The organism is Thorsellia kenyensis, assembly GCF_042432445.1.
Lineage (GTDB): Bacteria > Pseudomonadota > Gammaproteobacteria > Enterobacterales > Thorselliaceae > Thorsellia > Thorsellia kenyensis.
In genome coordinates this window covers 1-57,671 of record NZ_JBHLXE010000046.1, presented here as the reverse complement: position 1 = coordinate 57,671, position 57,671 = coordinate 1, and the positions used below count along the sequence as shown (strand labels likewise).

Sequence of the window (57,671 nt, the reverse complement as noted above, 5' to 3'; positions counted from 1 at the left end):
TTTTTCTATGCAGGCATTGAGTGAAGATTTACTACAGGTTTATAAAAAAGCAGAAGCCACTAATCCTGATTTAAGACGTGCTCAAGCTGATAGAAATTCAGCATTTGAAAAGATTAATGAAGCAAGAAGTGGTTTATTACCGCAGTTAAATGCTCAAGCAAGTTACACTGAAAACCGCGGGTTAAGGGATAATAAAAATAGTAACAGTGAAATTAAAAGTGGTTCTATTAATTTAACGCAATCTCTTTTTGATTATAGTATTTGGAAGGGATTGAGTATTCAACAAAAAGCAGCGAATATTGAAGAAACAAATTATCAGAGTGCACAACAAAAATTGATTTTAGACACAGCAACTGCCTATTTTAATGTTTTAGGTGCCATCGACTCACTAGAGTTTGTTGAAGCAAATAGAAAAGCGGTGTTTCGTCAATTAGAACAAACAGAGCAACAATTTGAAGTCGGATTAGTTGCTATTACAGATGTTCAAAATGCCAAGGCACAATATGACAGTGTTGTGGCTAATTTGGTTAATTCAAGCAATCAATTGGAAAATGCGCTAGAAGTGTTAAGACAAATTACTGGTCATCATTTTGATAAGCTCGCCTCTTTAGATGTAAATACCTTTAAAACAGCAAGACCTGATTCTGTTGATAAATTAATTGAAAATGCCAATAATCGTAATTTAAGTTTATTAGCTGCTCGCTTACAACAGGAACTTTCTCGCGAAAATATTAGATTAGAACAAAGTGGTCATTTGCCCACCTTGACAGCACAAGCTTCATCCTCCGTGAGAGATACCAGTTATTCAGGTTCAAATAGACTAAGAGCAACAGATGATAATACTGGTGAAAATAGTATTGGTGTTACATTAAATGTGCCTATTTTTCAAGGGGGAAGAACTTGGTCTAGAACTGAGCAAGCCCAATATGGTTATGTGAGTGCTAGTGAAGCTCTAGAGGCAACAGCAAGGTCAGTTGAACAAAATGTACGCTCCTCTCGTAATAATTTGAATGCATCTATTAGTAGTATTAACGCGTTTGAACAAGCTGTGGTGTCAGCACAAACTTCATTAGATGCTACTGAGGCAGGTTATCAAGTCGGTACAAGAACTATTGTTGATGTTCTTAATGCAACAACCACGCTTTTTAACGCAAAGCAACAATTATCCAATGCTCGTTATGCTTACTTGATTAATCAGTTAAATTTAAAATCCGCTCAAGGGCTTTTACAAGAAAGTGATTTGGCTGAGCTGAATGCAACTTTAGGTAGCCATGTGAGTACAGCCACTGATGCTATCGTCAGTGATGAGGCTTTTAACTAAAAAAGTGTCTGAGGAATTAGAATGAAAAAAATGAACAATAACCTGTTATGTTCTTTTTTAGCCTGTGTTTTATTTGGTATGTCTATTACACCTTCTTTTGCTCTATTAAATTCGGATTTAGAAAGAGCTCATTGTTCTGGTTATGCAGATGCTATGCTAAATACGTATCATACTAATCATTACAAGCTCATGTCTTTTCTCTACGGGACTATGTTTGAGCAAGATGGCGAAAAAAGTGAAGATCCTTCACTTCTTCAAAAAACCTATGACGAAGCATTTGAGAAAATTGATGAGAAGGGTCGGCTTTCTGATAATTTTGACAATAAATGTGAAGATGAATATCTTGCGTATATGAAAGAGATAAAAACGGAAGAACTAAAAAAACGTGGCGCTAAGCTTCCTTCTACTCCTAATAATTAAATTAGCTTAGCCTAAATTATTAAGCTGTTGAATATATTCTTTGAACTCAACAGCTTTTTTTGTTATTTTTTGATTTTCTCTGGGCGTTTCCATGACGTGACCAGAGTCTGCTCTTTTTTATTTAGTACTAATCCCTCGTTTTGAACATCTTTCATTACCGTGGTCCCCGCAGCAATAGTCGAACCCTTTGCTACTCTCACAGGAGCAATAAGCTGGGTATCTGAACCGACAAAAACATTATCTTCAATAACAGTTTGGAATTTATTGATCCCATCATAATTACATGTGATAGTACCCGCACCAATATTGACATCATTTCCTATTGTAGCATCTCCTAAATAGCTCAAGTGTCCTGCTTTGGAATTGATCCCAAGACTTGCTTTTTTCATTTCAACAAAATTACCAACATGTGCTTTTTCTTCTAAAACTGAGTCAGGGCGAAGTCTAGCAAAAGGTCCAACAGTTACCTCATTTTTTAAAAGAGATTTTTCAATAATGCTATATGGACTGATTTGTACTTCATCCCCAATCACACAATCTTTTAATATCACACCAGCACCAATTTTAACTCGGTGACCTAAAGTTACATTACCCTCAATAATTACATTGATGTCAATTTCACAATCTTTACCATGTGTTAATTCACCACGGATATCAAAACGTTTAGGATCGATAATCATTAGCCCTGCTTTTAAGAATTCTTCAGCTTTTTTTTCTTGGTATATTCTTTCTAAAGTAGCTAATTGTTGGCGATTGTTCACACCTTCCACTTCAAATAAATCTTGTGGATGGATTGCAATAATTTCCTTATTGGCTTGATGAGCAAATCCAATAATATCAGTAAGGTAATATTCTCCTTGTGCATTATTATTTGTCAGTTGCGATAAGTAATTTTTAAGATCGCTACCGTTGATAGCTAAAATACCCGTGTTAACCTCAGTAATTTTCTTTTGTTCATCATTAGCATCTTTTTCTTCAATTATACCGATAATTTGGTTGTTTTTATCTCTCATTATTCTGCCATAACCAGTAGGATTGTCTAAAATAACAGTAAGTAGTGCTATCCCTTCATTAGGCTTTGTATTGATAAGTTTTTCTAATGTTTTTTTGGCTATCAATGGGACATCTGCATATAAAATCAGAACGATATCATTATCTTCTATGTCTTGATTTGCTTGAAGTACAGCATGTCCAGTCCCTTTTTGTTCAGCTTGTAAAATCCAATTCACAGATTCATGACTAAGATGATGTTTAAGGGCATCAGCACCATGACCATAGATTAAGTTTATTTTATCTACATCTAACTTTTTTGTTGCATCAATAACGTGCTGTACCATCGATTTTCCAGCCAGTTTATGCATTACTTTGGGTAAATCCGAATACATCCTGGTCCCTTTACCTGCCGCTAAGATAACAACATTTAATTGATTTTTATGTGAGTTCATTTGATTTCCTAGTTTTTGTTTAAAATTTAAGTACATTTACTCAATTCTGTCACAATTCTCTTTAACAAATTTATTGTGATTTCCTTGTATTTTAGCAATTCTTCGGTCTCTTTCACACTCCCACTTAGTCACAGGATAAAAAGAGTTCCAGTAATCCATTTGAATCAATTCAGCAAGAGAATAACTCAATCCGTAAGTTTCATACATATATAAATATATTCGAGCGATTTGTCCTTTAACAGAATCAGGGGGATCGACTTCATCTCTTTTAAAGTCGATTTTAATAGAGCAGCGGCCATAACTATGTCCCGTATGTCCTTCCCAATGAGAGAAAGATAAATTACCGCGATCACCATTAATTTCACCTATTGCTGGTTGGAGGTTATGTAAATCTCCTTCCATTTTTTGAAACAAAGGGTCTTTTTGGGAACAATTTTTTCTGCCACCATCCTGCCAACAGGCTCTTTGTTCCGCATTTTCGCTTAATAGAGTGAATTTAGAGGCCGGAACCACATGTTCCCATTCGACTCGTTCAGCACGAGTTTGGTTTTTTCTTATTTTGTAATCGCATTTATCAATTTCAACAATACCTTTCTTATTTTGCCATGTAATGGGGCAGTCGCAGTAAAAAGTGTAGGGGTGATCTTTATAAATACTTGGAGCAATTTTTTTTGCTTGGGAAAAGTTCTTTGGTTGTGCCGAGAACGCAGTATGATTTACTGAAATTAGGATTAAAAGTATTAACCAATTGTGATATTTTTTCATTTAAGTCATATGTTCGATGAGTGAATTTAACTACACGTATGTTTTTTTATTCGACCCCCATTTTAGCAAAAACCGACTCATAATTAACGGATTTTTTTAAGATTAGCATAACTCCTGTTTTATTAATTTAGTATTTCACTTGTGAATAATTAAAATTAAAATAAAAAGACTATAATTTAAGCATTCAAATAATTTCTTATCATCAATAACTATTAATTAGATCTATTTTCCAATTGAAAGATGTGGCAAAAGATAAATTGAAATAGGATTAAATTAATCAAAAGCGCTTAATATAAGTGCTATTTGATTATTTTTAATTCAAGTAAGCGTTTTTTTTTAGTTTTTTCAAAATAATTGTTGACGAGAATTCGATAATGCGGTTTAATGTGCGCCGTTGCCTCGATAGCTCAGTCGGTAGAGCAGGGGATTGAAAATCCCCGTGTCGGTGGTTCGATTCCGCCTCGAGGCACCACCTTTTTCTTCTAGTGTTAACCGAACACTAACCCCTGCGGGAATAGCTCAGTTGGTAGAGCGCAACCTTGCCAAGGTTGAGGTCGCGAGTTCGAGCCTCGTTTCCCGCTCCAGTTTTTTACTCCTAAAATTAATTCAAAAATCTATTAACTTTTCAGTCTTAATATTTGTCTGCAAAACTAGAGTAGACTAAGAATTGACTAAACTTAAAAAATCGGTTTAAAACTTCACTAGCTAAAATTTATTTTGATTTGCTTTAAAGCAAAAAGACCGCAGATGCAGTCTTTTTGTTAAATCAATATTTATGCTAAAAAAATAATCCTGTGTTGTGCGGATTTTAAAATCACTCTCGCGGCTTTTAAATGTTTATGGTTTTCTTTTAATATTATAGAATCCTAATAAATGAAACGCGCGTGTAGGTCATTTTCATAAAAGTTGATCACGTGCAAGCTATCTCTTTAATTTATTCTTTGCTATTAGTTTTAATTTTGATTCTTTTTTTAAAAAAACTAACAAATGATTTACTTATTCTTTATTTCCATACGAATAGCTCATTAAAAAATTAAACCGAATACCCTATTTTTATTAAATAGGTCCATTTCATTAATAGTCCAAAGTTTTCCGAGCAGTAATATGTATTTTGATCAATAATAGTCTTATTTATTAGCAAAGAAAGCATATCCCAATGAATAACTCAACAATAAGTCATGTCCGAATGATTATCTCAAAGGAATTTTAAAAGAATGCCAAACTCACATTTTATTGATACATTTAGAACTCAGCTAATTAACGATAATGTTTTTATTATTGATTCTGTCTCACAAATGGTGGCTTTTTTCCATGAAGAAGTTGCGACAAATAAGATACCTTTGAGTTCACTTTTGATATTAGGAGGGGGGAGTAACCTACTGTTTGTTGAGCCTTTTGATGGGGTGATTCTATTGAATCAGATCAAAGGAATTATTAAAGAAGAAACCGAAGAAGAGTATTTTTTACATGTGGGGGCTGGAGAATCTTGGCATGAATTTGTGGCTTACACCATAGAGGAAAATATTGATGGATTAGAAAATCTTGCTCTCATTCCAGGTACTGTTGGAGCCGCTCCCATACAGAATATAGGTGCTTATGGCGCTGAATTTAAAATGTTCTGTCAATATGTTGATATTCTTGACATAGAAACACTTTCTATTGAAAGGCTTTTTGCAGAAACATGCCAATTTGGTTATAGAGACAGTATATTCAAAAGAAGTTATAAAAATAAAGCAGTTATTTTAGCAGTGGGTTTTGCTATTCCCAAAAAATGGCAACCCATTTTGACCTATGGAGAATTAAAAGCGTTTAATTCTGAAGAAGTCACAGCAAAAATAATTTTTAATAAAATTTGTGAGGTTAGAGCGGCAAAGTTACCCGATCCTAATGTTATTGGTAATGCAGGCAGTTTTTTTAAAAACCCAATTGTTGATAAATCTTTATTTGATTCACTATTGTTTTCCTATCCCGAGTTACCATTTTATCCTTTAGAAGATTCAAAGGAACGGGTCAAACTTGCAGCAGGTTGGTTAATTGATAAAGCAGGACTAAAAGGCCATGCAATCAATGATGCTAAAGTACATATAAATCAAGCTTTAGTTTTAACGAATCAAGGAAATGCCACAGGGAATGATATTGCTTTATTGGCAAAATTTGTGCAAGAAGCAGTTTATGAAAAATTTCAAGTGATGCTTGAACCAGAAGTACGTTTTATTGGTAAAAATGGTGAAGTTGATCCGTTGGAGTATTTAAGCAAGTTAATATTTTAAAGTTGCTAGTTAATTACAATTGTATTTCATTTGACATAATCAATATGAGTAGATGCAATATATCCCTATGTCAAGCGACTCTAGGTGTAATATTTTTTAGAAAATTGTGGGATCCAGAAATGAGAATGTCTTTAGAAAATACCCTTCTAAAAATAGTCACCATTTTATCAGATGGGCTATTTCATTCAGGTGAGGAAATTGCCAAGAAACTTGGTGTTAGTCGACAGGCCGTAAATCAAGTAATCTCTAAAATTGAGCTTTGGGGGCTTACGCTATTTAGTGTTAAAGGAAAAGGTTATCGCTTATCTCAACCTGTACAGTTATATTGCCAAAAGACATTTCAAACAAATGGATTCTTATTGATGGGCAGTAATGACTCATCAGAAGTAATCTCTAATTTCCTATCAGAACGTCTTCAAAAAAATACGCGAGTGGATGGTGTTCCGTCTCTTGTTAGAACGCCTATAACCGTCCATGAAAAATCATTCCTTTTTAAACACAATAGAGCCATTTTTTTATTGCCAATTACGGATTCGACTAATCAATTTTTTTTGAATCATGCCGCAAAATTAATCCCAGGAGATGTGTGTATTGCTGAATATCAATTTGCTGCAAGAGGACGTAGAGGTAGAAGGTATTATGCACCTTTTGGCAGTAATTTATATTTTACTTTTTATTGGAAATTTTCCCGTGTGGATTTATTTTTTAGTAGTCTGAGTTTACTTATTGGCATACTGACTGTAAGAGTATTGCAAGAGTTTGGTGTTAATAATTTGAAACTTAAATGGCCTAATGATATATACCTCAATCAAAAAAAATTGGGAGGTATACTGATTGAAACTAAAATATTGAAGCAGGAGATGAGCGTCATCATAGGAATAGGACTTAATTTAGATATGAATGAGGCAGATCCACAAATTGTCACACAAGACTGGATAAGTTTAATTCAAGAAGGTTATAAAATTGATAAAAATAAGTTGGTCATGGCGATGCAACAAAAATTGTGGGATTTTTTTAAACAAATAGACTCTTCAATGATTAAAAAACTTCTCAATGAATGGATGTATTATGATTTGTTTGACATCGATACTGAGGTCAACCTTTCTCTTAACGATAAGCTGGTTTCTGGTTTATATAAAGGAATTGATAAAGAAGGACGTTTACTATTACATCCATCATTTACTAACAGCAGAAAAAGTGGGGATAATCTTATCTGCGTATCTGCTGGTGATATTTCTTTGAGAAAAAAGGAATCTTTTTAAACCAAAATAGAGCAAAAAAAATAGATATTTTATTGATAGCAATCTATTTATGCTACTAACTATTTTCTCAGTTTAATTTCTTCAATTAAATGATTTGCTCCCTTTTTCAAAATAAGACTCGCTCTTTCTCTTGTGGGTAAAATATTTTGATTTAAATTAATTGCGTTGACACTGTCCCAAACAGCAGAGGCAATCGATATTGCTTCGTCCTCTGGTAATTTCGCATAACTGTGAAAATAAGAATTAGGATCTGAAAATGCGCCTTTTCTGAATTTCAAAAATCTATCTATGTACCAATTTTTTAAATTACTTGCCTCAGCGTCGACATAAATTGAAAAATCAACAAAATCAGAAACAAATACCCTATGCAGTTCATGGGGATAGTCCATACCACTTTGTAGAACATTTAAGCCCTCAATAATTAGTATATCAGGTGATTCAATTGTTTTATATTGATTAGGTACAATATCGTATATTAGATGCGAATAAAGTGGCGCCTTAACTAATTCTTTACCTGATTTAATATCAGAAACGAATTGAACCAAGCTTTTCATATCATAAGACTCGGGAAATCCTTTTTTATGCATTATGTTTTTTGAATTTAAGGTGGCGTTCGGGTGTAAAAAACCGTCTGTAGTGAGTAATTCAACTTGCCTATGTTCTGGCCATGCTCGTAATAAGGTTTGTAGTAATCGTGCAGTTGTACTTTTACCCACAGCAACGCTACCAGCTATACCAATAATATAGGGTATTTTAGCAGTTTTTTTTCCGGTAAATTCATTAATAACAGTCTGCCGGCGAATGTTAGAGCTAATATATAAATTTAAAAGCCTGGCTAAGGGAAGGTATACTTCAGCGACTTCTTCTAATGATAATTTATCATTAATTCCTTGTAATTGATGAAGATCTGTTTCATCTACTGTCATGGGCACATTAGCTCTGAGTTCTGCCCATTCTTTTCTTGTAAAGTTTAGGTAAGGAGAAAGAGAGTGATTAAAAAATTGTCTTGAGGTATTTATTTGCATTATGCCCATCTTTTTACTTAATTTTATTGGGGGGAGATAGCTTAAAATTATCTATCTATTTAGAAACATTAAGCGATAATATAACAATTAGGTTACCTAGTGAAGTCATCTTGTTAGGATTTATCAATAAAAAAATATTTTCTTGCTTACATTTTATTTTTTAAGCAAGAAAACTTCGAGGAAAAATCATTTTTATAAGTAAATATTTTTTAAAATTGAAGGTATAATTCATTTTAATGTTTATTTTTTGAGTGAAAAAACATCAAAAGTGGGTGAATTTAGCGAAAAAAGCTCAAAAAAAGAGCTAAAGAACAGAAAAGTTAAATTTTTAGTTGCACAAAGTGGAAGGAATACTTAAAATGCACGCCACTTAAGCCGGCTTAGCTCAGTTGGTAGAGCAACTGACTTGTAATCAGTAGGTCGCCAGTTCGATTCCGGCAGCCGGCACCAAAATGCTGGTGGGGTTCCCGAGCGGTCAAAGGGAGCAGACTGTAAATCTGCCGTCATCGACTTCGAAGGTTCGAATCCTTCTCCCACCACCATAGCTTAAGTACAATTAATTTATTAATTGTAGTAGAGAAAAAAGAAAAAATTGCCTTACTGAGCTGTTTAAATGAGTATTTTTTCGATATAATAGCTCGGCCTCTAAAGTTTAGAGAGATAAAAGCAGCCGAGTTCAAAATTGCGGGCATCGTATAATGGCTATTACCTTAGCCTTCCAAGCTAATGATGCGGGTTCGATTCCCGCTGCCCGCTCCAGTTTTGATGTGCTGATATAGCTCAGTTGGTAGAGCACACCCTTGGTAAGGGTGAGGTCGGCAGTTCGAATCTGCCTATCAGCACCACTTCTTGAACCCAGCGAAATTATCTATCTATTCCTTTATTTTAACCTAAGTAGCCAGTAAAACATCTGTTTTGCTTTGGCATCAACTGATCAATGATTTTTTTTTGAGGGACTCATAACATGTCTAAAGAAAAATTTGAACGTACAAAACCGCATTTGAACGTAGGAACTATCGGTCACGTTGACCATGGTAAAACAACGTTAACTGCTGCAATCACTACAGTTTTAGCTAAAACTTATGGTGGTCAAGCACGTGACTATAGCATGATTGACAATGCACCAGAAGAAAAAGCGCGTGGTATTACTATTAATACTTCTCACGTAGAATATGACACACCAACGCGTCACTATGCACACGTTGACTGCCCAGGACATGCTGACTATGTTAAAAACATGATCACGGGTGCTGCGCAAATGGATGGTGCTATCCTTGTTGTTGCTGCAACAGATGGTCCTATGCCACAAACTCGTGAACATATCCTTTTAGGTCGTCAAGTAGGTGTACCTTACATTCTTGTTTTCTTAAACAAATGTGATATGGTTGATGATGAAGAATTATTAGAATTAGTTGAAATGGAAGTACGTGAATTACTTTCACAATACGAATTCCCTGGTGATGATACACCAGTTATTCGTGGTTCAGCACTTAAAGCATTAGAAGGCGTGCCTGAGTGGGAAGAAAAAATCATTGAGTTAGCACAAGCGTTAGACTCATACATCCCAGAACCTGAGCGTGCTATTGACCGTCCATTCTTATTACCAATTGAGGATGTATTCTCAATCTCTGGTCGTGGTACAGTAGTAACAGGCCGTGTAGAGCGTGGAATTGTTAAAGTAGGTGAAGAAGTTGAAATCATCGGAATCATTGACACAGTTAAAACAACTTGTACTGGTGTTGAAATGTTCCGTAAATTACTAGACGAAGGTCGTGCTGGTGAAAACGTGGGTGTTTTATTACGTGGTACAAAACGTGATGACGTTCAACGTGGTCAAGTACTTGCTAAACCAGGTTCAATCTTACCTCACACTAAATTCGAATCAGAAGTTTACGTGTTAAGTAAAGATGAAGGTGGCCGTCATACGCCATTCTTCAAAGGTTACCGTCCTCAATTCTACTTCCGTACTACAGACGTAACAGGTGCAGTAGAATTACCTGAAGGTGTTGAAATGGTAATGCCTGGCGATAACATCAAAATGGTAGTTACTCTAATCGCTCCTATTGCGATGGATGACGGCTTACGTTTTGCTATCCGTGAAGGTGGCCGTACAGTAGGTGCGGGTGTTGTAGCGAAAGTTATTGCTTAATTAATAATTAAATACGAAAGGGGCCTAAGGCCCCTTTTTTTTGCTAAGCGAAATTGATGAAATTTTTGATAGCTTTTTATGTTGTCTGCTTGATTAGATCTTTATAAAAATCAAGATGACAAGAGTTGTTTATTAAAAAAAATTTTTGAATAAACCGATATTTGGATATTTAGTTCAACATTGTAAGACCCTATCAAATTCTTCAATAACTGATATATTAAGTACTTTTCATGATATAGTGTAGACATGAATTATGAGAGGCCTATAAAACTAATTCGAATTAACCTCCGTAGTTGCATATAGATTCTTCAACCGTTTTACTAGAATTTGTCTTTTAGAAGTAACAAAGTTAAATTTAAATAGCGGCCCTGACATTTCCCTAGTTTATACTGTATTCCTCTTGATTTGGACTATGGTTTTTTAGCTTTTTCCCTAACAAAAATACAAATAATCTAGCAAAATTTTAAAGAGTACTGTTGGGATTGTTGAGTTGAAATTTAAATCCTATTGCCTTATTAGGGGGATGCAAAACTATTTACTCTTGGCTAGTTGAATTTTTATTTGTTTAAGCTATTATCATTCATATGATTATTTTGGTTTCAAGTACCTACGTTTAGGCATATTGGCTTGACGTAAAGTTGCATTGGTTTAGTATAAATCTCTAGATTTCAATGTGTGTCATTAATCAGCCTTTAGATATAAGGATAAAGCATGGCTATCGTTAAACCACAACCAGATCCTACTTTAGAATGGTTTTTATCTCATTGTCACATCCATAAATATGCAGCTAAAAGCTCTTTGATCCATCAAGGAGAAAAATCAGAAACACTATATTATATAGTGAAAGGATCTGTAGCTGTTTTGATTAAAGATGAAGATGGAAAAGAAATGATCCTATCCTATTTAAACCAAGGTGATTTTATTGGTGAACTTGGGCTATTTGAAGAAGGACAAGTTCGATCCGCTTGGGTCAAAGCGAAAAGTTCGTGTGAAGTAGCTGAAATTTCTTATAAAAAGTTTAAGCAACTTATTCAAGTCAATCCTGAAATTTTGATGAGATTATCAGCTCAGATGGCGAATAGATTGCAGAGCACTTCGAAAAAAGTGGGTAATTTAGCCTTTTTAGATGTAACTGGTCGTATTGCACAAACACTTTTAAATTTAGCTAAACAACCTGATGCTATGACTCATCCTGATGGTATGCAAATAAAAATAACTCGACAAGAAATAGGTCAAATTGTCGGATGTTCTAGAGAAACTGTTGGAAGAATTCTAAAAATGCTAGAAGAGCAAGGATTAATTTCGGCGCACGGTAAAACAATCGTTGTATTTGGCACGCGTTAATTCAGCACATGGGGGACGGACATAAGGAAGTGTTAGAAGAACTGATTGATAGATCTAATCAGTTTCTTAACCGTTCATTATTGTTAGCTAATCAGTACCTTGGCGTAGATTATCATGCCCCTGCTATTTTTTATAATTTGAAAGGAAAAACTGCAGGCCTAGCATATCCTTTAGAATGGAAAATTAGAATTAATCAATCGATGCTGATTACACATCAAATTCCCTTTATTGAAGAAGTTATTCCTCACGAACTGTCTCATTTATTTGTCTATCGTTACTATAGTGTAAAAAAAAGAGGTGTTATCAAACCTCATGGCAAAGAGTGGGCGGACTTTATGCAAGAATGCTTTGGATTACCCCCTAAAGTCACTCATAATTTTGAAATTCCCTTAAGAGAAGTCACCCTTTTTGTGTATAAGTGTGCTTGTAGGACTCACTATTTATCAGCAATAAGGCACAATAAAGTTCTCGGTTTTAAAAGTTCTTATTGTTGTAAGTACTGCACAGGTAAACTTAATTTTTTAGGACGAACGGAACAAGTAAAAAAATAAGTTGCTTTGCACAAATATTCATATGCTAATATGCAGTTATTTCTGTATTTGTGGTATCATATTGTCTAATATGCACTGCATTCATTAACCTAAATATGTGTCTAGCCCTATGCTTTTTTTTCTAATATACCAGGTCATTTTTTATTGTATCCAACCCCTAATTTGGCTTAGATTACTTTATCGCAGCTTTAAAAATTCAGGATATAGAAAGCGTATTTTTGAACGTTATGGTTTTTGTCGTAAAAAAGTCAGGCCTGGTGGAATTGTATTACACTCTGTGTCTGTTGGCGAAACCCTTGCCGCTGTTCCTTTGGTTAGGGCATTAAAAAATAGATATCCCAATTTACCCATAACTATCACAACGATGACCCCTACTGGTTCTGAAAGGGTTCTATCAGCATTTGGTAAAGAGGTCTCCCATGTTTATCTGCCGTATGATTTATGGGGGAGCATTAGACGTTTTTTAAACTCAACTCGCCCCAGAATTGTTATTATCATGGAGACTGAGTTATGGCCAAATCTTATTTATCAATTGCATAAACGTAAAATTCCTTTAATTATAGCCAATGCTCGCTTGTCTGAACGTTCCTATAGAGGTTATTCAAGAATAAGACCACTGATGAAGCCATTGCTGAGGCAAACCACGCTTTTGTGTGCACAGCACCAATCCGATGCAGAAAGATTTATTGATTTAGGTTTAAGGCGTTCTCAGATCACAATTACGGGTAGTATAAAGTTTGATATTTCTATTACCCCCGATCTAGCGGCAAGAGCGGTGACCCTGAGACGACAATGGGCGCCTAATAGACCTATCTGGATTGCTGCAAGTACTCATCAAGGTGAAGATGAGATCATATTCGAGGCACATAAATCTCTTTTATTACAATTTCCAAATTTATTATTAATTGTTGTTCCAAGGCATCCAGAAAGATTTAGTAAAGTAAAGCAATTAGCTGATAATTACTCATTAAGCTATATCACTCGACAGTCAGGAATGATCCCTGAAGAATCCACGCAAGTGATTGTTGCTGATACCATGGGTGAGTTATTATTGCTTTATGGAGTAGCCGACATCGCATTTGTCGGAGGAAGTTTAGTTGAGGTAGGTGGTCATAATCCATTAGAGGCTGCAGCTCATGCACTTCCTGTCATTATGGGTCCACATGTTTTTAATTTCACAGCGATTTGTAAAAAACTGTCATCTGATCAAGCATTGTTAATTATTCATGATAAACAAGAGTTAGTAAAAAAAATTACTAACTTGCTCAATGATGCAGATTATAGACGCTATTTTGGGCGCAACGCTGTTGAAGTGATTGAAAAAAATCATGGTGCATTAGAGAAACTACTTGAATCTATTGAACCTTATTTGCCTCAGAGGAGACATTAATTGTCAACTAATCAAACGGAAAAAACAGTAAAACTGAGTGTGATACTTATTATGCATAATGAGGCGCATAATATTGAGGATTGTCTTAATTCTGTCAGCTTTGCCGATGAAATCATTATCGTAGATTCAGGTAGTCAAGACGATAGTGTAAAGATTGCCGAAGCAAATGGAGCGAAAGTTATTTATCAACCATGGCTTGGTTTTGGCCCTCAAAAGAATGTTGCTTTATCTCATGCAAGCCATGAATGGGTTCTATCGATTGATGCAGATGAGCGGGTTACTCCTGCACTAGCAGATGAAATACGGGATATTATTCAAATAGATAATCCTTTAGTTGGCTATAATATCTCTCGTTTATCTAAATTTTGTGAAAAAGAAATTAATTATAGTGGATGGAGACCTGATTACGTGTTAAGACTATTTAAAAAGTCTTTAGCTCGTTTTTCTGATGATCCTGTTCATGAAAAAGTCATATGCATTGGTGATGTAGGCAAATTAAAGCATTTTTTATATCATATTAGTTATAGAAAAATTGAGGATGTTTTAAAAAAAACAAATGATTATTCAACTGCTGGTGCAATCAAACTGAATAAAAGACAAAAAAAAATCACTTTTTCTTCAGCGTTTACTCATGGTTTTTGGGCTTTTGTTAGAACTTATGTAATTCAAAGAGGCTTTTTAGATGGTAAACATGGGCTTGTTCTTGCTATTTCTAATGCAGAAGTTACCTATTATAGATATTTAAAAGCTTGGTTTCACCAAAAAAATTTAAAAGATAAACAATCACTTGCCTTGATTGTTTATGCTAAAAATAATCCTAAAGCGTTAAATTTACTTTTTATGTCGTTAATTCACCAAAGTCTATTTCCTGAAGAAATTATTATAGCCGATGATGGATCCAGTGAATCAACCCGTTTGCTTATCGAAAAATTTAATACTTTTTTCGGTAATAGGATGAAGCATGTTTGGCATGAAGACAAGGGCGTTAGGCTGTCTGCCATTAGAAATTTAGCGGTAAAACAATCAAATTCTGATTATCTATTATTTATTGATGGGGATTGCGTTTTACCAAAGAATTTCATTGAAAATCATAAAAAATTAGCTGAAAAAGGCTATGTGGTATCAGGATCTCGAATATTATTGTCAAAAACATTAACTGAAAAACTTGAAGCTCAAAACTCTATTTTAGCGCTTTTTTCTTTCTCTCAACTTTTTTTATGTAGAATGAAAAACCAAGTAAACAGGCTACTTCCTTTATTGACTTTAAATCTAGATGCTAAATGGCGAAAAAAAGATCCAAAAAAATGGCAGGCATTAAGAGGTTTTACGATAGGTGTCTGGCGCGAGGATTTAAATAAGGTAAATGGATTTGATAAAGCTTTCGAAGGTTGGGGTATGGAAGATTCTGATTTTGTCATCAGATTGCAACATGCAGGAGTATTTCATAAAAGTGGGCGTTTTGCTAGCCATGTATTTCATCTTTGGCATAAAGAAAATGACAGATCTCATTTAGCTGAGAACCAAGCAAAATTAGCTGAACTATTAAAAGGTAATAAAATAAAGGCTGATAAAGGCTTAGATGATGTCAATCTTGAGTTATCTCAAACGATTCAATCAGTTAAATCGAGTAGCGGAAAAAATGATGACTAAATTGGAAAAAAAAGCTATTTATCCTGGAACATTCGATCCTTTGACATTAGGTCATCTAGATTTATTAACCCGTTCTTCTGAGTTATTTGATGAAGTAATTCTAGCGGTAGCTTATAGCCCTCATAAAAAAACACTGTTTACTTTAGAGGAACGGGTAAGTCTAGCAAAAAAAGCTTGTGAACATCTCAGAAATGTTTCTGTGGTAGGATTTGATATCCTTCTTGCTTCTTTCGCTAAAGAGAATCAAGCCAGAATTCTGATAAGGGGACTCAGAGCCGTATCAGACTTTGAATATGAATGGCAACTTGCTCGAATGAACCGACATTTGTATCCAGAATTAGAAAGTGTATTTCTAATGCCAAGTGAAAATCTTTCTTTTATTTCCTCTTCGCTAGTAAAAGAAGTCGCGAGACATGGAGGCGATATACAACCTTTTGTCACTAAAGAAATATTTCATGAGATACAACTAAAGTTTCAACAACAACTATTCTAGTTGTATTGAGTATACTATTTATTGCTTTATCGAATCATACAAACTTGCGATAACGTTGATGTGCTGCACCTATTGATTTAATCAATTAATTGTTGCTGTGCTATGTTATTTATAATAACTTACCAGGATTGAGTTTTAACTATACAGTTTTACTTATCCTTGAAATCAAACAAAGATATCTATATGACTAACCAAGAATTTATTAGTGAAATTAACAAACGTAGAACTTTTGCTATCATTTCTCATCCAGATGCCGGTAAAACAACAATTACTGAAAAATTACTCTTGCTAGGACAAGCAATACAAAAAGCAGGTTCTGTTAAAGGAAGGGGCAGTGATGCACATGCAAAATCAGACTGGATGGAAATGGAAAAGCAGCGGGGTATTTCTATAACAACCTCTGTGATGCAGTTTCCTTATGATAAATATTTAGTCAATCTTTTAGATACTCCAGGGCATGAAGACTTCTCCGAGGATACTTACAGAACATTAACTGCCGTAGATAGTTGTTTGATGGTTATTGATACAGCTAAAGGGGTTGAGGATAGAACTCGTAAGTTGATGGAAGTCACACGTCTTAGAGATACACCTATTGTTACTTTCATGAATAAATTAGACAGAGATATTCGTGACCCTATGGAAGTGATGGATGAAGTTGAGCAAGAATTGAAAATTGCTTGCTCACCTATTACTTGGCCAATAAGTTGTGGGAAATCTTTTAAAGGAGTCTACCATTTGCATTTGGATGAAACTTATCTTTATCAAACGGGTAAAGGTCACACTATTCAAGAAAAAAGAGTCATTAAAGGCTTAGATAATCCTTTGCTTGATGAAGTGATAGGGGAAGATTTAGCTAATCAACTGAGAGATGAATTAGAACTTGTCAAAGGTGCTTCTCATGAATTTGATTTAGAGGCTTTTTTAGCTGGAGAGTTAACACCAGTATACTTTGGCACAGCTCTTGGTAATTTTGGGGTTGATTTGATGTTAGATGGTTTAGTTAAATGGGCTCCGTCCCCATCATCTCGAGCTACTGATGAAAGAACTGTCGAGGCATTAGAAGAAAAGTTGAGTGGTTTTGTGTTTAAAATTCAGGCTAATATGGATCCTAAACATAGAGATCGGGTGGCCTTTTTAAGAATTGTTTCAGGTAAATATTCTAGGGGCATGAAAATGCGTCAGGTAAGAACAAATAAAGATGTGGTTATTTCAGATGCATTAACTTTTCTAGCTGGTGATCGTGAGCATATTGAAGAAGCATATGCAGGAGATATCATTGGGCTACATAATCATGGTACTATTCAAATTGGGGATACGTTTACGCAGGGAGAAATGTTTAAATTTACAGGTATTCCTAATTTTGCTCCGGAGTTATTTAGAAGAATTCGCCTAAAAGATCCTTTAAAGCAAAAACAATTATTAAAAGGCTTAGTTCAGCTTTCTGAGGAAGGTGCTGTACAAGTATTTAGACCTCTTATTAGTAATGATCTGATTGTAGGTGCGGTGGGAACGTTACAATTTGACGTAGTGGTGTCGAGATTGAAAAATGAATATAATGTTGAAGCTATTTATGAACCAATAAATGTTGCTACTGCCCGCTGGGTTGATTCTGATGATGTCAAAAAATTTGAGGAATTTAAACGTAAAGCAGAAGCACAGTTAGCATTAGATGGAGGGGATAACTTGACATATATTGCTCCGACTATGGTTAATTTGAATTTAACGCAAGAGCGTTATCCGGAGATCAAATTCTTTAAAACTAGGGAACACTAGTATGAATGCCGATGCGTGTGAATATCCCCTTTTTGATACCCATGCGCATCTTAATTTTCCCCCTTTTTCTGAAAATATTCCTGCAACAATCAAAAAATTCCAGGCTAAAAATATCCAGAAGGTATTTATTCCCGCAACAAAGGCATCAGAGTTTGTTGAACTTTTATTTCTAGCACATCATTATGAAAAAATATTTTATGTGGGGTTGGGCCTTCACCCTTATTTTATCCCTTCACACTTACCCTCTGACATTGACTATTTAAGTTTGTTAATCCAAAAAGATAAGGCCTCTGTTCAACCTGTTATCAAGGCCATAGGAGAAATCGGTTTAGATGCTGCTATTGCTAAAATTGACAGTGATTTATTTAAACAGCAATGTAATTTATTTCGATCTCAATTAATATTGGCTAAAGAATTTAATTTACCTGTCGTTATTCATTCGCGAAAAACACATTCACTTATTCTGACTTATCTTAAAAAAACAGTGCCAGGCCTACGAGGGGTAATTCATGGTTTTTCAGGAAGTTATGAAGAAGCAATGAATTTCATCAAACTAGGTTTTATGATAGGGGTTGGAAGTGTTATTACGTATTCAAGAGCCAATAAAACTAGGCGGGCTATAGCAAAAATTCCTTTAGAATGGGTTGTTTTAGAGACAGATTCACCTGATATGCCTCCTTCAGGTCAGCAGGGAACTGTTAATCGTAGTGAAAATTTAGTGCAAATTTTTAGTGTTTTGTGTGCACTGAGACAAGAAAGTCGCAGTCATATAGCCAAAGTAATATGGGGAAATAGCCAACAATTAACATGTTAATTTTTTGTTACATAGTATCATTTTTAATTTTTGCTATTGCATACCGCTTAATGTTCTGGTAAGGTCTTTCCCTTTTTGAATATTCTTATTTTACGAATAAGTATTTTTCTTTAGCTTGAGATTAAATTTTGTTTGGTATTCAGTAAGGTGTTTGCTTTGTATTAAATAAAGTAAAGCCGAAAGAATATCTTTTGATATTGCTATAACGTATCGATTTCATTAAAACGTACAACAAGTATATTTAAGTAATAACTATGTACTAGGAGAATTGAAGTGCAAGAAAATCAAAACAAGAAAGTATCATCCTTAAGTTTATTGTCAATTGCTGGTGTTGAACCTTATCAACTAAAACCAAATGAAGAATATATGAATGAGAATCAAATTAAGCATTTTCGTTCTATTTTAGAAGCTTGGCGTAACCAATTGAGAGATGAAGTAGATAGGACGGTTAGCCATATGCAAGACGAAGCAGCTAACTTCCCTGATCCTGTTGATAGAGCTGCTCAAGAAGAGGAGTTTAGCCTTGAATTGCGCAATCGTGACAGAGAGCGTAAATTGGTTAAAAAAATAGAAAAAACACTCAAAAAATTAGAAGAGGGTGATTTTGGCTATTGTGAAGCTTGCGGTGTTGAAATTGGTGTTCGCCGTTTAGAAGCAAGACCGACTGCTGATATGTGCATAGATTGTAAAACACTCGCTGAAATCAGAGAAAAGCAGATGGCTAACTAAATTTTAAATTTATAGATATTTTGAAATTAAAATTTAAATAAAATTCGATAACCTCTTTAATGTACCTTAATTTTAAAGAGGTTATAAAAGGAGCTATAAATTAAAATAATTTTTCTGCTGTCTTTAACCAATCAGCCTTGAATGGGCGTTTTAAATTTGTGACCGCATCTTCAATTTCATGGTGCACTAGCTCATCTTGTTGTATACCTACGCAATGACCTGAGACTCCCTTTAAAAGAAGTTCAATAGCATACGCACCCATGCGTGAAGCAAGTACTCTATCGTAAGCAACAGGAGAACCACCTCTTTGGATGTGGCCTAGAACCGTAGCTCTAGTTTCCCGTTCTGTTTGAGTCTGTATATATTTAGCCAGTTCATAAATATCTGTTACTTTTTCTGTTACTGCAACAATCGCATGTTTTTTTCCATGTTCAATCCCTCTTTGTAGCTCTTTAACGAGTGCTTCTTTATCAAGAGGAACTTCAGGTAAGATCATAAATTCACAACCACTTGCGATAGCTGCAGCCATGGTTAAATCACCGCAATAACGCCCCATCACTTCAACTAAAGATATGCGTTGATGAGAAGAAGATGTATCTCTTAATCTATCAATTGCTTCTACAATCGTTTGAAGTGCAGTAAAGTAACCAATTGTATAATCTGTTCCGCCTATATCGTTATCAATTGTGCCAGGCAGGCCTATGCAAGGGAATCCCTTTTCTGACAAGAGTTTAGCTCCCATGTAAGAACCATCACCACCAATTACAACAAGGGCATCGATACCATTATTTTTTAAGTTTTCAATTGCCTTTAAGCGAGTAGCTTCTTCTTTAAATTGAGGGAATCTTGCTGAACCAAGAAATGTTCCGCCACGGGTTATCATATCTGATACATCAGAGCGGTTGAGTTTTTTCATCCTATTTTCATATAAACCTAAATAGCCATCATATATGCCATATACTTCAAGTCCGTCAGTGATAGCCGCTCGCACTACCCCGCGTATTGCTGCATTCATTCCAGGAGAGTCACCACCACTTGTTAATACACCTATTTTTTTTATCATAAAAATTGCCTCTTTTTTGTTTTAACGATTAGGTCCAAATTCACTTTTAAACACTTTGTATCATTGTATTTCAATTATATATTAATTTTATTAAACTATTTTTGACTCACATTAATTATTTTTATTACACCCTAAATATCTGTTTTTTTACAGTGCAATAGTAGTCATATTTAATTTTCTTAATAAACAAATGGTGACCGTTAGATGATTTATCTTATATCATTATTTTGAGTTTTATAGTGTCTTTTTTCCTTGATTCTCTTTTGCGACTGCTGAATGAGGATCTTGATGTAGCAGTATATCTGCCGATGGAAAAGCAATTAACAATGCATTTTCTATATTTTCAATGATGGCATGTGCCTCAATGAGAGGTAAGTTATCTTCAATTTCGATATGCATTTGAATAAAACGCGTGAGTCCAACTCTTCTGGTTTTCAAATCATGGGCACCTAAGACTCCCTGTGTCTTTACTGCAATTTTGATTATTTGCTCTTGTTCTTCTACTGGAAGGGCTTTATCTAGTAACATTTGAATTGCATCATAACCAATTTTTAATGCATGATAGCCAATATAGAGGCTAATAAAAATAGCGAAAATAGGATCGGCTCTTGAAAAACCATAATGAGATAAAATTAAAGCCGCTAAAATAGCGATATTTAATAACACATCAGATTGGTAGTGAAGCATATCGGCTTTAATTGCTTGGCTTTGAGTCGTTTTATACACCCAGCGCTGATAAATCACTAGAAATATAGTGGTAACTAATGAGATTATGATAACAATCATGGCCCAACTTACATTTTTGATAGGTACTGGATTAACCAGGTTTTGTATCCCATTAAGCATGAGAATTACTGCTGAACCTAAGATAAACATTCCTTGAGCCAAAGCGGAGAGAGATTCTGCTTTACCATGACCAAAGCTGTGGTTGTGATCAGCGGGTAATAGTGCAAATCTTAACACTAGTAAGTTTAATGAGGAGGCACTAATATCGATTAAAGAATCCAGGAGGCCTGCTAAGAGTGTTATTGAACCTGTGATCCACCAAATAATGGCTTTAGCGATAAATAAAACTGAAGCGACACTGGTTGCAATAATAGCCGCTCGAGTGACTCTTTTAGCGTAGGCAGAATGGCTTTTAACGAGATTGTTCATAAAATCTAGTCTCTTGGCTTGAGAATAATTAAATGTAATTGATAAATTACTGTTAGAATATCCCTAGTTTACTCTTTTTTTATTAAGATTTCATTTGTGTGATCAATTTCACATTCTATTTTTGTGTTTTTTTAAAGTGAGCTGGAAAAAACGGTTTAAAAAAGGTCAGTTATTGATATTATTAAATACTGTGATAAAAATTAACGTTGTTAAGATAAATTGAGGTTCTTATGAGTCAATTACCAAAAAAACTGGGTATCGTTATGGATCCCATACAAGAAATTAATATTAAAAAAGATTCAAGTTTTGCTATGTTACTTGCTGCACAATCTAAAGGCTATGAACTTTTTTATATGGAGATGAAGGATCTTTATTTAAATACAGGTGAGGCACGTGCTACAGCCAAAAAACTAAAAGTAACATATGAAACTCATTCTTGGTTTGAGTTTATAGGCGATCATGACATCGCTTTAAATGAATTAGATGTTATATTAATGAGAAAAGATCCTCCTTTTGATACGGAGTATATATATGCTACCTATATTTTAGAAAGAGCAGAAGTTGAAGGTACTCTTATAATCAATAAACCGCAAAGTTTAAGAGACTGTAATGAGAAATTATTTACTGCATGGTTTCCTGATTTAACCCCTCCTACACTAGTGACTAGAAAAACTGAATTAATAAGGCAGTTTTATCAAACTCACAAAGATATTATTTTAAAACCCTTAGATGGAATGGGTGGTTCATCTATTTTTAGAGTTAAAGAAGGAGATCCTAATCTTTCAGTGATTATTGAGACATTGACTCAATTAAATCAAATTTATTGCATGGTACAAAGTTATCAACCAGCGATTATCGATGGGGACAAGCGTATTTTGATAGTTGATGGTGAGCCTATGCCATATTGTTTAGCAAGAATTCCGGCGCAAGGTGAGACAAGAGGTAATTTAGCAGCTGGTGGTCGCGGTGAAGCAAGACCTCTGACAGAAAGTGATTGGGCGTTAGCTAATGCAGTTGGTCCTGTTTTGAAAGAAAAAGGATTAGTGTTTGTTGGGTTAGATGTCATTGGCGATAGAGTGACTGAGATTAATGTCACTAGCCCTACATGTATTCGTGAGATAGAAGCAGCTTTTGATATTTCTATTACGGACAAATTGTTTGCTGCAATTGAAAGACGGTTAAGTGAAATGAAAATATAAAATCAACTAATAGGTGTAATTGGAGAAGAAATTTGAGTAGTAAAACGGTATTAGGATTTGATTTTGGCACGACAAGTATCGGCGTTGCTGTGGGACAAACCATCACAGCAAGCGCAAATTCATTGAAGGCGCTGAAAGCCACAGATGGTGCACCAGATTGGTTTTTAGTTGAAAAATTGATTAAAGAATGGCAGCCTGATTATATTGTAGTTGGTTTGCCATTGAATATGGATGGTACTGAGCAACCCATGACACAAAAAGCTAGACGCTTTGGAAATAGGCTGAACGGGAGATTCAATATTAATGTGTTTTTTCAAGATGAACGATTGAGTAGTGTCGAAGCAAAATCCCGACTTTTTCAAGACAAAGGATTTAAAGGCTTATCAAAAAGGGATGTTGACTCAACTTCGGCTGTTGTTATTTTAGAAAGCTGGTTTGAAGAAAATCCTTCTTCTTAGTCTAATTGAATTGACTTGCAATTATATTTACTGCTTTTACAGATTCATTTAAATGTAAGTTGAATGATGGACCTTCAAAAATCATCTAAATTTAGTCATTTAAATAGGTATATACTTGAGTTACTTCAAGTTGCAGGTGTAGATAGTATCCGAATGTCCATTTAGTGGAGGTTAAATAATACCAAAACCTGCATCTTGATTTCCATTGGGTATAGCTCTTTGAATAACGTTATAAATTACCTTCTTCGTTAGTTAAATTGCTACGCTAATTTTAATATTTCTATTCAACTATTATATTGAACTTCTTTATATTTTTTCTAGCTTATTTTTTTGTCTCCATACGATATATCCATAAATTGAATTAATAAGATAAATCGTCCACATGGCTAAAATCGCCATTCCTTCATTTTTATTTTCAAGAACAGCCAGTACCCAAAGTGCAATTGCCGTTATATTTACTGCAATCCAAGCAAGCCATTGTTCTTGGTACCTTAATACCATGAGTAGTGTACCAACAACATTTAATACCGCTGTAGCAGAGTCAAGGCCAGGTTGGTGCCCACCTATTTTTTGCATTAATAAAGCATAGATGAAAATACTAATGAAAGTGAAGGTGATGAGTAAGGGAGTCTGCTGGGTAGTTAATTTTTTAGTGATTACTTCGACTTTTTTCTTATTTTTATCTTTTCTTAAATTTTTGAACCAGTGGAAATAGCCAATGAATTGAAGTGGCAGAAATAAAAACGCATAAGCAATCGCTTCTCCAAAAAAATGATATTGGTAGGCAATAAATGCATAGGTAGAGGTAGCGATGATCGCATAAAAATAGCCAGATAGTTTGGCTTGAGCTATCAGAATTACTCCGATTACACCAGTAATTGAAGAGACAATTTCAATCCAAGAAGATTCAAACGAGATACAAATAATTATCATAGCTGCAATCGCAACAAAGAAAATTGAATAACCTTTTAAAGACCATCCTTTGAGATCATCAATAATATTGTTAGCTAAAAACGGGAACATAAAACCTCCTAATTAATGATAAACCATAAATATCATTTGAAAGCATTATACTAAACAAGTTTGTATATTATTGATCGAATTGTTTTATATATCAAACAAAATTTTAATTAAGTTAACTTAATTAAGTAAATAATGTAAAAATCAGTTTTAGAAATCATGGATAAAAAAGTATAGTTTTGCAAGCCTATTATTGACAAATGAATCGAGCATATAGGAATAGAGATAGATATGTTAGGATAATGTGTCACCAAAGGGTGCCATGCAGCCACGGTATTTGAAATTGAAGAGTAATGAGGAGAATATGCTTTTAGTGAGTGTTTTTTGCACTCTAGGTAATATTTTATTCAATAATTTATACAGCAGAAAACGTATAATTATTTCTAGCTCATAAAATAAATATAAGATATGAATGGATAATAAGCCTTATAGGATTTTGTTAACAACACTTTGCTAATGATAGCAAAGTGTTGTAATGTAATGGTTCTATTGATTTTGTAGCATGCTTAGCATGTCTTGGGGTGGTAAATAACCGGGAACAAGATTACCATTAGGTGTAATGATAGCAGGTGTACCAGTTACACCCATTTGATTACCTAAGTTATAATGCGTTTTAATATCAATATCACAAGTTGCTTTAGCGGGTAGTTCACCTGAAGTCGCAAGATCAAAAGCCTTGTTTCTTTCCGCCATACACCATACAGACTGCATATTATCTGCATTTTCAGACGTAGGGCCTTGCCTTGGAAAAGCAAGATATTTCACTGTAATCCCTAAGTCATTATATTCATTGATTTGCTCGTGAAGTTTTTGGCAGTAGCCACACGTAATATCAGTGAAAACAGTTATCGAAAATTTTTCATTTTTGGCAGGATAGACTATCATTTCATCGCTCAGTTTATCCACTTCACCTTTAAGCTTAGCTATCATGTAATTAACAGGAGTCTCTCCACTCAAATCATACAGTTCGCCTGTGAATAAAAAATTGCCATCTTCAGAAGCTAACATCACGCCTTGTTCAGTCGTTACTGTTTTAATTCCTTTAAGTGGGGACTCTTCTATTGTTTTTATATTGACACCCAATTGATTTAATTTATTTTCAATAGCTTGATTAGCCAGAGCTGAAAGCGGTAGGCTTAAAAATGTGGCAATAGTAAGTAAATTGCGAATAAAGGACATGTTAGCTCCATAAGTAATAGGGAAAAAGTGAGTATTGACACTATTTTTATTGTGATGTCAGGAGTTATGCTATTCCTTAACCTTACAAATGCGATACTACTGACTGGAAAAAATAATTAAAAATCATTCATTACTTGATTATAGGGGGTATTGTGTAAAATTGGAATGTATATTCCAATCTAATCAGGTAGTATTTCGTCAATTTAGGTCAAGATGCGTTCTTTAATGTGATTAAAGGCGATTTTGTTTCAATTCTGACTAGACAGCTCAATAAGAGTTTGTTAACTTACGCACATTATTTTTGAAAAATGGTCATACCATTTTAAAAAGTACATTTTTATCGGGCTTTATTGTGACATTTTGTCCTTGAATCGCGATTTTTTTAAAGTTAAATAGGATAAACTTGCATTAAAAGGCTGGTAAACTTGAAAAGTTTTAATAAAGTCAGACAACCTAAAGTATCTGATGCGGTAGAGCAACAAATAGAAAAACTGATTTTAGAAGGGTCTTTAAGGCCAGGCGAAAAACTTCTTCCCGAAAGAGAGCTTGCTATTGCCTTTGATGTTTCAAGACCTTCATTAAGAGAAGCTATTCTTAGATTAGAGGCAAAAGGCTTACTGTATCGTAAGCAGGGGGGCGGAACATTTGTTCAATCGAATTTGTGGCAAAGTCTCAGCGATCCTTTAACTGAACTACTAGCATCGCATCCTGAATCTCAATTTGACTTGTTAGAGACTAGGCATGCCTTAGAAGGTATATCAGCTTACTATGCCGCATTACGTGGAACAGAAGAAGACTTATCTTTATTAAAATTAAAGCATAATGCTATTCAAGAAGCACAGAGAAGTGGCAATATTGATGCAGAAGCAACGGCTGTACTGCAGTACCATATTTGTGTTACAGAAGCTGCGCATAATATTGTATTGTTGCATTTACTACATGCGCTCATACCTATTTTAGAGACGAATATAAAAAATAATTTTAAACTCTTGTATTCTAAAGAGGAGACTCTACCTAAACTCAGTCAACATCGAGCAAATGTGTTAAATGCAATCTTAGCAAGAGATCCTTCAGAAGCAAGAGAGGCGTCTAATCGCCATTTAGCCTTTATTGAAGAAACAATTTTAGAAGTTACCAAGGAGCAAACTAGACGGGAACGTTCATTACGTCGTTTGCAAAGAGAGGACAGCAAGTCAGCAATATAATATGCAGTCGTATGAAATATTATATTTTTGAGTATTATTTACTAACCCATGAGGACGTATATTATGTCAACAAAACTAACTCAAGATGTCGATCCTATTGAAACACAAGATTGGCTCCAGGCGATTGAATCTGTTATCAGAGAAGAGGGCGTTGAACGCGCTCAATATTTGTTGGAACAATTGATAGATAAAGCCAATAATGGTGGTGTTAACATAGCCACTGGTACCACTGCAAGAGACTACATTAACTCAATCAGTTTAGAAAATGAGCCAACTTATCCTGGTAATAGTGATTTAGAAAGACGTATACGCTCAGTCATTCGTTGGAATGCTATCATGATGGTCTTAAGAGCGTCGAAAAAAGATCTTGAACTTGGCGGACATCTTTCTTCTTATCAATCAGCCTCAACTATGTATGAGGTCGGATTTAATCACTTCTTTAGAGCTCGCACAGCACAAGATGGTGGAGACTTAGTTTATTTTCAAGGTCATATTTCTCCTGGTATTTATTCTCGTGCATTTGTTGAGGGGCGTTTAACTGAAGAACAATTGAGTAATTTCCGTCAAGAATTAAATGGCAATGGTTTATCTTCTTATCCTCATCCACATTTAATGCCTGAATTTTGGCAATTTCCAACTGTATCTATGGGGTTAGGCCCGTTAAATGCGTTATATCAAGCTAAATTTTTGAAATATTTAGACAACCGTGGCCTTAAGGATACTTCAAATCAACGAGTCTATGCTTTCTTAGGTGATGGTGAAATGGATGAACCTGAATCTAAAGGCGTTATTACCGTTGCTACCCGCGATAAATTAGATAATTTATGTTTTATTATTAACTGTAACTTACAGCGTCTTGATGGACCAGTGACTGGTAATGGTAAGATTGTTAATGAGCTTGAAGGTATTTTTGCTGGTGCAGGCTGGAATGTCATTAAAGTGCTTTGGGGTGAGCGTTGGGATGCATTATTTGCAAAAGATACTTCAGGTAAATTAATACAGTTAATGAATGAAACAGTAGATGGTGATTTCCAAAGATTAAAATCTAAAGATGGCGCATATGTTCGTGAACATTTCTTTGGTCGTTACCCAGAAACAGCTGCACTCGTTGCAGATATGTCAGATGCTGAAATTTGGTCACTAAACCGTGGTGGTCACGATGTAAAAAAAGTGTATGCCGCTTTCAAAAAAGCTGCAGAAACGAAAGGTCAACCTACAGTAATACTTGCTCAAACGGTTAAAGGTTACGGTATGGGTAATGCAGCTGAAGGAAAAAATATTGCGCATCAAGTGAAAAAAATGGACATGGATGATGTTAAATTATTCCGTGATCGTTTTAATGTGCCTGCTACTGATGAACAAGTCGAGTCTCTCGCCTTTTTGACTTTTGAAAAAGGCTCAGAAGAGTATGAATATCTGCACGCTCGTCGCCAAGCGCTAGGTGGATACTTACCTACACGCTTAAAGGAAAGCACTCATAAACTTAAATTACCTGAATTAAGTGAATTTAGTGCGCTTTTCGAAGAGCAAAAACGTGAAATTTCTACCACAATTGCTTTTGTTCGTGCGTTAAACGTTATGCTTAAATCAGATATTAAAGAACACCTAGTACCAATATTAGCTGATGAAGCAAGAACATTTGGTATGGAAGGGCTTTTCCGTCAAATTGGTATTTATAGTGCAAGAGGTCAGCAGTACACACCGCAAGATAAAGAACTAGTGGCCTATTATAAAGAAGATGAACAAGGTCAAATTTTACAAGAGGGAATTAATGAAGCTGGTGCGATGGCATCTTGGTTAGCTGCTGCAACCTCTTACAGTACTAATGATTTACCTATGATTCCTTTCTATATTTACTACTCAATGTTTGGTTTCCAACGCATCGGCGATCTTTGCTGGTTAGCAGGTGATCAACATGCTAGAGGTTTCTTAATCGGTGGAACATCTGGTAGAACAACGCTTAATGGTGAAGGACTTCAGCATGAAGATGGCCATAGTCATATTCAAGCGTTAACAGTGCCAAATTGTATTTCATATGATCCAGCTTTTGCTTATGAAGTTGCGGTAATTATGCATGATGGTTTAGTGCGTATGTATGGTGATAATCCAGAAAATATTTACTATTACATTACTACACTTAATGAAAACTACGCAATGCCAGCTATGCCACAAGGTGTGGAAGAAGGAATTCGTAAAGGAATTTATAAATTGGAATCTTATTCAGGCGATAAAGCTAAGGTACAACTGCTCGGTTCAGGTGCAATTTTACGTCATGTACGTATTGCAGCAGAGTTACTTTCTACTGAATTTGGTATAGGTAGTGATGTCTATAGTGTTACTTCATTTACTGAATTAGCCCGTGATGGTCAAGATTGTGAACGTTGGAATTTATTGCATCCAACAGAAGCACCGAAAGTTCCTTATATCACGTCAGTGTTAGAAGATACTGTCACTGTTGCCTCAACAGACTATATGAAATTATTTGCTGAACAGGTACGTCGTTTTGTACCATCAGCACACTATGCTGTATTAGGTACGGATGGTTTTGGCCGTTCAGACAGTCGTGATAATCTTCGCAATCATTTTGAAGTCGATGAACACTATGTTGTTATCGCTGCACTATCTCAATTAGCAGAGAAAGGCGTGGTAACGAAAGAAGTTGTTCAATCGGCCATCAATAAATATGGTATTAATAGTGACAAAGTCAATCCACGTTTGGCTTAATAAATAAGAGGACTTAACATGACAATAGAAATTTTTGTACCAGATATTGGAGATGATGAAGTTGATGTCACTGAAATTTTGGTAAAAGTAGGCGATAAAATTACTGCAGATCAATCATTAATGGTGGTTGAGGGTGATAAAGCCTCAATGGAAGTTCCTGCATCAACAAGTGGCACCGTGGCTAAAATTTTAATTAATGTCGGTGACAAAGTGAAAACAGGCTCTTTAATCATGATGTTTGATGCACAAGATTCAGCCTCTTCTACTCCAAGTGCGCCTACGCCTAAATCTGTTGAAGCTTCTGCACCTGCAGCAGTCGAATTAGAAACAATTTTTGTACCAGATATTGGCGAAGATGAGGTAGATGTCACGGAAATATTAGTAAAAGTCGGTGATAATATCTCAATTGATCAATCATTGATGGTAGTTGAAGGAGATAAAGCTTCTATGGAAGTTCCTTCTCCTAAAGCAGGGATAGTGAGTGAAATTACAATTAAAGTTGGAGATAAAGTAAAAACTGGATCTGCAGTCATGGTATTTTCTATTTCTGGATCAAGTTCTGCAACTCAGACCAGTTCTCCTGCACAATTAGCATCACCTCTAGCAACAAGTCATACTAAAGTCATCACTGTACCAGATATTGGTTCAGATGAAGTTGATGTTACGGAAATTTTGGTTAAGGTTGGTGATACAGTCAAGAAAGATCAATCGTTGATTGTAGTTGAAGGCGATAAAGCTTCAATGGAAGTCCCAGCTCAAGAAGATGGAATAGTGAGCGAAATTACAATTAACGTCGGTGATAAGGTCAAGACAGGATCTAACATCATGGTCTTTACTGTATCAGGCGCATCATCGGATGGTCCTGAACAAAAAGCGCCAGTGAAGGCACAGGCTGTTTCACCGGTAACTACTGCACAACCTGCTCCTGTTTCTCAATCAAATACATCAAAAAATGAATTTGAGGTGAACCAAGCGTATGTACATGCAACTCCTTTAGTCCGTCGCTTGGCCCGTGAATTTGGTGTTAACCTGGCAAAAGTTAAAGGTACAGGGCGTAAGAATAGAATTTTACGTGAAGATGTTCAAGCGTACGTAAAAGAAGCTGTACAGCGATTAGAATCTGGTGCGAGCAGCAATGGTGGTGCTGGATTAGGATTAATTCCTTGGCCAAAAGTTGATTTTGCTAAATTTGGTGCTATAGAAGAAGTGGATTTATCTAGAATCCAAAAACTGAGTGGCGCTAACTTGAGCCGAAATTGGGTGATGATTCCTCATGTAACACAATTTGATGAAGTTGATATTTCAGATCTAGAGGCATTTCGTAAGCAACAAAATCAGGAAGCAGAAAAGAGAAAATTGGATGTTAAGTACACACCATTAGTTTTCTTAATGAAAGCGGTAGCTAAAGCTTTGGAGGAGTTCCCTCGCTTTAATAGTTCTCTTTCTGAAGATGGACAAAAGTTAATATTAAAAAAATATATTAACATTGGCGTTGCCGTAGATACACCTAATGGTCTTGTAGTACCTGTTTTTAAAGATGTGAATAATAAAGGCATTATTGAACTTTCTCGCGAGTTGATGGTTATTTCAAAAAAAGCGCGTGAAGGAAAATTAACTGCATCAGATATGCAAGGAGGATGCTTTACTATCTCTAGTTTAGGTGGATTGGGGGGTACTTCATTTACACCTATCGTCAATGCGCCTGAAGTAGCTATTCTTGGCGTATCTAAATCTGCAATGAAACCTGTGTGGAACGGTAAAGAATTTGCACCGAAGCTTATGCTTCCACTTTCTTTATCCTACGATCACCGCGTGATAGATGGCGCTGATGGCGCACGCTTTATCACTTACCTCGGTGCAGTTATTTCTGATTTACGCCGCTTGGTAATGTAATAAAAATAAAATGTATGAGTTACAGCTAAGTCTTAATTCAGTTCTATTAAGACTTGGTATAAAAAAATAAACCTTGTTATTAAAACCTTAAAAATTCGAGGCTAACATGAGTACAGAAATAAAAACCCAGGTAGTTGTTATCGGTGCTGGTCCTGCAGGTTATTCTGCTGCATTTCGCAGTGCTGATTTAGGCATGAAAACTGTCATTGTTGAACGTTATGCGACCTTAGGTGGCGTATGTTTAAACGTGGGATGTATTCCCTCTAAAGCACTATTGCATGTAGCAAAAGTCATTAATGAAGCTGCATCTTTAGCCGATCATGGTATTGTATTTGGCAAGCCGCAAACAGATATAGATAAAGTACGTTCATGGAAAGAGAAAGTGATTTCCCAGCTCACAGGTGGTTTAGCTGGAATGGCTAAGGGCCGTAAAGTGGATACTGTGCAGGGTGTTGCTAAATTTACAGGTTCTCACTCTTTAGAAGTCACTGGCGATGATGGTAGCAAAACGATAGTAACTTTTGAGCATGCCATTATTGCAGTAGGATCTCATCCTATCAAATTACCATTTATACCTCATGAAGATCCTCGTATCTGGGATTCTACAGATGCTTTGGAACTTAAATCAGTACCGAAAAAACTCCTAGTTATGGGCGGTGGTATCATTGGTTTGGAAATGGGTACTGTATATCACTCTTTAGGTACTGAAATTGAAGTGGTGGAAATGTTTGACCAAGTCATTCCTGCTGCGGATAAAGATGTTGTTAAAGTCTATACCAAAAAAATCAGTAAGCAATTTAATCTATTGTTAGAAACAAAAGTGACTAAAGTGGAAGCAAAACCTGATGCGATTCATGTGACAATGCAAGCAAAAGATGGCAGTGAATTCACACATACTTATGATGCAGTGTTAGTTGCTATTGGCCGCGCTCCGAATGGTAATAAAATTGACGCACAAAAAGCGGGTATTAATGTAGATGAACGTGGATTCATCCATGTTGATAAACAATTACGTACAAATGTACCTCATATTTTTGCGATTGGTGACGTAGTCGGTCAACCTATGCTTGCCCATAAAGGGGTCCATGAGGGTCACGTGGCAGCAGAAGTTATTTCTGGCTTAAAACATTTCTTTGATCCAAAAGTTATTCCATCAATTGCGTATACTGAGCCTGAAGTTGCGTGGGTTGGTTTAACTGAAAAAGAAGCTAAAGAAAAGGGGATAGCTTATGAAACAGCGACTTTCCCTTGGGCTGCTTCTGGTAGAGCGATAGCCTCTGATTGCGCTGATGGTATGACGAAATTAATTTTTGATAAGGCAACAAATCGTATTTTAGGTGGAGCAGTTGTTGGTACCAATGGTGGTGAATTATTAGGTGAAATTACTCTTGCCATTGAAATGGGATGTGATGCTGAAGATATTGCACTTACAATCCATGCTCACCCAACACTACATGAGTCAGTAGGATTAGCTGCTGAAATTTATGAGGGTAGTATTACAGATTTACCTAATCCAAAAGCTAAAAAGCGCTAATAAGAAACGTTAATTAGTTTATTTAATAAAAGGCAAAAGCTAGCTTGCGAAAAGTTTTTTGCCTTTTATTTTCAAATCAGCTCCAAATCACCATCTAAAAAAATCATAATCTATCATTTTTTAATATTAATAGGTTAGTGCTAAAATGTGATGAAATCACCCAAAAATATGTCAAGTTATTGATTTTTGAATAGCGATGTCTCGTCTTTAAAGTACATATACCTATTCTTTTAGTTTAATAGCTTTAACTTCTCAAATACATCTAGAGGTAAAATATCCTTCATTTGTCCAGTTGGACTTGTCAGTGCATTTTGGTTTATGCCATATCCTCCAATTAAATTAGGATCTGTAGGACCATACAGCGTAATGTTATGTTTACTAAGCGCCGCAGTGAGATGGCTAAGCCCTGTATCTACCGAAATAACAGCTTTACAATGCGCAATTTCATTAGCAACTTCATAAAGGTTAAGCTTAGGCAATACTTCAATAAAATCAAAATCTTCCGCTAAACGTTCAGCACGCTGTTTTTCTTTATCTGTACCCCAAGGCAGTTTAATTTTATAGTTTAAAGGCGCTATCAATCGAATTAGTTCTAACCAATGGTTTTCAGGCCAGTGTTTTTCATCTCGAGTGGTACTATGTAAAAAAATTAAATAGGTATTTTTTTCAGCCTCGCCTGATAAATTAGATGCTTCTACAGCAGAGTGTCTATCTTGAAAATATGAGGCAATATCATAATTTCCTACAGAGATAGGCAACTGATAGCCTAATGATTGGGCAAATAGCATTCTGATGCGTTCAACTGCGTGTAGATCTGTAGCGACAGTATGGCGCTTATCATAAAAAAAACTAGCCAATCCTTCTCTCGCAGATTTAAACGAATAGCCGTGTTTAGTGCCTCTAGCATGCCTTACAACAAACAAAGCACTTTTAATAAGTCCTTGAGCATCGATAATCAAGTCGTATTGTTCTGATTTTATAGCGGCTAAAAATTTAAAGCGCTCCTCTCGCGTCTCTTTGGCAAACCAAGATTTTCTCCATCGTCTCAGTGCTATCGGTATCACCCGTCTAATGGTTTTGTGCCAACTAGGAATTTGAGCAAAATTCTCTTCAACAACCCAATCTACTTGTATTTGCGGAAAAAAAGATAACGCATCGGTTAAGGCTGGAAGCGTGTGCAATATATCTCCCATCGAGGAAGTTTTTACTAATAAAATCTTCAAGTAGGGTATCCTTTTATTATGTTCAGTTAGTGAGTTATGAGGCTCAATACTTGTCACAAACAATATATTATCTATTCATTATATAAAGTAAATAAACGGTTTTCTAAAGCCAATAACCTTTCTTGTATTTTTTCCATGACCATTTTGGGGCTAATATCTACTAAACTTTGGTGATACCCCATTGCTTGGTTAGTTTTACGAATTTTGATGAATCCTTCAATTAACCTTATAATTTGAGCATTGCTGGATAAAGGAGGAGTAAAATTCGGGCTTGTTGGACCGTATAAAGCCAATAGTGGTTTATCAAATGCAGCTGCAATATGCATTAAACCTGAATCGTTGGTTACCACATAATCTAGTGCTGTAATAAGACACATCACCTCATCTAGGGAGGTTTTCCCTGCAAGATTGATACAACCTTCCTGCTGTTCGGCATTTAACTGGCGTATAATATCTTCTCCAATTGCTTCATCTTTGGCAGATCCTAAAATCACTATGTAGTGACCAAGCGATATTAATTGTTTAGCAAGTGCTGCATAGTGATAATCAGGCCATCTTTTAGCTGGACCAAATTCGGCTCCAGGACAAAAGCCAATGAAGAGTTGTTTAGGATTTTGTTTTAGAGTGGTTAACCAAGACTTAGGTATAAGCTTTTCTGCCACAGCTATTGACTCCGATGATGAAACCTGTAGTTTGGGGACTAAAATTGGTTCAGGGATATCTTTTGCTGTTTTAATTGCTTGTGAGGGATATGCCAGAGCAACATAACGTTCTACCATTTTTTCAAAATCAGTCTTATTAAGTTTTCTACAATCAGTTAATAAGCCATAGCGAAATTCTCCTCTCCACCCAACTCTAGTAGGAATTTTTGCAAACCAAGGAATGAGTGCAGACTTAAAAGAATTAGGTAAAATATAAGCATGAGTATAACCATTTTCTCTTAATTTTTTTCCTAATTCTCTTCTTGCCTTAATCCCTAATGCGCCGTGGCCTAAGGGCATTTCAATACCTTGATTTATCTCAGGCATTCTACTGAGTAAAGGAAAACTCCATGCAGGGGCCAAAACATCAATAAGTGCATTAGGATGAGTTTGTTTTAACGTACGATATAAGCTTTGAGACATCATCATATCGCCGACCCAAGAGGGTCCAATGACTAATATTCGCATTATTTTTTACTCAACAGCCACAAATTGTGACTCATTAATGATTATTTATTTAACCAGGTTAAGTACTTATTTACACCTTGCGCTACGGTATGAAAATCATGCGTGTAGCCAGCTGCTCTTAATTTCGTTAAATCAGCTTGGGTATAAGCTTGATAATGTCCTTTCAAGTGGTCAGGAAAAGGAATAGACTCAATTTGCCCTCTTTGGTGGAATGCGATTACTGCCTTGGCAACCGCTTCAAATGATTCCGCTTTTCCTGTCCCCGCATTAAAAATCCCAGAGATTTTGTTCTTTAAACACCAAAGATTAATGTTTGCCACATCTTCAACATAAATAAAATCTCTTAAAAATCCCTCACTTCCTGAGAATAGTTTTGGATTTTCTCCTTTATTCATTTGATTGTTTAGATGAAAAGCGACACTGGCCATACTTCCTTTGTGGGACTCTCTAGGTCCATAGACATTAAAATATTTTAATCCACAAATCGGTGAATCTGCTTCAGGCAAAATATTTCTGACATATTCGTCAAATAAAAATTTAGAATAGCCGTAGACATTCAACGGTTCTTCAAATTCTCTTTCTTCGATGAAATTATCTGTTCTACCACCATAAGTTGCTGCTGAAGAAGCATAAATAAAGGGTACTTGATTCTCAAGACTCCAATGTAAAAGATCTTTTGAGTATTGATAGTTGTTTTCCATCATATATTTACCATCCCACTCAGTGGTTGCAGAGCACGCGCCCTGGTGGAAAATTCCTTCAATTTTACCCAAAGATTCTCCCGACATGATGAGTGAGAGAAATTCATCTCTATCTAAATAATCAGCAATATCTAAATCAACTAAATTTTTAAATTTAATGCCATTTTTTAAATGATCGACAACCAAAATATCGCGAATGCCTTTTTTATTAAGTGCATGAATAATATTACTTCCTATGAATCCTGCGCCACCTGTGACAATAATCATTGTTGACTCCTCATTTTTTGTGAAGGTAAATCTATTTTAATGTTTTTATTATAACGCGAAGTGATTCAATTACCTAATCAACCTAAGAGTTTATTAATCAATTAACTTCTCATTATGATAAAAATAATTCGAATATAAAAGATTAATAAACACAATTTTAGCATTGGATTTATGCATATGTAATTAAGATGCTATAATGAGAGAATTATATAAAACTGAGTTGCATCTTAGGTTTTTACCGTTATGAAATAAGGATAATTAGTATGGGGTATTCTATGACACCTTCTATGCCATGGTTAATCTCTATTTATCAGACATTAATAGGAATGTATGCTAATAGAGAAGGTCATCATGCTTTACTGCTCTCTTGTGCTAAAGGACAAGGAGAAGATGAATTATTCCATACACTGGCAAGTTACCTCTTATGTAAAGAGTGTATGATTGACTCAACTTCAGCGTGCGGCGTATGTCCTTCTTGCTTATTGATGAGTGCAGGGAACCATCCAGATTATCATACCATTGCACCAGAAAAAGATAAAAAGCAAATAGGCATTGATATCATCCGTTTGATGACAGAACAGCTTTATCAGCATGCTAATCAAGGTGGAGCGAAAATTGTTCAAATTGTTCAGCTTGAAGCAATGACTCATGCTGCAATGAATGCCCTACTTAAAATACTTGAAGAACCACCAGAGAAAACTTTTTTTTTACTGTCTACCTATGCCCCAGATGCTTTACTTGCAACTATTAAAAGTCGATGTTTAAATTTTCCTATTGCAACTATAGATAAACAAGCTGCATTAAATTGGTTAAAAAATGAATTTCTAGACATACCAGAAGAAACACTCTCTATTGCATTAAAAATTGCTCTGGGGGCTCCATTAATAGCTAAATCACTATTAAATGAGGGCTTTGTAGCACAAAGAATACATTTTATGAATGACCTGCATAGTGCTATTTTGGCTAACCTGCCACTGAGTTTATTAAATTATTTAACCAAAGAAAATTGGTTATTGCATTTGGATTCTTTGATGTCTTTGGTGATTGATGCAATGAAAATTCAGTCAATAAAGAGTTCAACGTCAGTGATAGTTGAGCCTGGCTATATTGAAGATTTAATAATCAATTCAGATATGATGCCAGTGATTGAGCGTTTGGCTGAATGGGATAGGCATTTCTTGCAAGCATTAAGCCAGAATGGCCTTCATTTAAGACATCTTCTATTAACTAATAGTGGTCTTAATTTAGAATTACTTATGGCAAATTTTTTACTTAAGTGGCAGCAAAAAAAATTGGAGTTATTGACCCTCTAATAATAAAGAATATAAAAATCATACAAAAATCAATTAATGGTTAAAAAATTCGAATAAAAGGAAAATAAAAAGAACATGCGTAATTTTTTTGTGGATTCTCATTGTCACCTCAATTTACTTGATTATGAAAAGCATAAGACCGATATCAATAAAATAATAGAGAATGCCGTTAATTCAGATGTTAGATACATGTTGGCAGTGGCAACATCTTTGAGCGGTTATAAAGAGATGAGGCGATTAGTTGGCACTTCTCCCCACGTGGCCTATTCGTGTGGCGTTCATCCTTGTTATGTAAATGAATCACCTTATGAGTTTGATGAGTTTTTAGCATTAGCCAGTGAAGATAATGTCATCGCATTAGGGGAGACAGGTCTAGATTATTATCATGAAACCGAATCTATGGTATTGCAGCAAAGACGATTTGTTGAACATATAGCGATTGGTGCAGAATTACAAAAACCGATTATTGTTCATACAAGGCAAGCGAGAGCAGATACTTTAGCGCTTTTAAAATCAGAAGATGTGACACGTTGTGGCGGTGTCTTACACTGTTTTACTGAAGATATTCCTACGGCAAAAGCTGTACTTGACATGGGGATGTATGTTTCTTTTTCCGGTATTGTGACTTTTAAAAATGCTAAAGATCTTCAAGATGTGGCGAAATATGTTCCTTTAGACCGAATGCTCATAGAAACAGACTCTCCCTATTTAGCGCCAGTTCCTTATAGGGGGAAAGAAAATCAACCAGCATATGTCAAGGAAGTTGCAAGTTTTTTAGCGACACTCAAGCAGTGCGATCTGCATACGTTAGCTCACCAAACAACAAAAAACTTTTGTGATTTCGCTCATTTAGATTATGATAAATTACTTTCGAGTATAGAAAATAAATAATAGAAATTAATTTTTCAATTATCGTTCAATGTTAGATAAATCAGTTTTAATCTTTACTGACGCAGTGAAGATAAATAGATGAGTATATCTCGGCAAGGCATCAATTTCTCTTAGGAATTTTAATAATGACAAGAAAATATAAAAAACTCTCGCTTGCATTCCTTTCGGTGTTGAGTGCTTGTTCCCCATTATATATTTATGCGAATATTAAACAGACCCCCTCGGTAGTAGAAGAAAGAATTAAAGTGACTAATGAAAAGAAGGAAGATAATCTTAATTTTATTCAGATGTTTACAAATCTACATTCTAATACCGATCCTAACGTTTTTTTAAATGCTATTGAACTATCTCCTTATTCAACAAGAGTGCAGTTGACCATTGATCCTATTAATCCTTCTGGTGCTTATTGTCTTTGGGATGTCAATGATCCTAGTGCTTATAGGTTAATTGATGTGGATACAAACAAAATATATTTTTTAGAAAAGCAGGTTAGCCCAATTAAATCTTGTAATCAAAATGAATGGTATCAACTATTTCGCAACGAGGTGGCAGAAATACAACTATTTTTTCCAGCCCTTGGCGAAGAGGTGAAAAATATACAGCTGATAGAGGGAGTGGCTGGTGATGAACAAACTTCTGCTCAATTTTCTGTCGTGCAGTTAGAAAGGACATCAAAATCTAATTGATATTCAGTCATATCATCAATATCGAGATATCATTGAAATAATTATCATGTTTATTTTAAGGAGAGAAAAATGACTCAAGCAGAAGAAACTATTTTTAGTCGAATTATTAGGAAGGAAATTCCTGCAGATATTGTTTATCAAGATGATCTTGTTACAGCATTTAAAGATATTAGCCCACAAGCGCCAGTTCATATTTTAGTCATTCCTAATATATTAATTCCGACTGCAAATGATATGAAAATAGAACATGAATTAACACTTGGAAGAATGATGACCGTAGCTGCTAAAATTGCTAGTGAACAAGGTATTGCTGAGGATGGCTATCGTTTGATCATGAACTGTAATAAACATGGTGGACAAGAAGTTTACCATATCCATATTCATTTAGTCGGTGGCCGTCCTTTAGGACCTATGCTGTCGTCTCATTCATAAATCATCTAAGAGAAAACTTATGATAGAGAGTATTGAACTTGAGGAGATAAAATCCTATTTTTTAGCCTTACAAGATAAAATTTGTGAACAGTTAACGAAAGCCGATGGTTTAGGCATTTTTAAAGAAGAATCTTGGCAAAGAGAAGGTGGCGGCGGAGGCCGTAGCCGAGTCATTCAAAATGGTGGGGTGTTTGAGCAAGGAGGCGTTAATTTTTCTCATGTTTATGGAGAGAATATGCCTGCCTCAGCAACTGCACATAGACCTGAACTTGCAGGTCGCTCTTTTAATGCATTAGGTGTTTCGCTAGTGATGCACCCGCACAACCCCTATGTTCCTACTTCACACGCGAATGTACGTTTTTTTATCGCAAACAAACCCAATGAAAAACCGATTTGGTGGTTCGGCGGCGGATTTGATTTAACCCCTTTTTATCCTTTCGAAGAAGACGTTATTCATTGGCATAATACAGCTAAACAATTATGTCTCCCTTTTGGTGATGACATTTATCCAAAATATAAATCGTGGTGTGATGAATACTTTTACTTAAAACATAGGCAAGAGCCTAGAGGGGTAGGAGGATTATTCTTTGATGATCTGAATTCACCTAATTTTCATACTGCATTCTCTTTTACAAAAGCGGTTGCACAAGGTTATTTAGACGCTTATCTGCCTATTATTGAGAAACGTAAATCAATGGTTTATGGGACACAAGAGCGTGATTTTCAATTACACAGACGGGGACGATATGTTGAGTTTAATCTGGTTTGGGACAGAGGTACCTTGTTTGGTCTGCAGACAGGGGGAAGAACTGAGTCTATATTAATGTCTATGCCTCCTGAGGTGAAATGGACATATGGCTATGAGATTAAGCAGGGCTCTGAAGAAGCTAAACTTTTAGACTATTTTCTAGTTCCAAGAGAATGGGCAACCATCTAAGTAATAAATATACATTGAGTAATGTGTACCTATGTATAACCATTTTTTATGAGTAAAAATGGCATTTGATAACCACAGGGAGATTAAGTTATGGAAGTAGCAAAAGGAAATATATTTGTTCGAGGACTAGAATCTATACAAGGACTAGTATGGAGCTATCCTTTGATTGGATTATGTTTATTTGCAGGTTTGTTTTTTTCAATTGCCACACGTTTTATCCAAGTTCGTGGGGTTAAAGAGATGATACGTTTGATGCTTAATAACAAATCTTCTGCATCAGGCGTATCCTCTTTTCAAGCTTTCGCGATGTCTCTTTCGGGCCGAGTAGGTACGGGAAATATTGCAGGCGTAGCATTAGCGATAGGTGTAGGCGGTCCGGGTGCGATATTTTGGATGTGGGTTGTTGCCTTTTTAGGAGCATCTACCTCTTTTGTCGAATGTACGCTCGCCCAGATCTACAAACAAAAAGATAATAAAGCAGAGTATCGTGGAGGTCCGGCTTATTATATAGAGAAAGCAATGGGAAAAAAATGGTATGCACTCTTGTTTGCTGGGTTTACTGTACTCGCTTGGGGCTTTTTATTACCTACCAATCAATCTAATGCCATTGCTGAAAGTCTAACCGTGGCTTGGGAAATACCACCTTTATATACTGCAATAGGTATTTCTATAGTAATGGCTTTTGTTATCTTTGGTGGTTTAAAAAGAATTGCCAGCTTTGCACAGTGGGTAGTTCCATTTATGGCAATCGCTTACGTGCTTGTTGCGATTATCATCATCGTTATAAATTTTAAAGCCGTCCCTGGTATGATAAAAATGATATTTGAAGGTGCTTTTGGTTTAGGTCCGGTGTTTGGTGCCGTGATTTGGCAAGCTATTCAAATGGGAGTCAAGAGAGGTTTATATTCTAATGAAGCTGGCCAAGGTAGCGCCCCTCATTCAGCTGCAGTAGCAGAGGTTCAGCATCCTGCTGAGCAGGGTTACGTTCAAGCATTTTCAGTATATATCGATACCTTATTTGTCTGTACCGCAACTGCATTTATTATGCTTTCTACTGGACTGTATAATATTGTCGATCCTAATGACCCCGATGCATTTATTTATGCAGGACTTGTAGGTGTCGATGCAGGTCCTGCATTTGTTCAGCACTCTATTGAATCTATCATGCCTGGCTTTGGTAAAGGATTTGTTGCGATTGCTTTACTGTTTTTTGCTTTCACGACCATCATCGCTTACTACTATATGGCGGAGACAAATTTGACTTATTTATTTTCTAATAAGCCTGGTTTACTAGTAATCAATTATTTAAGGTTAGGAAGTATTATCACTGTCTTTTTAGGATGCATATATGCAAGTAAAACCGCATGGCATCTTGGTGATATTGGTGTAGGACTAATGGCATGGATGAATATCATCGCTCTATTGATTTTGTTTCGACCTGCCATCAAAGCACTTAGAGATTATGAAACCCAGAAAAAAGCGGGAAAAACCCCTATATTTCAACCTACTAAGTTAGGTATTAAAAATGCTGATCTTTGGGATGAGATTAATAGAGAAAAATAGTATAAAATGTTTATGTAGTAAGTAATCTTAATTTAAAGCCTGAATTTTCATCTGAATTTACAGCGGCTTTTAACTAAATTATGTTTAAATTGACCCTTCATATTTAGGATAAGCAAAGTGAACCAAGAAAATACCACAAAAAATAATATATTAAATGAAGTAGATCCAAGACCTTCGTTAGACTATCAGTCAGCTGGTGTTAATATAGACGCTGGTAATGCCCTTGTTGAGAGGATTAAAGGTGCTGTTAAAAGAACAACTCGGCCTGAGGTAATGGGAGGATTAGGTGGTTTTGGTGCTCTTTGTGCAATACCTAAAGGCTATGAAGAGCCAATTTTGGTATCAGGCACAGATGGAGTGGGCACTAAATTGAGATTGGCGATGGATTTAGGGCGCCATGAAACAATAGGTATCGATTTAGTCGCTATGTGCGTTAATGATTTAATTGTGCAAGGCGCTGAACCTTTATTTTTTCTGGATTATTACGCAACAGGAAAATTAAATGTAGAGACTGCCGCCAAAGTTGTAGAAGGTATAGCTGAGGGTTGTGTACAGTCGGGTTGCTCACTGGTTGGTGGTGAAACCGCTGAAATGCCAGGTATGTATGAAGGCGAAGATTATGATTTAGCCGGTTTTTGCGTAGGAGTAGTGGAAAAATCTAAACTTATTGATGGATCAAAAGTAAGTGCTAATGACGCCTTAATTGCTTTAGGTTCCAGCGGGCCTCACTCTAATGGATACTCTTTAATCCGTAAAATTTTAGAAATCAGTAAAACAGCACCAAATAAAGTGATGCTAGATGGAAAATCGATTGCAGATCATTTGATGGCTCCGACCAAAATTTATGTTAAATCTGTACTCGAGCTATTAAAAAAACTCCCAGTTCATGGGTTGGTGCATATTACAGGTGGCGGATTTTGGGAAAATATTCCTCGTGTACTCCCAGATAATCTTACTGCATCTATTAATGAATCAAGCTGGCAATGGCCTGCAATTTTTACCTGGTTGCAAAGAGAGGGTAACGTTACTACGCATGAAATGTATAGGACCTTTAATTGTGGGGTGGGTATGATTATTGCACTGCCAAAAGAGCATGTCGAAGATGCTCTCAATTTACTCCACTCTGCTGGCGAAAAAGCGTGGCAAATTGGCGAAATTATCGAACGTGCAGAAGTACAAAGTCCACAAGTAATTATTAAATAATTATTTTATGTCACTCATCGAACGAAGTCAGCCGTACAATTTGTTTTTAGCGGCTGACTTTCTTATGATCTTCAATAAAGAGAATTATTGTTTGCTATGACCACTCACTCCCCAAAAAAAATTGTTGTCCTTATCTCAGGTTCAGGCTCTAACTTAAAAACTTTAATCGACAATTGCCAAGAGACTCACTCTTTTCATGTTAGCGAACCTATCAACGCAAATATTTGTGCTGTACTTACAAACAATCCCTCAGCTGGTGGTCTGGAATTTGCTCGGGAAGCAAATATTAATACGCATATTGTTAAGCAGGCGGATTTTGCTAATAGAGCACTCTTTGATGAGGCATTGCTTGAGATTATCCAGAGTTACTCTCCTGATTTAGTGGTTTTAGCTGGTTATATGCGTATTTTATCCGAACAATTTGTTGAGGCTCTATCAGGGAAACTAATTAATATTCATCCCTCTCTATTACCTAAATATAAAGGTTTAGATACTCATCAACGTGTTTTAGAGGCTAATGAAACGGAGCATGGTACAAGTGTCCATTTTGTTGACACAGGGTTAGATTCTGGCCCGGTTATTTTACAAGCGAAAGTCCCGGTATTTCCTGAAGATGATGCTGATATTTTAACGGAACGTGTTAAATATCAAGAGCATCAAATTTATCCTTTAGTTGTTCGCTGGTTTATCGATGGTAGACTTAAATTAGAAAATAATGTAGCGTATCTCGATGGCTTAGCTTTAGGGCCATCAGGCTATGCACCTTAAAGAATAAATAATAGAAATTATATTTAGCCACTGTGCGAAAAGATTCAGTAGCTAAAATTCTAAGTTGATATTGAGAATATACTTTATAGGCAAAATTTCTCTATAGTTTTGCCGACGCCATCATTGTCATTTGTCTCTGCAACGCCATCTGCAATCTCTTTTAATTCGTCTATGGCATTACCCATCGCAACTGAATATCCTGCAAATTCAAACATCGCTATGTCGTTGCCTTGATCTCCCATTGCTAAAATATGTTCAGCCGGTATACCTAGTTTGTGTGCAAGTTTTTTAAGTGTAAGCCCTTTATTTACTCCTTTGGGAATAATTTCTAAGAAATAAGGGGCGCTTTTGATAATATTATAGCGTTCATAAAGTGATGGGGGCAACTTAGCGATGGCTTGATTTAAAACCTCAGGTTCATCAATCATCATCATTTTTGGAAATTGCATCTCTTTTGGCATCTCTTCAGGTGTCCTGAATTTAAGCGCAATACCTGTCAATTGCGTTTCCAAAATGGTATAAGGACTGATATCTTTATTCGCAGTATATACATTATCCTTATCAAATACATGAAAATGAACGTTGAGTTCACGTGATAATGCTTCTAATTCATAATAATCATTGATGTCTAGTGTTTCTTGAGTCACAACCTCTCCAGTTTTAGGCTTTATGGTTAATGATCCATTACAAACAATTACGTAATCATTGTCTTCACGCATGCTAAGTTTTTCGGTAAATTTAACAGTTCCTATATAAGGACGTCCTGTCACAAGGACGACTTTTATCCCTTTTGCTCTTACTTTTGTGATGACATCAATAGTGTATTCAGAGATATCATGCTGGCTATTTAATAATGTACCATCCATATCTAAGGCTATTAATTCTATTTTCTTTGGGGGATTACTCATATTTTCCTCTTTTCTATAGTTTATTAGGTAATTGTATTAATCGTTTTGTTCAGCATTATGTCCATAATTATTTTTGGTATATTTTAGATGACTATTCACTCATAAATGTAGTAAAGCGATTATTCAATATCTTTCCTCGATATGCAAATATTGCTTAGAAGAAATTAATATATCTCAGTATTTAAATATCACTAAATAAGCAAAAAATCTTTTCTATACAAACGTTGCATTTTTAAAGGCTTCTTATGATCCTTGTCACATTTTTAAAATAGATTGCTTTACCTATTACACTAGCTTTGTTAGATTTATTCAAATTTTAAGGATTGTAACCACTTTCAGTGGGCAAAACCTGAAACACTTTTTACCTCTTTTCAGAAGGGGAAGGATGTTTCAGGTTTTTTTTTGCCTAAAATTCTAACAGAGTGTATCTAACCACAATTTATTTTATTGGGACAATAAATTATGCAACTGATTGTTGAAAAAGATTATGAAGCAATGAGCCAGAGTACTATGACCTTGCTTTTGAGTAAGATGATCCAACCGAAAAAAGTTAATATGGCTATAACAGCAGGAAATACGCCTAAACGGACGTATGAATTATTAGTTGAACAAGTCAAAAATAAGCCACACTTTTCTAATGTTACTTATTTCAATTTTGATGAAATTCCTGTTTTTGACGAGCAAGGGTATGGACTCACTATGCACCATCTCAATAGGCTCTATTTTAAACCAGCTAATATCTCTTCTGATCAAATAATGCAAATGACTCCGTATAATTATCTTCAATTCGATGACATGATTGATAAGGCGGGTGGATTAGACTTAATTTTAATGGGTATTGGTGCAGATGGACATTTTTGTGGCAACTTACCCAATACAACAGAATGGCAAGATAAGACGGTTCGTATTAATGCTACTGAAAAACATAAAGAACTTTTGCTCAATGAGGTGGGTGGAGACATCACTAAGGTCCCTGATTATTGGGTAACTATGGGCCCTAAAAGTGTTATGCATGCACGTCATTTAGTTCTATTTGCAACGGGGAAATCTAAAGCAAATATTATTAAACAAGCTTTAGAGGGGCCCATTACCCTAGATGTTCCTGCATCAATTTTGCAATTACATCCCAATCTTACCGTAGTATTAGATGAAGACGCTGCCAGCGAACTCACTAAAAAATAATGATTATTGAGTTAATATTTAAATGAACTATTAACAGCATAAGGAATTCTTGACTTATTTATAATCAATTAAATTTAAATAGATTTTATTATGAAGTAAGCTTTTTAATGAGGGTAATTATATGAGTAAACAAGGAAAATATGAAGCAACAGCTAGAGATGTTCTTGCTTTAGTTGGGGGCAAAGAAAATGTAGCCAGTGTAGTGCATTGTGCTACTCGCCTTCGATTTAAATTAAATGATAAAGATATTCCTGATAGGGAGGCACTTAAAAATCATCCTGATGTGATTATGGTCGTAGAGAGCGGAGGACAATTTCAAGTTGTGATTGGCAATCATGTTGGAGATGTGTTCAAATTCATTGCGGCTGAATGTGATCTAAATATTGCTGACAGTAAGAACACATCTTCTGGTAATCTATTAGAAAAATTTGTAGATTTAGTTTCAGGAATTTTTACCCCTTTTTTAGGTGTATTAGCTGCAAGTGGTATTTTAAAAGGAATTATAGCCCTTTGTGATCAATTAAAATTATGGGAAGCTACTTCTGGAACTCGACTCATTTTGAATACCGCGAGTGATGCGCTGTTTTATTTCTTTCCCATTATTATTGGTTATACTTCTTCACTCAAATTTAAATGTAACCCTTTTATAGGTATGGCTATAGGGGCATCATTAGTTCATCCAGATATTGTTAATGCATTTAATGAATCTGGAAAACCCGGTGCTCAGGGTATAGATTTTTTAATGATACCTGTTGTATTAATGAGTTACAGTAGTTCTGTAATGCCTGCAATATTTTCTGTGTGGATAGCGAGTCATGCAGAGAGATTTTTCAATAATATTCTGCCTTCTTCAATTAAGAATCTTATAGCACCTCTTTTATGTTTGATGATAGTTGTTCCTTTGACTCTGATTTTGGTAGGGCCATTAACTACTACCTTAGCACAAAGCCTAGGTCAAGGATTTAAATTTATTTATGATACTTTTGCTGTAGGCGCAGGGGCAATCGTTGGCGGACTTTGGCAAGTTTTTGTTATTTTTGGATTGCATTGGGGCTTAGTACCACTTATGTATAATAACTTAGATACGTTAAAAGCTGATCCAATAGTCCCTATGATTTTACCTGCGGTGTTAGCACAAGTATCTGCTTCATTTGCTGTATTTTTGAAAAGTCGCGATCCCAAATTAAAACTCCTTGCTGGCTCAGGTTCTATTACTGGTATTTTTGGTATCACTGAACCCATCATTTATGGGGTGAATTTACCACTGAAAAAGCCCTTTGTCATTGCTTGCATAGCAGGTGCAATAGGGGGAGGGATCATCGGGTATGCCAATACGCAAGTTTATTCACCTAGTCTAACAAGTATTTTTACTTTCTTGCAGATCATACCATCAACAGGTATTGATGGTAGTTGGTATGGTGCACTAATCGGTACTGTTTTTGCAATGATTTTGTCGTTTATAGGGACATATCTTTTTGGATTACCGAAGGTGACAGTTCATGCTAATGATAATAGTACCATTACTTCTAATAGAAAAGAAACAGATACTATGCAATCTGTTGTTGATACACTGCATAGCCCTTTGATTGGAAAAATCGTTCCTTTATCTGAAGTAAAAGATGAAACTTTTGCAAGTGGATTAATAGGGAAAGGATGTGCTGTTTTGCCAAGCGAGAATCATGTTTATGCTCCATCAGATGGTGTGGTCACTTCATTATTTAAAACCTTACATGCAATTGGTATCACAACGGATTCAGGTGTAGAGTTACTAATTCATGTTGGTATAGATACTGTTCAATTGAATGGACAATATTTCTCCGCCCATATCCAGGAGGGACAACGTATTAAAAAAGGTGAGAAACTGATTTCTTTTGATAAAGATATGATCGTTAAAGCAGGATTTGATTTAACTACGCCAGTTTTAGTGACAAATACAGAAAATTATTTTGACGTGCTTACAGTAAATGAAACTGAAGCAACAACGAGTCGTCCATTATTAAAATTAGTCAAGTAGAGGCTATTGACGTATAAAATAGCCTATATTTATTTAAAGTAAATTATGAATGGAGTGCCATAATGGGATTTAAAATGAATAAAATTTCAAAAAAAGGATTACTAGTTTCTTGCTTACTTTCTTCGATATTGCTAAGTGCATGCAGTACACCTATGCAATCAAGAAGCGTTGATAAAGAAGTGGAAATTTATTTAGTACGCCACGGCAAAACTATGCTCAATACAACAGATAGAGTACAAGGCTGGTCTGATGCTGTATTAACACCTGAGGGTGAAGAGGTGGTAAATACAGTAGCTGTAGGGCTTCAAGATGTTCCTTTTGTCGGAGCATTCAGTAGTGACAGTGGCCGAAGCGTTCAAACTGCTGAATTAATTCTTGCAAAAAATCAGACTTCCAATCAATTAGTTGTCCAAAAAGATTGGCGTATGAGGGAATTTAATTTTGGCACATATGAAGGCGATCTGAACCACAATATGTGGAGTGACATAGCTAAACATCAAGGAATGACATTTGATGAATGGTTCAATAGTGATGTTTCCCCAAGAGAATTTGCCGACAGTGTGGCTGCTTTAGAAAAAGTAAAAATGGCTAAGGAAAAAAATCCTCCAAGTAATTGGCCTGCAGAAGATTATGCAACGATTACTAAACGGTTACGTGCAGGTATAGAAGAAATAGCTAAACAAAGTGCTGATCAAGGTGGTGGTCCTATATTAGTTGTTTCTCACGGCCTAAGCATTGGTGCGCTAGTTGATAATCTCAAAGGAGGCTATCAATTACCCGCAGGTGGTATAAAAAATGCAAGCGTAACCAAAATTCATTATAAAAATGGACAGTTTGAAGTTAAAGAAATTGGCGACGTCAGCTATTTAGAAAAAGGAAAAGCCATTTTGGGACAAGAAACAAAATAGTTTAATTCAGAGAAGCTAAAGATCCGAGAGGATAAAGTAATAGACTCTAAGAGTAATTATTTCATCCTCTTTAGTTGTGGTTTAGATAATCAGTGTATGTTTAATCATTTTAATGTATCCAAGGATAAGGAGTATTTGATGAAATTTAAAAAATTAATTTTTCTGCTAGGAATGCTAGGATTATCTTCATTAGTTATGGCTAAGGATTCCAAACCACTAAAGGTATTAATTGTGAATGATGATGGATGTCGTTCTTTTGGTACTGTTGAACTACAAAAGCAATTATTGTCAAAAGGCATGGATGCCTGGATAGTCGCACCTGCAACGAATCAAAGCGGCATTGGCTCTGCAATTACTATGAAGAAAGAACCTTTTACTTATCATGTTGAGGGAGATAGGCATTATTGTTTTCCTGGTACACCAGCAGATGCGTTAGATTTTGGTCTTTTAGGTATTTTGCGTGATGCACCGCCTGATTTAGTGATTTCTGGAGTGAATGATGGTCCGAATACTGGTGTGGCTCAAATTAATTCAGGAACTGTGGGAGCTGCAGTGAGAGCAATTCGCTATGGTTATCCTGCATTGGCTGTAAGTATAGGTTGGAATACCGATGAATTGATTGCTTTTAAAGGATTTCCTAGTACAGAAAAGTATTGGCCTGATTCTGTCGAATATACAGTTAATATGGTGAGCACATTGGCTCAAAATTGGGATAGAAAAAGTCCATTACTACCTGCTGGGACAGGACTCAGTATTAATTATCCCGCCTATTCAAAGAGTGAAATTTTAGGCGTTAAATATATAGGCAACGAGAAATTTCCTCCAGCGCAGCATTTCTATAAACTATTGGATAATAACCAAACTATTCAAGAGTTTAACCCTGAGGTTCTGAAAGTGGATGAGAATGATACCGACACAGGGTGGTTACATAAAAAGTATATTACATACACCATCATTGATGGCGATTGGAATGCATTAGGTTATGAAAAACAATATCGCCAATTATTAGATGGGGTGTCAGAGTAAAGTAAGTTTTTAAGCTCATTTATCAATCAAAGGAGAAAAAATAATGACAACAGCATTTCCAAAAAACTTTCTATGGGGCGGCGCAGTGGCAGCTAATCAAGTGGAGGGTGCATATCTTAAAGACGGCAAAGGGTTAACAACTTCGGATATGCAACCTAAAGGTTTACTCTCTTTAGAACTTGATGCCAGAACACCTGGTGATTTTAATTTAAAAGATATTGCCATTGATTTTTACCATCGTTATGAAGAAGATATTGCTTTATTTGCGGAGATGGGTTTTAGTTGTTTACGGACTTCAATTGCCTGGGCTCGAATCTTTCCTCAAGGAGATGAGCAACAGCCTAATGAAGCAGGGCTTGAGTTTTATGATAAAGTATTTGAATGTATGCACAAACATGGAATTAAACCTATGATCACCTTATCTCACTATGAAATGCCAATGGGATTGGTTCATCAAGGTGGGTGGGGTAATAAAGAAACCATAAACTGTTTTGAACGTTATGCTAAAACAGTATTTACACGCTATAAAGATAAAGTTAAATTGTGGCTCACGTTTAATGAAATTAATATGGCACTTCATGAGCCATTTACTGGCGTAGGCTTAAAAAAAGGTTCTTCACAATCTGAGATTTTTCAAGCCATTCACCATCAATTAGTTGCAAGTGCTAAAGCTGTAAAATTATGTCACGAGATAGTCCCTGAAGGTAAAATCGGTAATATGTTACTTGGTGGTTTAGTTTATCCATTAACTTGTAAACCAGAAGATGTACACAGTGCTATGGCCGAAACCAGGCATAGCTTATTTTTTGGTGATGTTCAGGCAAGAGGAGCTTATCCTGGCTATATGCTTCGATATTTTAAAGATAATAATATAACGGTGAATATCAGCGAGCAAGATAAAATAGATTTGAAACACACGGTAGATTATATATCTTTTAGTTACTACATGAGTGGATGTGTTACTGCTGATGAAGAAATTGCTAAAGCACAAGCAAACATTTTAAATATGGTTCCTAATCCACATTTGAAATCCTCTGAATGGGGATGGCAGATAGATCCTTTGGGAATGAGGATATTACTAAATTCATTATGGGATCGCTATCAATTACCTCTCTTTATTGTTGAGAATGGTTTAGGTGCTATTGATAAACTCGATGAACATGGTCAAATTAATGATACCTATCGTATCAATTACATTAATGATCATCTTGTTCAAGTGGAAGAAGCGATTAAGGATGGAGTTGAACTTTGGGGGTACACTTCATGGGGGCCGATTGATTTAGTCAGTGCGGGTACAGCTCAAATGTCAAAACGTTATGGTTTTATTTACGTGGATAGGGATGATCAGGGTAATGGAACGCTTGAACGCAAACGTAAACAAAGCTTCTATTGGTATCAGGATATCATAAAATCTAATGGCTCTAATCTAAAACGCTAACTTTTCTTTGGCTCAATGAGTGTGTGTTCTCACTTCATTGAGCTGATTTCTTACATTATCTAATGTAAAAGACTGCCACTCTTTAAAGGTTGTTAGTTGCAATCCATTTTAAGATACCAATCAGTTATTTTTGAAAAATAAGTTATAAATACTTATAAATTATGTTTGAATGAGATGATTTGAAGTAAGGAGGAGTCTATGAAAATCGTTAAGATTATTAACAATAATGTTGTACTCGCTTTAAATCATTCCGGTAACGAACAGGTTGTTATAGGCAGAGGACTTGGTTTTCAAAAGAAAATTGGTGAGTCAGTTGATGGGGATAAAGTGGAAAAGATTTTTTCTATGTCAAATCATCATATTGTGACACATATGACCGAGTTGATGAATCAAATTCCTATGGAGGTTCTTTCAACGTGTAGTCATATCATTCAAATCGCAGAATCTCGTCTAGGTAAACTCCACGATATGATTTATATTGCGTTAACAGATCACTGTCATTTTGCAATCGAACGTTACCAGCAAGGAATTGCCTTGAGAAATGCAATGATTTGGGAGATTAAGCGCTTTTATCCAAGAGAATTTCAATTAGGCATTGAAGCGCTTAGTATCATAAAAAACCGTTTGAATGTGGATTTACCAATTGATGAGTCCGCTTTTATTGCAATGCATCTTGTAAATGCCCAGAATGCTCAGGGAGTAAATGCTGATTTAATTAATAATTTAACCCAAGTCATGCAAGATATTTTGAAACTCGTAAAGTATCAGTTAAATATAGACTATGATGAGGACTCTTTAACATACCAACGTTTTGTAACTCACCTTAGATTTTTTACTCAAAGGATGCTGAGCAGTGAGTACGTAGAATCAGATGATGAATCCCTCTATGAAGAAATTGCAAAAAATTATGCAAAGGCCTACGAGTGTGTTCATAAAATAGATTGGTATTTACAGAAAAACCATCATCAGGCGATGACTCACGATGAACGAATGTTCTTAACTATTCATATAGAAAAAGTGCGAAAAGAATTCTTTGATAAAAAAAGGAAAAATAACTAAAACCTATTTTAAATAAGATAAGTCAAAAGAGTGGATGAACAAATATTCTTGATAGATTATCAAAAGTTTTAATCTAATATAGCAGTTTTGTAAAATACTGAGCTTATAAGCTTCAATCTATTTTTAAAATACGAATACATTTTACTAATATTCTTTTTTGTACTAAGATGTCCGTGAGAATTGACTAGACAATCGCTGCTTTATTGTTGTCCTTATAAAAGGAGACAGGTAAAGGGGAGGAAAGTCCGGGCTCCATAGGACAGGGTGCCAGGTAACGCCTGGGCAGTTAAAAACTGACGACCAGTGCAACAGAGAGTAAACCGCCGATGGCTTGAAAGAGAACAGGTAAGGGTGAAAGGGTGCGGTAAGAGCGCACCGCGCGACTGGTAACAGTTCGTGGCACGGTAAACTCCACCCGGAGCAAGGTCAAATAGGGGTTCGTTAAGTGTGGTCCGCATAGAACTCGGGTAGACTGCTTGAACCAATGAGCGATTATTGGTCTAGAGGAATGATTGTCCACGACAGAACCCGGCTTATCGGTCAATTCTCCCTAATTTTATTAAAATTAAACTGTTTTTAAAGGTTTAATTTATTCAGGTAACGTTCAATGCTAGCCCCTTGTTTGTATTATCCAAAAAATTTACCACTAGCCTGCATGACTAAACGCAGCGATGCAAAGGGGCTTTTCCAACATAAGGCAATCGTTTTATCGTCTAAACTTATTTCTAACTACCCATCAAAATAACTGAGTTTAAATGGGGGGAAGTTCCTTAATCTGCTATTTTAAAGTAAAAATTAATATCAGCGAATTCAAGTCATTAGTGACCAGCATAGAAATTTTAACCATCCTCTATGTATTAGCTCATAAAGAATAAGGTTTTGCCTAATACCTTGCTTTTAATCGTTAGATATTACAGCCATGGGAGAAATAAGCCGAACAGCAGAGTAGTTTCTAAAATAGAGGGGATAACAATACTGAATCAATAACTGTAGAGTGATGAGTCGCACTGAAAATTCTAAATATTCCTTTTTGCTGACTTCAATTATCTTTTTGACCAGATTACCTAAAACTAAATCTTCTTCCAATCTTTCTAGTAGAGCAAGTGTCGGTCTAAAAAGTTCAATGAAGTTATCCTTGCATAAAGTGATTATCTCTTCTTTAAAATGCATATGTGACTTAAATTGTTCAGATTTTTTCTTTGCAATAAAAACAGCCCTTTCAGTATTAGAGCGAATGAATTGAATGCTTATATTTGTTTAATTTTTTAGGCATATTTATTTGAATTAAGTTTACTTATACATTATAGTGAATTTCTAGGAAAGGGAATCTGGTGGAAACCCAGAGCTGACGCGCAGCGGTAAAGTTCGAAGTAAAAAATACGCAATTTGCAGACACTGTCTAATTTCATTTAGGATAACTCTTGGTAAAAATAATTTTTTTCAATTGTTTTATCCCTTAGTGAAACAGTAAAGATGGGAAGTCATTTTTTACGTTATAACCAAAAATTATAGAACGACTGAGCCCGAAAACCTCCTGGTATGATGCCGCAATAGAATTGTAGGTCGCGATATATCTACCGATTCACCGCGCAATCCATCGTGTTTTTAATGGATGCTTAAAAAATGTTAATTATTTTTATGCCGATTCAGTCGGTCACTTCTTTATTGTTTTTATTTTTTCATTTCTTATTCAGCTTTAAGATATTTAAACATTTCTTATCAGTGAGTTTAATTTCTTTTATACTTTGGTCTTGTTGTTCCTTTGAATTGTTGGCTAACAATAATCCTACATCTATGAATGACGAAATTGTCACTACTGGTGAATCTCTTGAACAAGAAGAAATTACTATTAGTTCTTATCATTACATTAAACCTATAGCTTCTGTAATTGCCCCAACTATTATTTTGACTAGAGAAGATATTGCAAGGCAACAAATGCAATCAGTTGTTGAAGTATTAAGGCGACTTCCAGGAATTAATTTAGCTCAATCAGGTGGAGTAGGGCAACAAACGAGTTTATTTGTAAGAGGAACAGAATCACGTCATGTGCTTGTGCTCATAGATGGTATACGCTTGAACCAAGCGAATATCTCAGGGGCACCTGATGTCAGTCAAATTCCCTTATCTATGATACAAAAAATTGAATATATAAGAGGAGCGAGGAGTGCATTATATGGCTCAGATGCAATAGGCGGCGTAATAAATTTAATTACGTATCCAGAAAATAAGCAAGAAACAAAAGGACAATTGACACTGGGTTTAGGTTCTTTTGATGATCAACGATATGATATTACTCAACAAATTTCAACGAGTGATACAATCATAAATGGAGCATTAAGTTTTCATCGAAGCCAAGGGACTGATGCAGTTGCTAATATGCCTGAAGCTGGTGGAAACCGACAAACGGACAAGGATGGATTTAAAAATTATTTTGGTTGGTTCGCGTTAGCACATCAATTTACTGATCGTCTTTCTGGCCACATACGCGCCTATGCATTTAATAATAAAAATAAATATGATGGCTTCAATTCTTATATTGATCCTAATGCTTTAATTGATGAACGAGAGCTGCAAAGTCAAAGTATTGATGGTCGGGTGAATTGGGTTGAAGGGAGATATGGATTAGAAGTTATTGCAACACATAATGTGACGAATGATTATAATTTTGATCGTAAAAAGGGTAAAAAACATATTACTGCTTCAAATGATAAAGCGAATTTAAATCAATTCCAAGTAATTAACTCCTTGCGCCATGATGGAGGAACTATCAACTTAGGGGCTGAATGGCAACAACAAACCACAGAACAGATTCAACCTGGAGAGTTAAAATCATCTCATTTGCATTTAACAAATAACGGGATTTTTATAACCGGCCAGCAGACTTACAATAAATGGATAACTGAATTAGCCTTGAGGCACGATGAACAAAGTCAATTTGGTGGTCATCAAACTTATCATTTAGGGATCAGTCATCCCTTTATATTTAATACAGATGTCTCATTTAGCTATGGGCATGCTTATAAAGCACCTAATTTACTTCAGCTATATAGCCAATATGGTGGAAACAGTGAACTGAAGCCAGAAGAGAGTATGCAATATGAATTGGGGCTGAACGGAGAATTACAAGAGATAAATTTTAAATTCAGTGCTTATCATAATGAGATTAAAGAACTTATTGATTATCAGAATACAAAATTTATTAACATAGGTTTGGCAGAGATTAAGGGGGCTGAACTAGAATTCACAAAAGAGTTTGATATGTTTTCGCATGAATTATCTCTTACTTACTTAGATGCTAAAGATAAAAGAACTGGCAACAGACTGCCTAGAAGGGCGCAGAAACAATTAAATTATCTATTAAATTTTAATAAAGATGCTTTGAATGCAGGGGTGAGCTATCATTATGAAGGCAGACGTAACGATATACGATTTCTCCCAGATCAGTTGAAAAATGAAATTGTTAAATTACCCATTAATCAACAATTTGATCTTTCTCTAAGTTATGATTTTACAACTCATGTTACAATTCGTGGTAGAATAGCAGATATGTTTAACCAGCAAAGAGAGACTGTATATGGCTATCAACCTACAGGAAGAGCATTTTACATCACGGGCGAATACCGATTCTAAACATGAAGGCAAGCCAACCGTTCTGATATTTGATTCGGGGGTTGGTGGTCTATCAGTTTATAGTGAAATTGAAGCCTTAATCCCTGAATTGCATTTTATCTATGCATTTGATAATGAGGGGTTTCCGTACGGAGAAAAAACTGAGGAATATATTGTTGAACGAGTACTTAGCATTGTAAAACATGTTAATGCCAAATACCCTCTATCTTTAGCAGTAATTGCATGTAATACGGCAAGTACTGTCTCTTTGCCGCCTTTAAGAGAGACTTTTGATTTTCCAATCATAGGCGTAGTGCCTGCTATAAAACCAGCCGCTAAACTCACTAGCAATCAAGTAGTCGGAATATTAGCAACTAAAGCAACGGTAAAAAGAGAATATACAAAAGAACTTATTGAACGTTTCGCGACAGATACATCCATACATCTTTTAGGCACATCAGAGCTTGTAGATATTGCGGAAGATAAGCTGCATGGAAAACCCGTTGATTTACATAGGCTAGAAAATATTTTGCAACCATGGTTAAAAATGAAAGAAGCCCCCGACACAGTCGTTTTGGGCTGTACTCATTTTCCTCTGTTAAGTGAAGAATTATTAAAAGTTCTTCCTGAGGGTACCCGGTTAGTAGATTCAGGCCAAGCAATAGCAAGAAGAACGGCGTGGATTCTAGAACATGAAGCACCGTTAAAATACAGTTGTGAGCAAAATTTAGCAATTTGCACTGAGCTCAATGAGGCTGCGCTTGAACTTAAGGATGTCTTATACAGATATCATTTAGAAGAACTTGCGGAACTTAAATTATTGGATTAATGATTTGAGCGCGGGAAAGAGGGTAAAAGAAAAAATAAATGCAAATCCTATTTATTTTGGTAAACAGAGAGGAATTTTGTTGAGTGAGCATGAGTTTTAAGTTCAGTGTTAAGACTTTTCTGTTTCACATAGTGGTTCATTTCTTTTTGGATAACTTATATCTGTCATGAGTAAGAAATTTAAAGAGGCTCCCTATTTTAGTAGATAATTAAGTTTAGTAGATAGTTATGGATGAGGGAATTTTTAGAAATTAGAGCGCGTATTATTTATCTATTTTTCTAGAAAAATGAATAGGGGTTAGAGCAATTAAAAATGAGCTACTTAAATAACCAGAGAGTCTAAAAAATAGATTAATGAGTTGTTTTTTGAGCGATCGATATTTTTTTTAAGAAAAAAGATTGCAAGATTAAAAATAGTCTCTATAATTCGCCGCCTAATGACGAAGTTGATAGAAGTTTAAAACTAAGTCAAACGAAAAGTGAAAATAAATTAAAAAAACACTTGACGTTAACAAAAAGGGTGAATATAATGTGCGCCCTGTCGTTAAGAAGATTACTTACGACTACCTAGTAGAAATACTAGATGCTCTTTAACAATTTATCAGACAATCTGTGTGGGCACTCGCAAGATATGACCAAAAGCAGACATAAAAAGACGCTATACGCTTTTTGATGTCGGTGAAAAAATCAAGTCTTGAAGAGTGACTATATAGCT

46 protein-coding genes, 6 tRNA genes, 1 other RNA gene and 1 riboswitch (1 of these 54 running past the window's edge) are annotated in these 57,671 nt (G+C 35.5%); of the genes, 42 read left to right on the top strand and 11 right to left on the bottom strand.

The window, feature by feature from the left end; translation table 11 throughout:
* Positions 1–1,321, top strand: partial view of an outer membrane channel protein TolC gene (tolC, locus tag ACFFIT_RS04620; protein ID WP_385876475.1) — the 3' portion only. The gene continues 53 nt to the left of window position 1, outside the view; 1,321 of the gene's 1,374 nt are visible here — the last part of the coding sequence; its start codon lies off the left edge, out of view; it ends in the stop codon at positions 1,319–1,321.
* Between the two features lie 21 nt (positions 1,322–1,342).
* The gene (locus ACFFIT_RS04615) at positions 1,343–1,741 is read left to right on the top strand and encodes a hypothetical protein (protein WP_385876474.1); all 399 of its coding nucleotides are present in this window, start codon (positions 1,343–1,345) and stop codon (positions 1,739–1,741) included.
* A 62-nt stretch (positions 1,742–1,803) separates the two neighbouring features.
* On the opposite strand, the gene glmU is transcribed toward ACFFIT_RS04615, so the two are convergent.
* Together glmU and ACFFIT_RS04605 are read right to left on the bottom strand one after the other, a co-directional pair.
* Entirely contained in the window at positions 1,804–3,186 is a 1,383-nt protein-coding gene (gene glmU / locus ACFFIT_RS04610) for a bifunctional UDP-N-acetylglucosamine diphosphorylase/glucosamine-1-phosphate N-acetyltransferase GlmU (RefSeq protein ID WP_385876473.1), read from the bottom strand.
* Between the two features lie 36 nt (positions 3,187–3,222).
* Complete coding sequence (locus ACFFIT_RS04605; protein ID WP_385876472.1) at positions 3,223–3,951, bottom strand: endonuclease; 729 nt, start codon at positions 3,949–3,951, stop codon at positions 3,223–3,225.
* 396 nt (positions 3,952–4,347) lie between these two features.
* On the opposite strand from ACFFIT_RS04605, the gene ACFFIT_RS04600 reads away from it, so the two are divergent.
* The 4 genes from ACFFIT_RS04600 (at position 4,348) to ACFFIT_RS04585 (ending at position 7,483) form a co-directional block, all read left to right on the top strand.
* Positions 4,348–4,423 (top strand) — tRNA-Phe (locus ACFFIT_RS04600).
* Between the two features lie 36 nt (positions 4,424–4,459).
* Positions 4,460–4,535: transfer RNA gene (locus tag ACFFIT_RS04595), tRNA-Gly, on the top strand.
* 630 nt (positions 4,536–5,165) lie between these two features.
* The gene (murB, locus tag ACFFIT_RS04590) at positions 5,166–6,221 is read left to right on the top strand and encodes a UDP-N-acetylmuramate dehydrogenase (protein ID WP_385876471.1); all 1,056 of its coding nucleotides are present in this window, start codon (positions 5,166–5,168) and stop codon (positions 6,219–6,221) included.
* A gap of 119 nt (positions 6,222–6,340) precedes the next feature.
* Positions 6,341–7,483, top strand: coding sequence for a biotin--[acetyl-CoA-carboxylase] ligase (locus tag ACFFIT_RS04585; protein WP_385876470.1), 1,143 nt, complete (start codon positions 6,341–6,343; stop codon positions 7,481–7,483).
* Positions 7,484–7,542: 59 nt separating this feature from the next.
* Here the strand turns inward: ACFFIT_RS04585 and coaA are convergent, their stop codons facing one another.
* Positions 7,543–8,508: a type I pantothenate kinase gene (gene coaA / locus ACFFIT_RS04580; protein WP_385876469.1), complete on the bottom strand. Its 966-nt coding sequence runs from the start codon at positions 8,506–8,508 to the stop codon at positions 7,543–7,545.
* A 374-nt stretch (positions 8,509–8,882) separates the two neighbouring features.
* Between coaA and ACFFIT_RS04575 the strand changes: the two genes are divergently transcribed.
* The 13 genes from ACFFIT_RS04575 to dksA all read left to right on the top strand — a co-directional run bounded on the left by ACFFIT_RS04575 (position 8,883) and on the right by dksA (position 19,401).
* Positions 8,883–8,958 (top strand) — tRNA-Thr (locus ACFFIT_RS04575).
* 7 nt (positions 8,959–8,965) lie between these two features.
* A tRNA-Tyr gene (locus tag ACFFIT_RS04570) sits at positions 8,966–9,050 on the top strand.
* A 142-nt stretch (positions 9,051–9,192) separates the two neighbouring features.
* A tRNA-Gly gene (locus ACFFIT_RS04565) sits at positions 9,193–9,267 on the top strand.
* 10 nt (positions 9,268–9,277) lie between these two features.
* Positions 9,278–9,353, top strand: a tRNA-Thr gene (locus ACFFIT_RS04560).
* A 119-nt stretch (positions 9,354–9,472) separates the two neighbouring features.
* The gene (gene tuf, locus ACFFIT_RS04555) at positions 9,473–10,657 is read left to right on the top strand and encodes an elongation factor Tu (protein WP_385876468.1); all 1,185 of its coding nucleotides are present in this window, start codon (positions 9,473–9,475) and stop codon (positions 10,655–10,657) included.
* Positions 10,658–11,368: 711 nt separating this feature from the next.
* Positions 11,369–12,001, top strand: a complete 633-nt coding sequence (gene crp / locus ACFFIT_RS04550; RefSeq protein ID WP_385876467.1) for a cAMP-activated global transcriptional regulator CRP — start codon at positions 11,369–11,371, stop codon at positions 11,999–12,001.
* Between the two features lie 8 nt (positions 12,002–12,009).
* The gene (locus ACFFIT_RS04545; protein WP_385876466.1) at positions 12,010–12,552 is read left to right on the top strand and encodes a SprT-like domain-containing protein; all 543 of its coding nucleotides are present in this window, start codon (positions 12,010–12,012) and stop codon (positions 12,550–12,552) included.
* A 109-nt stretch (positions 12,553–12,661) separates the two neighbouring features.
* Entirely contained in the window at positions 12,662–13,942 is a 1,281-nt protein-coding gene (gene waaA, locus ACFFIT_RS04540) for a lipid IV(A) 3-deoxy-D-manno-octulosonic acid transferase (protein WP_385876465.1), read from the top strand.
* Complete coding sequence (locus ACFFIT_RS04535) at positions 13,943–15,592, top strand: glycosyltransferase family 2 protein (protein WP_385876464.1); 1,650 nt, start codon at positions 13,943–13,945, stop codon at positions 15,590–15,592. It abuts the gene before it with no gap.
* A 1-nt stretch (position 15,593) separates the two neighbouring features.
* Complete coding sequence (gene coaD / locus ACFFIT_RS04530; protein WP_385876492.1) at positions 15,594–16,085, top strand: pantetheine-phosphate adenylyltransferase; 492 nt, start codon at positions 15,594–15,596, stop codon at positions 16,083–16,085.
* A gap of 183 nt (positions 16,086–16,268) precedes the next feature.
* The gene (gene prfC / locus ACFFIT_RS04525) at positions 16,269–17,858 is read left to right on the top strand and encodes a peptide chain release factor 3 (RefSeq protein ID WP_385876463.1); all 1,590 of its coding nucleotides are present in this window, start codon (positions 16,269–16,271) and stop codon (positions 17,856–17,858) included.
* Position 17,859: 1 nt separating this feature from the next.
* On the top strand, positions 17,860–18,672 hold the full coding sequence (locus ACFFIT_RS04520; RefSeq protein ID WP_385876462.1) for a TatD family hydrolase: 813 nt from the start codon (positions 17,860–17,862) through the stop codon (positions 18,670–18,672).
* A gap of 273 nt (positions 18,673–18,945) precedes the next feature.
* On the top strand, positions 18,946–19,401 hold the full coding sequence (dksA, locus tag ACFFIT_RS04515) for an RNA polymerase-binding protein DksA (protein ID WP_385876461.1): 456 nt from the start codon (positions 18,946–18,948) through the stop codon (positions 19,399–19,401).
* Between the two features lie 100 nt (positions 19,402–19,501).
* On the opposite strand, the gene pfkA is transcribed toward dksA, so the two are convergent.
* Both pfkA and ACFFIT_RS04505 read right to left on the bottom strand, forming a co-directional pair.
* On the bottom strand, positions 19,502–20,464 hold the full coding sequence (gene pfkA / locus ACFFIT_RS04510) for a 6-phosphofructokinase (RefSeq protein ID WP_385876459.1): 963 nt from the start codon (positions 20,462–20,464) through the stop codon (positions 19,502–19,504).
* A 234-nt stretch (positions 20,465–20,698) separates the two neighbouring features.
* Positions 20,699–21,619, bottom strand: coding sequence for a cation diffusion facilitator family transporter (locus ACFFIT_RS04505; protein WP_385876458.1), 921 nt, complete (start codon positions 21,617–21,619; stop codon positions 20,699–20,701).
* 230 nt (positions 21,620–21,849) lie between these two features.
* Between ACFFIT_RS04505 and gshB the strand changes: the two genes are divergently transcribed.
* The gene (gene gshB / locus ACFFIT_RS04500) at positions 21,850–22,818 is read left to right on the top strand and encodes a glutathione synthase (RefSeq protein WP_385876457.1); all 969 of its coding nucleotides are present in this window, start codon (positions 21,850–21,852) and stop codon (positions 22,816–22,818) included.
* Positions 22,819–22,850: 32 nt separating this feature from the next.
* Positions 22,851–23,276: a Holliday junction resolvase RuvX gene (gene ruvX, locus ACFFIT_RS04495; protein ID WP_385876456.1), complete on the top strand. Its 426-nt coding sequence runs from the start codon at positions 22,851–22,853 to the stop codon at positions 23,274–23,276.
* Positions 23,277–23,582: 306 nt separating this feature from the next.
* Here the strand turns inward: ruvX and pnuC are convergent, their stop codons facing one another.
* A complete protein-coding gene (gene pnuC, locus ACFFIT_RS04490) occupies positions 23,583–24,299 on the bottom strand; it encodes a nicotinamide riboside transporter PnuC (RefSeq protein WP_385876455.1) in 717 nt (238 codons plus the stop codon).
* Positions 24,300–24,782: 483 nt separating this feature from the next.
* A complete protein-coding gene (dsbC, locus tag ACFFIT_RS04485) occupies positions 24,783–25,466 on the bottom strand; it encodes a bifunctional protein-disulfide isomerase/oxidoreductase DsbC (RefSeq protein ID WP_385876491.1) in 684 nt (227 codons plus the stop codon).
* 434 nt (positions 25,467–25,900) lie between these two features.
* Between dsbC and pdhR the strand changes: the two genes are divergently transcribed.
* From pdhR to lpdA, 4 genes are all read left to right on the top strand, one after another.
* Positions 25,901–26,680, top strand: coding sequence for a pyruvate dehydrogenase complex transcriptional repressor PdhR (pdhR, locus tag ACFFIT_RS04480; protein ID WP_385876454.1), 780 nt, complete (start codon positions 25,901–25,903; stop codon positions 26,678–26,680).
* Positions 26,681–26,743: 63 nt separating this feature from the next.
* Positions 26,744–29,404: a pyruvate dehydrogenase (acetyl-transferring), homodimeric type gene (gene aceE / locus ACFFIT_RS04475; RefSeq protein WP_385876453.1), complete on the top strand. Its 2,661-nt coding sequence runs from the start codon at positions 26,744–26,746 to the stop codon at positions 29,402–29,404.
* A gap of 18 nt (positions 29,405–29,422) precedes the next feature.
* The gene (aceF, locus tag ACFFIT_RS04470; protein ID WP_385876452.1) at positions 29,423–31,297 is read left to right on the top strand and encodes a pyruvate dehydrogenase complex dihydrolipoyllysine-residue acetyltransferase; all 1,875 of its coding nucleotides are present in this window, start codon (positions 29,423–29,425) and stop codon (positions 31,295–31,297) included.
* Positions 31,298–31,403: 106 nt separating this feature from the next.
* Positions 31,404–32,831: a dihydrolipoyl dehydrogenase gene (gene lpdA / locus ACFFIT_RS04465; protein ID WP_385876451.1), complete on the top strand. Its 1,428-nt coding sequence runs from the start codon at positions 31,404–31,406 to the stop codon at positions 32,829–32,831.
* A 230-nt stretch (positions 32,832–33,061) separates the two neighbouring features.
* On the opposite strand, the gene rfaC is transcribed toward lpdA, so the two are convergent.
* The 3 genes from rfaC to rfaD all read right to left on the bottom strand — a co-directional run bounded on the left by rfaC (position 33,062) and on the right by rfaD (position 36,191).
* A complete protein-coding gene (gene rfaC / locus ACFFIT_RS04460; protein ID WP_385876450.1) occupies positions 33,062–34,054 on the bottom strand; it encodes a lipopolysaccharide heptosyltransferase RfaC in 993 nt (330 codons plus the stop codon).
* A gap of 71 nt (positions 34,055–34,125) precedes the next feature.
* Entirely contained in the window at positions 34,126–35,223 is a 1,098-nt protein-coding gene (gene waaF / locus ACFFIT_RS04455; RefSeq protein WP_385876449.1) for a lipopolysaccharide heptosyltransferase II, read from the bottom strand.
* 41 nt (positions 35,224–35,264) lie between these two features.
* Positions 35,265–36,191: an ADP-glyceromanno-heptose 6-epimerase gene (rfaD, locus tag ACFFIT_RS04450; RefSeq protein ID WP_385876448.1), complete on the bottom strand. Its 927-nt coding sequence runs from the start codon at positions 36,189–36,191 to the stop codon at positions 35,265–35,267.
* 263 nt (positions 36,192–36,454) lie between these two features.
* Between rfaD and ACFFIT_RS04445 the strand changes: the two genes are divergently transcribed.
* From ACFFIT_RS04445 to purN, 8 genes are all read left to right on the top strand, one after another.
* A complete protein-coding gene (locus ACFFIT_RS04445; protein WP_385876447.1) occupies positions 36,455–37,504 on the top strand; it encodes a DNA polymerase III delta subunit-related protein in 1,050 nt (349 codons plus the stop codon).
* 75 nt (positions 37,505–37,579) lie between these two features.
* Positions 37,580–38,395: a YchF/TatD family DNA exonuclease gene (locus ACFFIT_RS04440; protein WP_385876446.1), complete on the top strand. Its 816-nt coding sequence runs from the start codon at positions 37,580–37,582 to the stop codon at positions 38,393–38,395.
* Between the two features lie 125 nt (positions 38,396–38,520).
* Positions 38,521–39,081 carry a hypothetical protein gene (locus tag ACFFIT_RS04435; RefSeq protein ID WP_385876445.1) on the top strand — a complete coding sequence of 187 codons (561 nt, stop codon included), beginning with the start codon at positions 38,521–38,523 and terminating at the stop codon, positions 39,079–39,081.
* A 69-nt stretch (positions 39,082–39,150) separates the two neighbouring features.
* The gene (hinT, locus tag ACFFIT_RS04430) at positions 39,151–39,513 is read left to right on the top strand and encodes a purine nucleoside phosphoramidase (protein WP_385876444.1); all 363 of its coding nucleotides are present in this window, start codon (positions 39,151–39,153) and stop codon (positions 39,511–39,513) included.
* Between the two features lie 19 nt (positions 39,514–39,532).
* Entirely contained in the window at positions 39,533–40,450 is a 918-nt protein-coding gene (hemF, locus tag ACFFIT_RS04425; protein WP_385876443.1) for an oxygen-dependent coproporphyrinogen oxidase, read from the top strand.
* 90 nt (positions 40,451–40,540) lie between these two features.
* Positions 40,541–42,013, top strand: coding sequence for an alanine/glycine:cation symporter family protein (locus ACFFIT_RS04420; protein WP_385876441.1), 1,473 nt, complete (start codon positions 40,541–40,543; stop codon positions 42,011–42,013).
* 147 nt (positions 42,014–42,160) lie between these two features.
* Positions 42,161–43,216: a phosphoribosylformylglycinamidine cyclo-ligase gene (gene purM, locus ACFFIT_RS04415; RefSeq protein ID WP_385876490.1), complete on the top strand. Its 1,056-nt coding sequence runs from the start codon at positions 42,161–42,163 to the stop codon at positions 43,214–43,216.
* 96 nt (positions 43,217–43,312) lie between these two features.
* On the top strand, positions 43,313–43,984 hold the full coding sequence (gene purN / locus ACFFIT_RS04410) for a phosphoribosylglycinamide formyltransferase (protein WP_385876440.1): 672 nt from the start codon (positions 43,313–43,315) through the stop codon (positions 43,982–43,984).
* Positions 43,985–44,067: 83 nt separating this feature from the next.
* Here purN and yidA read toward each other — a convergent pair whose 3' ends face one another.
* Positions 44,068–44,892: a sugar-phosphatase gene (yidA, locus tag ACFFIT_RS04405; protein WP_385876439.1), complete on the bottom strand. Its 825-nt coding sequence runs from the start codon at positions 44,890–44,892 to the stop codon at positions 44,068–44,070.
* Positions 44,893–45,354: 462 nt separating this feature from the next.
* Here yidA and ACFFIT_RS04400 point away from each other — a divergent pair, with 462 nt between their 5' ends.
* From ACFFIT_RS04400 to murI, 9 genes are all read left to right on the top strand, one after another.
* Entirely contained in the window at positions 45,355–46,074 is a 720-nt protein-coding gene (locus ACFFIT_RS04400) for a glucosamine-6-phosphate deaminase (protein ID WP_385876438.1), read from the top strand.
* A 121-nt stretch (positions 46,075–46,195) separates the two neighbouring features.
* Positions 46,196–48,088, top strand: coding sequence for a beta-glucoside-specific PTS transporter subunit IIABC (locus ACFFIT_RS04395; protein WP_385876437.1), 1,893 nt, complete (start codon positions 46,196–46,198; stop codon positions 48,086–48,088).
* A 74-nt stretch (positions 48,089–48,162) separates the two neighbouring features.
* On the top strand, positions 48,163–48,996 hold the full coding sequence (locus ACFFIT_RS04390; RefSeq protein WP_385876436.1) for a histidine phosphatase family protein: 834 nt from the start codon (positions 48,163–48,165) through the stop codon (positions 48,994–48,996).
* Between the two features lie 138 nt (positions 48,997–49,134).
* Positions 49,135–50,022 (top strand): 5'/3'-nucleotidase SurE, encoded by an 888-nt coding sequence (gene surE / locus ACFFIT_RS04385; protein ID WP_385876435.1) that lies wholly within the window; start codon positions 49,135–49,137, stop codon positions 50,020–50,022.
* Positions 50,023–50,065: 43 nt separating this feature from the next.
* Positions 50,066–51,460 carry a glycoside hydrolase family 1 protein gene (locus ACFFIT_RS04380; protein ID WP_385876434.1) on the top strand — a complete coding sequence of 465 codons (1,395 nt, stop codon included), beginning with the start codon at positions 50,066–50,068 and terminating at the stop codon, positions 51,458–51,460.
* A gap of 198 nt (positions 51,461–51,658) precedes the next feature.
* Positions 51,659–52,519 carry a BglG family transcription antiterminator LicT gene (gene licT, locus ACFFIT_RS04375; RefSeq protein WP_385876433.1) on the top strand — a complete coding sequence of 287 codons (861 nt, stop codon included), beginning with the start codon at positions 51,659–51,661 and terminating at the stop codon, positions 52,517–52,519.
* A 176-nt stretch (positions 52,520–52,695) separates the two neighbouring features.
* Positions 52,696–53,071, top strand: an RNA gene (rnpB, locus tag ACFFIT_RS04370) — RNase P RNA component class A.
* 739 nt (positions 53,072–53,810) lie between these two features.
* Positions 53,811–54,068: riboswitch (cobalamin riboswitch) on the top strand.
* 74 nt (positions 54,069–54,142) lie between these two features.
* Positions 54,143–56,149: a TonB-dependent receptor domain-containing protein gene (locus ACFFIT_RS04365; protein ID WP_385876432.1), complete on the top strand. Its 2,007-nt coding sequence runs from the start codon at positions 54,143–54,145 to the stop codon at positions 56,147–56,149.
* Complete coding sequence (gene murI, locus ACFFIT_RS04360) at positions 56,094–56,957, top strand: glutamate racemase (RefSeq protein ID WP_385876431.1); 864 nt, start codon at positions 56,094–56,096, stop codon at positions 56,955–56,957. Before ACFFIT_RS04365 ends, murI begins: the two co-directional genes overlap by 56 nt.
* Positions 56,958–57,671: the final 714 nt, after the last annotated feature.

Bases quoted from the DNA above. Each gene is read 5' to 3' on its own strand.
- licT (WP_385876433.1), top strand. From the start codon at position 51,659: ATGAAAATCGTTAAGATTATTAACAATAATGTTGTACTCGCTTTAAAT.
- ACFFIT_RS04435 (WP_385876445.1), top strand. From the start codon at position 38,521: ATGACAAGAAAATATAAAAAACTCTCGCTTGCATTCCTTTCGGTGTTG.
- tuf (WP_385876468.1), top strand. From the start codon at position 9,473: ATGTCTAAAGAAAAATTTGAACGTACAAAACCGCATTTGAACGTAGGA.
- murB (WP_385876471.1), top strand. From the start codon at position 5,166: ATGCCAAACTCACATTTTATTGATACATTTAGAACTCAGCTAATTAAC.
- pnuC (WP_385876455.1), bottom strand. From the start codon at position 24,299: ATGTTCCCGTTTTTAGCTAACAATATTATTGATGATCTCAAAGGATGG.
- ACFFIT_RS04615 (WP_385876474.1), top strand. From the start codon at position 1,343: ATGAAAAAAATGAACAATAACCTGTTATGTTCTTTTTTAGCCTGTGTT.
- ACFFIT_RS04445 (WP_385876447.1), top strand. From the start codon at position 36,455: ATGGGGTATTCTATGACACCTTCTATGCCATGGTTAATCTCTATTTAT.
- ACFFIT_RS04395 (WP_385876437.1), top strand. From the start codon at position 46,196: ATGAGTAAACAAGGAAAATATGAAGCAACAGCTAGAGATGTTCTTGCT.
- lpdA (WP_385876451.1), top strand. From the start codon at position 31,404: ATGAGTACAGAAATAAAAACCCAGGTAGTTGTTATCGGTGCTGGTCCT.
- ACFFIT_RS04440 (WP_385876446.1), top strand. From the start codon at position 37,580: ATGCGTAATTTTTTTGTGGATTCTCATTGTCACCTCAATTTACTTGAT.
- coaA (WP_385876469.1), bottom strand. From the start codon at position 8,508: ATGCAAATAAATACCTCAAGACAATTTTTTAATCACTCTCTTTCTCCT.
- ACFFIT_RS04585 (WP_385876470.1), top strand. From the start codon at position 6,341: ATGAGAATGTCTTTAGAAAATACCCTTCTAAAAATAGTCACCATTTTA.
- hinT (WP_385876444.1), top strand. From the start codon at position 39,151: ATGACTCAAGCAGAAGAAACTATTTTTAGTCGAATTATTAGGAAGGAA.
- ACFFIT_RS04505 (WP_385876458.1), bottom strand. From the start codon at position 21,619: ATGAACAATCTCGTTAAAAGCCATTCTGCCTACGCTAAAAGAGTCACT.
- aceE (WP_385876453.1), top strand. From the start codon at position 26,744: ATGTCAACAAAACTAACTCAAGATGTCGATCCTATTGAAACACAAGAT.
- waaF (WP_385876449.1), bottom strand. From the start codon at position 35,223: ATGCGAATATTAGTCATTGGACCCTCTTGGGTCGGCGATATGATGATG.
- ACFFIT_RS04380 (WP_385876434.1), top strand. From the start codon at position 50,066: ATGACAACAGCATTTCCAAAAAACTTTCTATGGGGCGGCGCAGTGGCA.
- gshB (WP_385876457.1), top strand. From the start codon at position 21,850: ATGAGTCAATTACCAAAAAAACTGGGTATCGTTATGGATCCCATACAA.
- hemF (WP_385876443.1), top strand. From the start codon at position 39,533: ATGATAGAGAGTATTGAACTTGAGGAGATAAAATCCTATTTTTTAGCC.
- murI (WP_385876431.1), top strand. From the start codon at position 56,094: ATGGCTATCAACCTACAGGAAGAGCATTTTACATCACGGGCGAATACC.
- waaA (WP_385876465.1), top strand. From the start codon at position 12,662: ATGCTTTTTTTTCTAATATACCAGGTCATTTTTTATTGTATCCAACCC.
- ACFFIT_RS04400 (WP_385876438.1), top strand. From the start codon at position 45,355: ATGCAACTGATTGTTGAAAAAGATTATGAAGCAATGAGCCAGAGTACT.
- glmU (WP_385876473.1), bottom strand. From the start codon at position 3,186: ATGAACTCACATAAAAATCAATTAAATGTTGTTATCTTAGCGGCAGGT.
- yidA (WP_385876439.1), bottom strand. From the start codon at position 44,892: ATGAGTAATCCCCCAAAGAAAATAGAATTAATAGCCTTAGATATGGAT.
- crp (WP_385876467.1), top strand. From the start codon at position 11,369: ATGGCTATCGTTAAACCACAACCAGATCCTACTTTAGAATGGTTTTTA.
- surE (WP_385876435.1), top strand. From the start codon at position 49,135: ATGAAATTTAAAAAATTAATTTTTCTGCTAGGAATGCTAGGATTATCT.
- prfC (WP_385876463.1), top strand. From the start codon at position 16,269: ATGACTAACCAAGAATTTATTAGTGAAATTAACAAACGTAGAACTTTT.
- purN (WP_385876440.1), top strand. From the start codon at position 43,313: ATGACCACTCACTCCCCAAAAAAAATTGTTGTCCTTATCTCAGGTTCA.
- ACFFIT_RS04545 (WP_385876466.1), top strand. From the start codon at position 12,010: ATGGGGGACGGACATAAGGAAGTGTTAGAAGAACTGATTGATAGATCT.
- ACFFIT_RS04605 (WP_385876472.1), bottom strand. From the start codon at position 3,951: ATGAAAAAATATCACAATTGGTTAATACTTTTAATCCTAATTTCAGTA.
- ACFFIT_RS04365 (WP_385876432.1), top strand. From the start codon at position 54,143: ATGTTAATTATTTTTATGCCGATTCAGTCGGTCACTTCTTTATTGTTT.
- ACFFIT_RS04520 (WP_385876462.1), top strand. From the start codon at position 17,860: ATGAATGCCGATGCGTGTGAATATCCCCTTTTTGATACCCATGCGCAT.
- aceF (WP_385876452.1), top strand. From the start codon at position 29,423: ATGACAATAGAAATTTTTGTACCAGATATTGGAGATGATGAAGTTGAT.
- ACFFIT_RS04390 (WP_385876436.1), top strand. From the start codon at position 48,163: ATGAATAAAATTTCAAAAAAAGGATTACTAGTTTCTTGCTTACTTTCT.
- rfaD (WP_385876448.1), bottom strand. From the start codon at position 36,191: ATGATTATTGTCACAGGTGGCGCAGGATTCATAGGAAGTAATATTATT.
- ACFFIT_RS04420 (WP_385876441.1), top strand. From the start codon at position 40,541: ATGGAAGTAGCAAAAGGAAATATATTTGTTCGAGGACTAGAATCTATA.
- pfkA (WP_385876459.1), bottom strand. From the start codon at position 20,464: ATGATAAAAAAAATAGGTGTATTAACAAGTGGTGGTGACTCTCCTGGA.